The organism is Irregularibacter muris, assembly GCF_024622505.1.
In the GTDB taxonomy this organism is placed as follows: domain Bacteria; phylum Bacillota; class Clostridia; order Eubacteriales; family Garciellaceae; genus Irregularibacter; species Irregularibacter muris.
In genome coordinates, this window is the sequence record NZ_JANKAS010000006.1 from 115,343 (window position 1) to 173,013 (window position 57,671).

The 57,671-nt window shown below is 37.4% G+C and carries 55 protein-coding genes, 5 tRNA genes and 1 riboswitch (2 of these 61 running past the window's edge); of the genes, 56 read left to right on the plus strand and 4 right to left on the minus strand.

Annotated features, from left to right (window positions below; all coding sequences use genetic code 11):
• The 14 genes from NSA47_RS08450 to NSA47_RS08515 all read left to right on the plus strand — a co-directional run.
• Positions 1-806, plus strand: the 3' portion of a protein-coding gene (locus tag NSA47_RS08450) for a ribose-phosphate diphosphokinase (protein ID WP_257530912.1). It extends 142 nt beyond the left edge of the window; only the last 806 of its 948 coding nucleotides appear in the window; its start codon lies beyond the left edge, outside the window; it ends in the stop codon at positions 804-806.
• An 83-nt stretch (positions 807-889) separates the two neighbouring features.
• The gene (locus tag NSA47_RS08455) at positions 890-1,660 is read left to right on the plus strand and encodes a S1C family serine protease (RefSeq protein WP_257530914.1); all 771 of its coding nucleotides are present in this window, start codon (positions 890-892) and stop codon (positions 1,658-1,660) included.
• Between the two features lie 153 nt (positions 1,661-1,813).
• Positions 1,814-3,028 carry a CapA family protein gene (locus NSA47_RS08460; protein ID WP_257530916.1) on the plus strand — a complete coding sequence of 405 codons (1,215 nt, stop codon included), beginning with the start codon at positions 1,814-1,816 and terminating at the stop codon, positions 3,026-3,028.
• A gap of 16 nt (positions 3,029-3,044) precedes the next feature.
• On the plus strand, positions 3,045-3,605 hold the full coding sequence (pth, locus tag NSA47_RS08465; RefSeq protein ID WP_257530918.1) for an aminoacyl-tRNA hydrolase: 561 nt from the start codon (positions 3,045-3,047) through the stop codon (positions 3,603-3,605).
• Positions 3,606-3,664: 59 nt separating this feature from the next.
• Positions 3,665-3,790: riboswitch (SAM-I-IV-variant riboswitch) on the plus strand.
• A gap of 65 nt (positions 3,791-3,855) precedes the next feature.
• On the plus strand, positions 3,856-4,020 hold the full coding sequence (locus tag NSA47_RS08470) for a hypothetical protein (protein ID WP_257530920.1): 165 nt from the start codon (positions 3,856-3,858) through the stop codon (positions 4,018-4,020).
• A gap of 234 nt (positions 4,021-4,254) precedes the next feature.
• Entirely contained in the window at positions 4,255-4,686 is a 432-nt protein-coding gene (locus NSA47_RS08475) for a PBECR3 domain-containing polyvalent protein (RefSeq protein WP_257530922.1), read from the plus strand.
• A 253-nt stretch (positions 4,687-4,939) separates the two neighbouring features.
• A complete protein-coding gene (locus tag NSA47_RS08480; protein ID WP_257530924.1) occupies positions 4,940-5,320 on the plus strand; it encodes a hypothetical protein in 381 nt (126 codons plus the stop codon).
• A gap of 62 nt (positions 5,321-5,382) precedes the next feature.
• On the plus strand, positions 5,383-8,901 hold the full coding sequence (mfd, locus tag NSA47_RS08485; protein WP_257530926.1) for a transcription-repair coupling factor: 3,519 nt from the start codon (positions 5,383-5,385) through the stop codon (positions 8,899-8,901).
• A 49-nt stretch (positions 8,902-8,950) separates the two neighbouring features.
• A complete protein-coding gene (locus NSA47_RS08490) occupies positions 8,951-9,943 on the plus strand; it encodes a peptidyl-prolyl cis-trans isomerase (RefSeq protein ID WP_257530928.1) in 993 nt (330 codons plus the stop codon).
• Between the two features lie 104 nt (positions 9,944-10,047).
• Complete coding sequence (spoVT, locus tag NSA47_RS08495; RefSeq protein WP_306811137.1) at positions 10,048-10,605, plus strand: stage V sporulation protein T; 558 nt, start codon at positions 10,048-10,050, stop codon at positions 10,603-10,605.
• Between the two features lie 159 nt (positions 10,606-10,764).
• Entirely contained in the window at positions 10,765-12,372 is a 1,608-nt protein-coding gene (locus tag NSA47_RS08500) for a putative polysaccharide biosynthesis protein (RefSeq protein ID WP_257530930.1), read from the plus strand.
• 4 nt (positions 12,373-12,376) lie between these two features.
• The gene (gene yabN / locus NSA47_RS08505; protein ID WP_257530932.1) at positions 12,377-13,870 is read left to right on the plus strand and encodes a bifunctional methyltransferase/pyrophosphohydrolase YabN; all 1,494 of its coding nucleotides are present in this window, start codon (positions 12,377-12,379) and stop codon (positions 13,868-13,870) included.
• A gap of 53 nt (positions 13,871-13,923) precedes the next feature.
• Positions 13,924-14,241, plus strand: coding sequence for a non-specific DNA-binding protein Hbs (hbs, locus tag NSA47_RS08510; RefSeq protein ID WP_257531042.1), 318 nt, complete (start codon positions 13,924-13,926; stop codon positions 14,239-14,241).
• A 207-nt stretch (positions 14,242-14,448) separates the two neighbouring features.
• A complete protein-coding gene (locus NSA47_RS08515; protein ID WP_257530934.1) occupies positions 14,449-14,895 on the plus strand; it encodes an Hsp20/alpha crystallin family protein in 447 nt (148 codons plus the stop codon).
• 50 nt (positions 14,896-14,945) lie between these two features.
• Here the strand turns inward: NSA47_RS08515 and wrbA are convergent, their stop codons facing one another.
• Positions 14,946-15,551: an NAD(P)H:quinone oxidoreductase gene (gene wrbA / locus NSA47_RS08520; RefSeq protein ID WP_257530936.1), complete on the minus strand. Its 606-nt coding sequence runs from the start codon at positions 15,549-15,551 to the stop codon at positions 14,946-14,948.
• Positions 15,552-15,816: 265 nt separating this feature from the next.
• On the opposite strand from wrbA, the gene NSA47_RS08525 reads away from it, so the two are divergent.
• The 42 genes from NSA47_RS08525 (at position 15,817) to NSA47_RS08730 (ending at position 56,012) form a co-directional block, all read left to right on the plus strand.
• Entirely contained in the window at positions 15,817-16,512 is a 696-nt protein-coding gene (locus tag NSA47_RS08525) for a response regulator (protein WP_257530938.1), read from the plus strand.
• 12 nt (positions 16,513-16,524) lie between these two features.
• A complete protein-coding gene (gene pnpS / locus NSA47_RS08530) occupies positions 16,525-18,291 on the plus strand; it encodes a two-component system histidine kinase PnpS (protein ID WP_257530940.1) in 1,767 nt (588 codons plus the stop codon).
• A gap of 169 nt (positions 18,292-18,460) precedes the next feature.
• A complete protein-coding gene (locus NSA47_RS08535) occupies positions 18,461-19,312 on the plus strand; it encodes a phosphate ABC transporter substrate-binding protein (RefSeq protein ID WP_257530942.1) in 852 nt (283 codons plus the stop codon).
• A gap of 210 nt (positions 19,313-19,522) precedes the next feature.
• Positions 19,523-20,422 carry a phosphate ABC transporter permease subunit PstC gene (gene pstC / locus NSA47_RS08540; protein ID WP_257530944.1) on the plus strand — a complete coding sequence of 300 codons (900 nt, stop codon included), beginning with the start codon at positions 19,523-19,525 and terminating at the stop codon, positions 20,420-20,422.
• A gap of 1 nt (position 20,423) precedes the next feature.
• The gene (pstA, locus tag NSA47_RS08545; RefSeq protein ID WP_257530946.1) at positions 20,424-21,260 is read left to right on the plus strand and encodes a phosphate ABC transporter permease PstA; all 837 of its coding nucleotides are present in this window, start codon (positions 20,424-20,426) and stop codon (positions 21,258-21,260) included.
• 16 nt (positions 21,261-21,276) lie between these two features.
• Positions 21,277-22,032 (plus strand): phosphate ABC transporter ATP-binding protein PstB, encoded by a 756-nt coding sequence (gene pstB / locus NSA47_RS08550; protein ID WP_257530947.1) that lies wholly within the window; start codon positions 21,277-21,279, stop codon positions 22,030-22,032.
• 14 nt (positions 22,033-22,046) lie between these two features.
• Positions 22,047-22,706, plus strand: coding sequence for a phosphate signaling complex protein PhoU (phoU, locus tag NSA47_RS08555; RefSeq protein WP_257530949.1), 660 nt, complete (start codon positions 22,047-22,049; stop codon positions 22,704-22,706).
• 238 nt (positions 22,707-22,944) lie between these two features.
• Positions 22,945-23,508: a PadR family transcriptional regulator gene (locus NSA47_RS08560; RefSeq protein WP_257530951.1), complete on the plus strand. Its 564-nt coding sequence runs from the start codon at positions 22,945-22,947 to the stop codon at positions 23,506-23,508.
• The gene (locus NSA47_RS08565; RefSeq protein ID WP_257530953.1) at positions 23,505-25,091 is read left to right on the plus strand and encodes an NAD(P)H-dependent oxidoreductase; all 1,587 of its coding nucleotides are present in this window, start codon (positions 23,505-23,507) and stop codon (positions 25,089-25,091) included. The genes NSA47_RS08560 and NSA47_RS08565 overlap by 4 nt, the downstream gene beginning before the upstream one ends.
• A gap of 213 nt (positions 25,092-25,304) precedes the next feature.
• Positions 25,305-25,547, plus strand: a complete 243-nt coding sequence (locus NSA47_RS08570; RefSeq protein ID WP_257530955.1) for an RNA-binding S4 domain-containing protein — start codon at positions 25,305-25,307, stop codon at positions 25,545-25,547.
• Between the two features lie 226 nt (positions 25,548-25,773).
• The gene (locus tag NSA47_RS08575) at positions 25,774-26,772 is read left to right on the plus strand and encodes a SpoIID/LytB domain-containing protein (RefSeq protein WP_257530957.1); all 999 of its coding nucleotides are present in this window, start codon (positions 25,774-25,776) and stop codon (positions 26,770-26,772) included.
• A 112-nt stretch (positions 26,773-26,884) separates the two neighbouring features.
• The gene (gene yabP, locus NSA47_RS08580; protein WP_257530959.1) at positions 26,885-27,175 is read left to right on the plus strand and encodes a sporulation protein YabP; all 291 of its coding nucleotides are present in this window, start codon (positions 26,885-26,887) and stop codon (positions 27,173-27,175) included.
• A 126-nt stretch (positions 27,176-27,301) separates the two neighbouring features.
• Positions 27,302-27,811 carry a spore cortex biosynthesis protein YabQ gene (gene yabQ, locus NSA47_RS08585; RefSeq protein WP_257530961.1) on the plus strand — a complete coding sequence of 170 codons (510 nt, stop codon included), beginning with the start codon at positions 27,302-27,304 and terminating at the stop codon, positions 27,809-27,811.
• An 80-nt stretch (positions 27,812-27,891) separates the two neighbouring features.
• Entirely contained in the window at positions 27,892-28,236 is a 345-nt protein-coding gene (locus NSA47_RS08590; protein ID WP_257530963.1) for an FtsB family cell division protein, read from the plus strand.
• A 107-nt stretch (positions 28,237-28,343) separates the two neighbouring features.
• Positions 28,344-28,754: a S1 domain-containing RNA-binding protein gene (locus NSA47_RS08595; RefSeq protein WP_257530965.1), complete on the plus strand. Its 411-nt coding sequence runs from the start codon at positions 28,344-28,346 to the stop codon at positions 28,752-28,754.
• 172 nt (positions 28,755-28,926) lie between these two features.
• A complete protein-coding gene (locus tag NSA47_RS08600) occupies positions 28,927-29,850 on the plus strand; it encodes a Ppx/GppA phosphatase family protein (protein ID WP_257530967.1) in 924 nt (307 codons plus the stop codon).
• Between the two features lie 97 nt (positions 29,851-29,947).
• Positions 29,948-30,697 carry a uracil-DNA glycosylase family protein gene (locus NSA47_RS08605; RefSeq protein WP_257530969.1) on the plus strand — a complete coding sequence of 250 codons (750 nt, stop codon included), beginning with the start codon at positions 29,948-29,950 and terminating at the stop codon, positions 30,695-30,697.
• A gap of 169 nt (positions 30,698-30,866) precedes the next feature.
• A tRNA-Leu gene (locus NSA47_RS08610) sits at positions 30,867-30,954 on the plus strand.
• Positions 30,955-30,965: 11 nt separating this feature from the next.
• Positions 30,966-31,042, plus strand: a tRNA-Met gene (locus NSA47_RS08615).
• 8 nt (positions 31,043-31,050) lie between these two features.
• A tRNA-Met gene (locus NSA47_RS08620) sits at positions 31,051-31,127 on the plus strand.
• Positions 31,128-31,134: 7 nt separating this feature from the next.
• Positions 31,135-31,209 (plus strand) — tRNA-Glu (locus NSA47_RS08625).
• 13 nt (positions 31,210-31,222) lie between these two features.
• Positions 31,223-31,298: transfer RNA gene (locus tag NSA47_RS08630), tRNA-Val, on the plus strand.
• Positions 31,299-31,657: 359 nt separating this feature from the next.
• Positions 31,658-34,066 (plus strand): stage II sporulation protein E, encoded by a 2,409-nt coding sequence (gene spoIIE / locus NSA47_RS08635; RefSeq protein ID WP_257530971.1) that lies wholly within the window; start codon positions 31,658-31,660, stop codon positions 34,064-34,066.
• Between the two features lie 135 nt (positions 34,067-34,201).
• Positions 34,202-35,608, plus strand: a complete 1,407-nt coding sequence (gene tilS, locus NSA47_RS08640) for a tRNA lysidine(34) synthetase TilS (RefSeq protein ID WP_257530973.1) — start codon at positions 34,202-34,204, stop codon at positions 35,606-35,608.
• Positions 35,598-36,134: a hypoxanthine phosphoribosyltransferase gene (gene hpt / locus NSA47_RS08645; protein WP_257530975.1), complete on the plus strand. Its 537-nt coding sequence runs from the start codon at positions 35,598-35,600 to the stop codon at positions 36,132-36,134. Before tilS ends, hpt begins: the two co-directional genes overlap by 11 nt.
• A gap of 100 nt (positions 36,135-36,234) precedes the next feature.
• Positions 36,235-38,043, plus strand: a complete 1,809-nt coding sequence (gene ftsH / locus NSA47_RS08650; RefSeq protein WP_373370317.1) for an ATP-dependent zinc metalloprotease FtsH — start codon at positions 36,235-36,237, stop codon at positions 38,041-38,043.
• A 208-nt stretch (positions 38,044-38,251) separates the two neighbouring features.
• A complete protein-coding gene (locus NSA47_RS08655; RefSeq protein WP_257530977.1) occupies positions 38,252-38,647 on the plus strand; it encodes a thioesterase family protein in 396 nt (131 codons plus the stop codon).
• 169 nt (positions 38,648-38,816) lie between these two features.
• Positions 38,817-40,487 (plus strand): formate--tetrahydrofolate ligase, encoded by a 1,671-nt coding sequence (locus tag NSA47_RS08660; protein WP_257530979.1) that lies wholly within the window; start codon positions 38,817-38,819, stop codon positions 40,485-40,487.
• A gap of 27 nt (positions 40,488-40,514) precedes the next feature.
• Complete coding sequence (locus NSA47_RS15440; RefSeq protein ID WP_257530980.1) at positions 40,515-42,413, plus strand: sigma 54-interacting transcriptional regulator; 1,899 nt, start codon at positions 40,515-40,517, stop codon at positions 42,411-42,413.
• A gap of 111 nt (positions 42,414-42,524) precedes the next feature.
• Positions 42,525-44,057, plus strand: a complete 1,533-nt coding sequence (gene pckA, locus NSA47_RS08670) for a phosphoenolpyruvate carboxykinase (ATP) (protein ID WP_257530982.1) — start codon at positions 42,525-42,527, stop codon at positions 44,055-44,057.
• Between the two features lie 351 nt (positions 44,058-44,408).
• Positions 44,409-45,752, plus strand: coding sequence for a GntP family permease (locus NSA47_RS08675; RefSeq protein WP_257530984.1), 1,344 nt, complete (start codon positions 44,409-44,411; stop codon positions 45,750-45,752).
• 61 nt (positions 45,753-45,813) lie between these two features.
• A complete protein-coding gene (locus tag NSA47_RS08680) occupies positions 45,814-47,085 on the plus strand; it encodes a 3-isopropylmalate dehydratase large subunit (protein WP_257530986.1) in 1,272 nt (423 codons plus the stop codon).
• On the plus strand, positions 47,078-47,587 hold the full coding sequence (locus tag NSA47_RS08685) for a 3-isopropylmalate dehydratase small subunit (protein ID WP_257530988.1): 510 nt from the start codon (positions 47,078-47,080) through the stop codon (positions 47,585-47,587). Before NSA47_RS08680 ends, NSA47_RS08685 begins: the two co-directional genes overlap by 8 nt.
• A gap of 467 nt (positions 47,588-48,054) precedes the next feature.
• On the plus strand, positions 48,055-49,605 hold the full coding sequence (locus NSA47_RS08690) for an acyl-CoA carboxylase subunit beta (protein ID WP_257531047.1): 1,551 nt from the start codon (positions 48,055-48,057) through the stop codon (positions 49,603-49,605).
• Positions 49,606-49,647: 42 nt separating this feature from the next.
• Positions 49,648-50,025, plus strand: coding sequence for an OadG family protein (locus NSA47_RS08695; RefSeq protein ID WP_257530990.1), 378 nt, complete (start codon positions 49,648-49,650; stop codon positions 50,023-50,025).
• Between the two features lie 31 nt (positions 50,026-50,056).
• Entirely contained in the window at positions 50,057-50,467 is a 411-nt protein-coding gene (locus NSA47_RS08700; protein ID WP_257530992.1) for a biotin/lipoyl-containing protein, read from the plus strand.
• 85 nt (positions 50,468-50,552) lie between these two features.
• Positions 50,553-51,668 (plus strand): sodium ion-translocating decarboxylase subunit beta, encoded by a 1,116-nt coding sequence (locus NSA47_RS08705; protein ID WP_257531049.1) that lies wholly within the window; start codon positions 50,553-50,555, stop codon positions 51,666-51,668.
• A gap of 107 nt (positions 51,669-51,775) precedes the next feature.
• Positions 51,776-52,765, plus strand: a complete 990-nt coding sequence (locus tag NSA47_RS08710) for a biotin--[acetyl-CoA-carboxylase] ligase (RefSeq protein WP_257530994.1) — start codon at positions 51,776-51,778, stop codon at positions 52,763-52,765.
• Positions 52,766-52,904: 139 nt separating this feature from the next.
• Positions 52,905-53,399, plus strand: coding sequence for an ECF transporter S component (locus tag NSA47_RS08715; RefSeq protein WP_257530996.1), 495 nt, complete (start codon positions 52,905-52,907; stop codon positions 53,397-53,399).
• Between the two features lie 125 nt (positions 53,400-53,524).
• A complete protein-coding gene (locus NSA47_RS08720) occupies positions 53,525-54,295 on the plus strand; it encodes a type III pantothenate kinase (RefSeq protein WP_257530998.1) in 771 nt (256 codons plus the stop codon).
• 24 nt (positions 54,296-54,319) lie between these two features.
• A complete protein-coding gene (dusB, locus tag NSA47_RS08725) occupies positions 54,320-55,276 on the plus strand; it encodes a tRNA dihydrouridine synthase DusB (RefSeq protein WP_257531000.1) in 957 nt (318 codons plus the stop codon).
• 118 nt (positions 55,277-55,394) lie between these two features.
• The gene (locus NSA47_RS08730; protein WP_257531002.1) at positions 55,395-56,012 is read left to right on the plus strand and encodes a YdeJ family lipoprotein; all 618 of its coding nucleotides are present in this window, start codon (positions 55,395-55,397) and stop codon (positions 56,010-56,012) included.
• 282 nt (positions 56,013-56,294) lie between these two features.
• Here NSA47_RS08730 and NSA47_RS08735 read toward each other — a convergent pair whose 3' ends face one another.
• From NSA47_RS08735 to NSA47_RS08745, 3 genes are all read right to left on the minus strand, one after another.
• A complete protein-coding gene (locus NSA47_RS08735; protein ID WP_257531004.1) occupies positions 56,295-56,678 on the minus strand; it encodes a hypothetical protein in 384 nt (127 codons plus the stop codon).
• Positions 56,679-56,879: 201 nt separating this feature from the next.
• Complete coding sequence (locus tag NSA47_RS08740) at positions 56,880-57,395, minus strand: hypothetical protein (protein WP_257531006.1); 516 nt, start codon at positions 57,393-57,395, stop codon at positions 56,880-56,882.
• Between the two features lie 68 nt (positions 57,396-57,463).
• On the minus strand, positions 57,464-57,671 hold the end of the coding sequence (locus tag NSA47_RS08745; RefSeq protein ID WP_257531008.1) for a hypothetical protein. 239 nt of this gene lie beyond the right edge of the window; 208 of the gene's 447 nt are visible here — the last part of the coding sequence; the start codon falls outside the window, past its right edge; the stop codon is at positions 57,464-57,466.

The window sequence follows — 57,671 nt, forward strand, 5'->3', positions numbered from 1 at the left end:
TCGAACAATCAGTAAGAGGTAATGATGTTTTTGTTATTCAATCTACAAGTTCACCAGTCAATGACAATTTGATGGAGCTATTAATTTTAATTGATGCTCTAAAAAGAGCATCGGCCGGTAGAATTAATGCGGTTATCCCATACTATGGATATGCTAGACAGGATAGAAAGGCCAAAGCTAGAGATCCAATTACAGCAAGATTAGTGGCAGATCTTATCACAGCAGCCGGAGCCGATAGAGTTCTTACTATGGACTTACATGCTGCCCAAATCCAAGGTTTTTTCAATGTGCCCGTAGATCATCTAGTAGGGGTACCTATTTTAGCTGATTACTTTAAAAAGAAGAATATCCAGGATCTAGTGGTTGTCTCTCCTGATTTAGGGAGTGTTACCCGCTCTAGAAACTTTGCAGATAGATTAGATGCTCCACTAGCTATTATTGATAAAAGAAGACCTAAGGCCAATGTTTCCGAGGTAATGAATGTTATTGGAGATATTAAAGGCAAAAATGTTATTTTAATTGATGATATTATTGATACAGCAGGAACAATTGTCAATGGTGCTGAAGCTCTGATTAAGCTAGGAGCAAAAGAAGTATATGCTACTTGTACTCACCCAGTTTTATCTGGACCTGCCATGGAAAGAATTAATAACTCAATCATTAAAGAAATGGTCATTGCCAATACAATTGAATTACCAGAGGAAAAGAAAAGCGATAAAATTGTTTCCCTTTCAGTAGGACCGATTTTTGCTGCTGCCATGACGAGAATATATGAAGGACTTTCGGTAAGTAAATTATTTGACTAAAGCCATGATAAGCCAGGATTTTCCTGGCTTATTTTTTTATTCCAAGGTAAGGATAAGGGGAAATATCATCTTTATTTTTAACCTTGGAAGGAGAGATTATTCTGATCAATTTTAAAGATAAAAGAATAAACAAATATACCCTATGGAGTCTGTCGTTTGTAGGTGCATTTTTATTAGGAATATTTGCTGGAATGATTGGTGATTTTGTAGAGGTTCAAACAAGTAAAATCAGCCTAGAGGAAGAGAAGGAAAAATCTATTGTAGATATTGTAAAGGAAAATGCTGGTGCTATTGTAGGTGTGGAAAGCTGGGATGATAGTTCTTCAGAGGGCAAGAAGAACATCAATGCATCAGGCATTATTTTTCATCAGAAGGGCTATATGATCACCAATGCCCACGTGATTAAAGGAGCAGATAGAGTTTATGTCTATGTAGATAAAGACAAAAAAATAAAAGCTCATATTCTGGCAGAGGATGAAGAAAAGGATATTGCCCTCTTAAAGATTGATCATAAGGATTTATCTGTTGCAAACTTTGGAGATTCTGATAAAGTTGAGGTGGGAGAAAGGGCTATAGCCATAGGCAATCCCTTAGGAGAACAATTATCGGGTACGGTTACGGTAGGGGTAATTAGTGCCGTAAATAGGCAGTTGGAGATCCAAGGCAGTACAATGGATTTAATACAAACCGATGCAGCCATAAACATGGGCAATAGTGGAGGTGCTCTTTTAAATAGTAAGGGAGAAATCATTGGGATGACCACCTTTCATATCCCATCTAGCAAAGCCCAAGGAGTTGGTTTTGCCATTCCCAGCAATATTTTAAGGGAGTATATAGACAAATATTCACCTTAGCCTGAATCAGAGGATGCCCTCTATCTCTGAATTTCAGGCTTTTCATCAGCTTTCTTAATATTTCTTATTATTTTATATATACTTCTTTTACAGAGCAATGTTATAGTAAAATAAAATGATCATGAAAGGAAGGAAAATGTGATGATGGATTTTATGAGAAAAATAAGCAAAAAAAGAATCCTATTATTTATACTTATTTTATCTTTAGCCATTTTGTGGACAGGCTGCGGAATGAAAGATATAGGACAAGAATCTCCACAAAATTCTGAGGAGACACCTAGGGAAGAAATACCTAGGATTGAAGAGATAACGATGGCAGCCGTCGGGGATATTATGGTTCACTCTCCCCAATTTGAAGCCGCCTATGTGGGGGGAGAAGAAAAATATGATTTTTATCCTACCTTTCAACCGATTGAAAAATATATTCAAGAAACAGATATCGCAGTAGCCAATCTTGAGACTACCTTTGCAGGAGAAGATAAGGGATATACCGGTTATCCTATGTTCAATAGTCCAGAACAATTGGGAAAGGCATTAAAACAAACAGGATTTGACGTGATTACAACGGCCAATAACCATTCATTAGATAGAAGAAGTCAGGGCGTTAAAAGTACTCTAGATTTTCTAGATCAAGAGGGGTTAGACTATACGGGAACAGCTAGAAGCCAAGAGGAACGAGATAGAATATTGATAAAGGAAGTAAAGAATGTAAAAATAGCTTTCCTGGCCTACACCTATGGGACCAATGGCATTCCCTTACCCGAGGATGAACCTTATCTAGTAAATTTAATTGATAAAACTCAGATTGAGGAAGACATTCAAAGGGCAAAGGCAGAAAATCCTGATATCATTGTAGCTAGTATGCACTTTGGTGTTGAATACCAAAGAACACCTAATGATGAACAAAAAGAATTGGTGGACTTTTTAGCTCAGCAAGGGGTAGATGTTATCCTAGGGAGTCATCCCCACGTGATCCAACCAATGGAGATAAAAAATGTAGTGACAGCAGAGGGAGAAGAAAAAGAGGTTTTTGTGATATACTCTATGGGGAACTTTATATCCAACCAAAGAGATCGTTATACCGACAGCGGTCTAATTCTACAAATGGGATTTGAAAAAAACTTTAAGACCAATAAAACAGTTCTTAAACAAGTGGAATATATCCCTACCTGGGTAAATAAGACAAGTACAGGGGGAAAACTTTATTATGAAGTTGTGGCAGTAGAAGAGGCAATGAAACAATATGAAAACAATGAAAGTAAACTGATCAGTAAGGAAGGCTATAATCTTTTACAAAGAACCTGGAATGACACCACAAGTCATTTAGAACAAGAAAACGCAAAAATGGTGCTAAAGCCTTTGGAATAATTGGAGGAGAAGACATATGCAAGTAATTATAGGACTAGGGAACCCAGAAAATCGTTATAATGGTACCCGGCATAATATAGGATTTGAAGTAATTGACCAATTTGCTGAAACAAATAATATTGAAATCAAAAAAACAAAACATAAGGCACTTATAGGAGAGGGATTTGTAGGAGGAAAAAAAATCATGCTGGTAAAACCCCAAACCTATATGAATTTAAGTGGAGAAAGTGTATTAGATATTGTGGACTACTATGATGTTCCCCTGGAAAATATCCTCGTTATCTATGATGATATAGATTTAGAAGTAGGGAAAATGCGTATAAGATCAAAGGGCAGTGCAGGCACCCACAATGGGATGAGGTCCATTGTGCAGCTATTGCAAGAAACCGAAATTCCTAGACTTAGAATGGGAATTGGAAGGCCTGAAAAACAAGATTTAGTTTCCTATGTCCTTGGGAAGTTTACCCCAGAAGAAAGAATGGAATTAAAAGATACCCTTAAAAAAGCTGGCCAGGCCATAGAAGTGTTTATTTCAAAGGGAGTTACCGAGGCCATGAATCAGTTTAATCAGAAATAAGGATAAAAGTTTGACACCAATATCAATATACAATAAAATAGAAAAATAAATAAGTTTGACCTATTTATCAAGAGTTAGGGTAGAGAGTTAGCTCGGGGACCCTATACCAACCTGCTTTTAAAAGTAAGGTGGTTCAGCTAACAACGATGAGGAGGTGAAATACGTGATCAATCATGATACTTGATCCTTCCTGACCGATTGTTAGGAGGGATTTTTTTATTATCTAAAATTAATGAAGAGGATGAGGAAAATGAAAAAAGTAAAGGTAGTTACCCTACAGGAAGCTATTGAGGGAATGAATGAAGAGAAATTAGAAAGATTTAAAAAGGAACGATGTGAGAAATTTATTAAGCCTTTGATGGAGATGAACAGGAAAGAGATTGAAGGGAAAAAGATTTTTTTGAATAAGCAATAAAACGGATGGATGACATAACGAGAAATATATGACTTAACAAAGGAGGCCATAGTGGTGTTGAATCAAATATTAGATAAAAGGAATAGATAATTTTAGAATGGAAAATAAGTTAAGTAACACAATGGTCAAGTCATTTAGTTAAATGTTTTTATTCTCCATAATCTAAATATGGTATAATATACCTATATTTATAGATTTGGGGATAATATGGCATTTGTAAATTTGGGGGAGAATATGGTAGATAAGTTAGATGTATTCTTATTTAAAAAGGAAGTTAAAAAAATTATAATCGGTAGATTGAGCGCAGAAGTAATTGATTATTTTAATTTAAATTGTAGCCCTTGTAATATTGTACTGTGGGCAGATCGATTAAAATATACCGAAAAACATAAAACGGATTTTAAATCAGAACAAGAATATTATAGGCATATAGAAGAGATACCAAATATTATAAGTAATCCAGATTATATTGGATTGCATCCCAGTAACAATAGCATACAATATATAAAGAAAATTGATGAAAATATGTTAATTGGTATAAGATTAAAACCGACAGGGGACTTAAATTTTAGATCCGCATATCCTATTACGCAGGAAAAATTAAATAGCTATTTAAAAGCTGGAACATTGGTGAAATACAAGAAAATTATTGGCAATATTGACTAAAAGGCATAATCGTGCTATAATTTAATATACTAAATAGGGATAGATTATTTGAGGACGGAACAGGCAGCCGTCGCGCCACCTTTGGTGGTCTTGAAAGAGATGTGGGATGGCCACCCCACCAAATATTCTATCAGACGTCAGCCCTTCTCTTGATTGAGAAGGGTTTTTTTATTATTTGTCTTTATTCTTCTTAGTTTAGCATCATATATTATTGTAAATACTATATTTATTATAAGAATAAAGGGAGAAGCCTATGAAAGAATTGATTTGCGGTATGATAGCTGCTCTTATTGCCTATGGATGCAATAAGCTACTCCTTAGGTGGCAAGGAGATAAGGCTATTATATATACAGTACCTTTGGTAGAAGAGGTCTCTAAGTCGTTAACGGCCTATTTCATAAGTGGAGGGCTGATCCTGACCCATATCATTTTTGGAATTATAGAAGCCCTATATGACCTTATTCATACCAAAAGTGAAAAAGTAGGATTTATCGCAGCAATCATGAGTATTGTCAGCCATGGAATTTTTGGAATACTTACTGCCTATTTGTATAAGTGGACAGGTATGATATTATTAAGTATATTCATAACAGCAATCAGTCATAGTTTATGGAATTATTTCATAACAAAATAAAGGAGCATTAAAGGGCCCGGGGAGGAAAACCTGGGCTAAAAGTGTTTAAAAGGTGGGACAACATGGAACAATCATTATTTTTACAAATACTTCATCAGATTCCGGTTTATGAGCTTGGAAAAAAAGCCATAGAGCAAGGGGACACTCCCGTTGTATATCATGAAATGGCGGAAACCTCTAAGGCCCATGCAATCTTTGGACTCATAGAGGATTTAGAAAAAAGTGCTCTGGTGATTACTTATAACGATAGCCAAGCAAAAAAGATTCATGAGGACTTACATTACTTCTTCGGGGAAAAGGTTCTATATTTCCCTGCTGAGCCTACGATTCATTATTTTGTCGAGGCCTATAGTCCAGAAGTTTCCATTGAAAGATTAAGGGTATTAGAGGCATTGGCACACAGAAAGCAAAAGATCATCGTCACATCCATAGACGCTGTGATGAAAAAGATGATAGCCAAAGAGGACTTTGATAAATATCAGAAAAATTTAGAGATAGGGCAGACGATTGAAATACAAGATCTTCAAAAACTTTTAGAAAGTAGTGGATATGAAAGGGTACTAGAGGTAGAAAGCCCAGGTCAATACAACATAAGAGGGGGGATTATAGATCTTTATCCTATGACCTCCCAAGAACCCTATAGATTGGAGTTTTTTGATGACGAAATTGACTCTATTCGAAGCTTTGACCCTTTATCCCAAAGATCTTTAGAAAAGCATGAGAAAATCACCTTATCTCCTGCTCGGGAACTTTTGCTTTCTGAAGAAGTAAAACAGGAGGCCATCAAAAACTTTGAAACAGAAATAAATAAGTACATCAAATCTCTTAAATCCAAGGGAAAGAAAGAATCAGCCCAAGATATTCAGGAGAAACTTTATAGCAGATTAGAAGCATTCAAAGAAGGCCGGGAGAAATCCTTAGAGTTTTTGCTCCCTTATATGAATTATACTTTTGATACTCTACTGGAATATCTATCAGAGGATAGTATTGTTTTTTTGGATCAGCCCCATCGCATAAAGGAAAAATATGATCATACTACTTTTGAACTGGAAGAAGACTTTAAGGGATTGCTAAGCAGAGGGGAAGTGCTGCCCAATCAATATGAAGTTTTCTTTTCTTACCATCAGCTGACCATAGCCATGGAGCAGAGATCTTTGTGCATCTTTCAAACTCTTTTAAGAAATGTAGATCCCTTTAAGCCCAAAAAAATATTTTCTTTTGCCAGTCGTTCTATGCAACCCTTCCATGGAAAAATAGATTTATTGGTAGAGGAATTAAGACATTGGAAAAAAAGAAGATATGCAGTAGTAATATTGACAGAAAACTGGGAGAGAACCAAACAACTTGTAAAAGATTTAGGGGATTATCAACTAACAGCTATAGCCAAGAAAAATACCCAGGAAGACCTACAGGAAGGCAAAATTATTGTATTGCCTGGGGCTCTTCATAGGGGAGTAGAATATCCTGAAACCAAGGTAGCGATTATTAGTGAGAAAGAAATCTTTTTACAACAACAGAAAAAAACAAAAAGGCGAAAAAAACAGGGAAAACGAAAAATAGAATCCTTTACAGACTTAAATATCGGGGATTATGTAGTACATGAAGCCCATGGAATAGGTATATATTTAGGTTTAGAAAAAATCCAAGTGGAGAGTATTCAAAAGGATTACCTTCACATTAAATATGGTCAAGGGGATAAATTATATGTCCCTACTGATCAAATGGATCTTATACAACCCTATATAGGAGCTGAAAGCCGAGCACCTAAGTTAAATAAATTAGGGGGAAATGAATGGAAGAGGGCAAAGGGAAAGGTACAAAAAGCTGTAGAAGATATGGCAGAGGAATTATTAAAACTTTATGCCCTAAGACAAACCATTGAAGGATACTCCTTTTCAAAGGACACCCCCTGGCAGATACAATTTGAGGAGCGTTTTCCCTATGAGGAAACCCTTGATCAGCTGCAGGCTATCCAAGAGGTAAAAAAAGATATGGAGTCCTCCACGGCAATGGATCGTCTTTTGTGTGGTGATGTGGGATATGGTAAAACTGAGGTGGCCATAAGGGCAGCTTTTAAAGCCGTCATGGATGGAAAACAAGTAGCGGTCTTGGTACCCACCACAATATTAGCTCAACAGCATTATAATACGATGATAGAAAGATTTTCAGGTTATCCCATATCCATAGATATGCTCAGTCGTTTTAGATCTAAAGTGGAGCAAAAACAAACCCTAAAGGATATCAAAACCGGGATGGTGGATATTGTAGTGGGCACCCATCGCATAGTACAAAAGGATATACAGTTTAAGGATTTAGGGCTCTTAATTATTGATGAAGAGCAACGCTTTGGAGTAGGACACAAAGAGAAACTAAAGGAATGGAAGAAAAATGTAGATGTGCTAAGTTTAAGCGCAACCCCTATACCCCGGACCTTACACATGTCCCTTGTAGGGATAAGAGACATGAGTGTCATTGAACAACCCCCTGAAGAAAGATATCCAGTACAGACCTATGTACTAGAGGACAATGAGCAATTGATCAGAGATGCCATACTTAGAGAAATCCATAGAGGGGGGCAGGTGTACTATGTCTACAACCGGGTAGAGGATATTGATAAAGTTGCCCATAACCTGAGGACCTTAGTGCCTGAAAGCAAAATCGCTATTGCCCATGGGCAAATGTCAGAAAATGAATTGGAAAATACCATGATGGCTTTTATTGAGGGAGAGTATGACGTTTTAGTGTGTACCACCATCATTGAAACTGGTTTAGATATGCCCAATGTCAACACCATCATTATATCTGATGCCGACCGACTGGGATTATCTCAATTGTATCAATTAAGGGGGAGAGTAGGAAGATCTACCCGTCAGGCCTACGCCTATATTACCTATAAAAAAGATAAAGTCCTCACTGAAGTGGCCGAAAAAAGATTACAAGCCATTAAGGAATTTACCGAATTTGGTTCAGGCTTTAAAGTTGCCATGAGAGATCTAGAAATTAGGGGAGCAGGTAACTTATTAGGGGCAGACCAACATGGACATATGGCGGCTATTGGTTATGATCTTTATTGTAAAATGTTAGATGAAGCCCTTAGAAAAATGAAAGGGCTACCGATGGAAAAGAGAAGGGAAACCAGCATAGAACTGCAGGTAGATGCTTTTATTCCCGATTGGTATATCCATAAGGAAAGTCAAAGAATTCAAATGTATAAAAAGATGGTAGGAATGGAAAGCATGGAGGACTTATATGATGTGGAAGAGGAAATTGAGGATCGATTTGGTGATCTTCCCAAATCGGTTAGAAATCTTTTGATGATTTCCTATATGAAGTCCCTAGCTCAAAAATTGAATATACATTCTATCCAACAGAAAAAGAATCAAGTTTATTTATATATGGATAAGGAAGATTTTGTTTCAATGGAAATTATTGGTCAATTGGTGAAGGAAAATGGAAGAAATATTATGATCAATGCCAGTGATGAGCCCTATATCGCTCTAAGGGTGCCTTCTTTCATAGACAAACAATTGGATAAGATTAAAGAAATTCTAGAAAGGATAAATGTTTTGAAAGAAAGTTAGTATCCGTTATAATGAATATAGTAAAGCTAACATAGAGGAGTGAAAAAATTTGATTAAAAAAGGCACAACAGCGAAAGTAGTACTACTAGCAGCATTATTTTTCTTTATGGTTATGATTGGAGGATGTAATTTAGTGAAAATGAATCCTGAGGCAGAAAAAAAACAAACCGTTGCCAAAATAGGAGAAAAGACTATTACAAAGCAGGATTTTAATTATTATTTAACTCTTACAAAGATAAACGCTAAAGTACAAGGGCAGGAATTTCCTACAGACAAGGAACAACTAGCTCAGGTAAACAGCCAAATCTTAGATAATTTGGCAGAAGACCAATTGATGTTGCAATTGGCCCAGAAAGAAGAAGTTAAAGTCGATGAAAAGAAGGCCCAAGAGCAGATCAAGGAATGGAGAGAGTTATTACAAGGAGATTTAGGCGGGGAAGAAGAGTATAAGAAATTTCTTCAAGAAAATGATATCACTGTAGAAGAGTTTGATGATTTTTTAAAGAATATTGATATCAATAATCAATACATCACCGGTCTATATGAAAAAATAACAAAGGATGCCAAGGTAACAGATGAAGACGTGGTAAAATACTATCAGGAAAATACAAAACAATTTGATCCCAGTACTGTAGAGGCCAAACATATTCTTGCTGAAACAGAGGAAAAGGCTAAAGAAATTGAGAAAAAGGCCAAGGAAGGTAAAGACTTTGATGCTCTTATCAAAGAGTACAACGGAAAGGAAGGCATCAGAGAAGCCGCTGATCTAGGAGAATTCCAGTATACAAAAATGATCCCTGCATTTTCTGAAGTCGTCTTTAAGATGGAGCCTGGAGAAATAAGCAATCCCATCCAAACAGATTATGGTTTTCATATTGTAAAAGTAGAAAAGAAGAACGAAAAACCTGTGCAAAAACTTGATGAGGTCAGAGAAACTATTACCGAACAATTAGAGCAAACAGTAAAGTATGAAAAATTTACAAAATATACTACCGAGAATAGAGAAAAAATCGATATTAAAAAATATCCTGATAAACTTTAAAAATTATTTAAGAAAGACTTCCTATAGTGTATAAATTTGTCAAAAGAGATATATACTAATTTTGACCTAAACAGGACTAACACTTAAGGAGGGAAAGAATAATAATGAAAGCAACAGGTATTGTAAGGCGAATTGATGATTTGGGCAGGGTAGTCATTCCTAAAGAAATAAGACGTACAATGAGAATTCGTGAGGGTGATCCTCTTGAGATATACACCGATCGCGAAGGCGAGGTAATTCTGAAAAAATATTCTCCCATAGGAGAGTTAAGCGAGTTTGCCAATGAATATGCAGAATCCTTGCAACAAGCTACAGGACATGTAGTATGTATTTCTGACAAAGACAATATTATCGCCGTGGTGGGAGCATCCAAAAAAGAATATATGGGTAAAAAAATAGGAAAAGAATTGGAAAAAATAATAGAAGAAAAAAAGACCATCATGGTGGATCAGAATGCCGATGGAAAAATATTTAATATCTTAGAAGAACAAGAAGGAGATAGCTCTTATCTTTCTCAAGTTATAGCTCCTATTGTTTCCCAAGGAGATACCATTGGTTCAGTGGTGTTGCTATCTAAAGAAAGCCAAGTGAAAATGGGTGATGTAGAAAAAAAGCTAGCCGAAACAGCCGCTAATTTCCTTGGAAAACAGATGGAACAATAGGAAAATATAATAAGAGATAATTTTACTTAATAAAAATAAAGTAGTTCCCCCTATAGGGTACTACTTTTCTTTTTGCTATTTATTTCTAACATACAGTGGTTTCTGCTATAATAATAGTGTTTACACAGAGTAAAGGTCATTAACCAGGAGGAAAGATAAATGAGTAAAAAATCCTATTTAAAAGGTGCAGCTATACTAGGTGTAGGGGCAATCCTTGCAAAGTTTTTAGGGATCTTCTTTAAAATCCCCTTAGCTCGCTACATTGGAGACATAGGTTTAGGTTTATATGCTTACCCCTATCCTATCTATAACTTTTTCTTAGCCATATCTGTTATTGGTCTGCCCGTAGCGATATCCAAATTAGTATCTGAAAGGGTTGCTGTGGGTAATTTCAGGGAAGCCCATAGGGTTTTTAAGGTAGCCTTAAATCTATTGATTATATTTGGTACAGTTTCATCCTTAATTTTATTCGGCTTTAGTAAAGTAATTATTAAGGTTTTAAATTGGCATCCTGATACTTACTATGCATTACTAGGAATTGCCTTTGCACCCTTTTTTGTATCGGTCATGTCTGCCTTTAGAGGATACTTCCAAGGGTTACAAATCATGACCCCTACAGCCATTTCCCAATTAATAGAATCCTTCGCTAGGGTGATTATTGGTCTAGGCTTAACCATATTCTTAGTAAAGGCCTATGGCATTCCCCAGGCAGCGGGAGGAGCATCCTTTGGAGCTACAGCCGGTGCCATGGCAGGTAGCGCCTTTTTAATCTTATTATATACACGCAAAAGCAAATTTTTTCACAGAAGAATTAGACAATCACCCAAGGGGAAAAGTGAAGCTACCGGCAAAATCATTCATGGCCTTCTAAAGATCGCTATACCCGCATCTATTGCATCAGTGGTGACATCCCTAATGGGTATAATAGATACTGCGATGGTACCAGCAAGACTAGGGGTAGCTGGTTTTAACATTGACCAGGCAGCTGCATTATTTGGGCAGATGTCCCAGAAGGCTCAGACCTTAGTCAATGTCCCTCTAACTTTAAGTATAGCTTTATCTACAAGCTTGGTCCCTGCAATTTCTGAAGCAGTGGCTCTTAGGGATAGAAAAGAAGTACAAAACCGTATAGAATTAGGCATTCGGACAGTGTTATTAATAGCCCTGCCCTCTGCTATAGGACTTTCATTTCTGGCCGATCCCATTATTAACTTGCTTTTTGGAGCAGGAGAACAAGGGGGAGAAATACTGGCCATTTTATCCTATAGCGTAGTCTTTGTTATGCTTACTACAACACTGCAAAGTATGTTACAGGGACTGGGAAAAGTGATTATTCCTATAAAGAATCTATTGATCGGAGCCATTTTCAAGGTAGGCATTAACTTCTTTTTAGTCTCCATTCCGGCTCTAAATATTAGAGGAGCAGCTATAGGGACAATTATTGGATATGGAATAGCAGCCTTTTTAAATTATCGGGCAGTAAAAAGATACACAAGAATAAAGATGGACATTATGCAAACCATAATAAAGCCTATTATAGCTGTTTTAGCCATGGGTATTACGGTATTGCTTGTATATCAATTTTTATCTCCAATACTTGGCAATAGCCTATCTACCTTAGTCGCTATTTTATTAGGAGCATTGATTTACTTTATTATGCTTTTGCTCATCGGAGGAATTACCACTGAGGAGATGGCACTGATGCCTGGAGGAAGGAAATTGACTCCTATTCTGACCAAGATAGGTATACTGAGAAGAAAAAGGTGATAAAATGAAAGCAGAAATAATGATTATAGGACTAGGGCCAGGAAATCCCAAGGACCTTAGCCTAGGTGCTTATGAAGAACTGAAAAATAATGAATATGTATTCTTGCGTACTGACAGACATCCTGTGGTCAGCTATTTACAAGAAAAAGACATTGCTTTCCAATCCCTGGATTGGGTGTATCAGGAATATGAGAATTTTCAAGAGGTTTACCAAAGAATCGCCCAGGAAGTCATGGAAAGGGCAAAGGAATTTGGTAAAGTTATCTATGCTGTTCCCGGTCATCCTTTAGTGGCAGAGGAAACCGTAGAACTAATCATAAAAAAATGTGAAGAAAATGAAGAGGTTGACCTGAAAATTATGCCGGCTATGAGCTTTATTGATGTGCTAATTAGTAGCCTAAAAATTGATCCTATTCATGGTCTTAACATTATAGATGGCCTGCAGCTCCCCGCCCAACAATGTGACTTTAAAGTAGGCAATGTCATTACCCAGGTTTATAGTCCCTTCATTGCCTCCCAAGTAAAATTACATCTTATGGAGTACTATCAAGATGAAACCCCCATTTGGGTCATTAGAGCGGCAGGGGTAAAAGAGCTAGAAAAAGTAGTAGAAATACCTTTATATGAGCTAGATCGCCTGTCCTGGATAGATCATCTGACCAGTGTCTATATACCCCCTGTAGAGCTAGAAGGGCTTGTAGGAGGTCAAATAGAGCGTCTAGTGGATATCGTGAGCACTTTAAGGGCAGAACACGGCTGTCCTTGGGACAAAAAGCAAACCCATGAAAGCTTAAAGCAAAACCTCATAGAAGAAGCCTATGAAGTTATAGATGCCATTGATAAAAATTCTATAGAAGCCTTGGAGGAAGAGCTGGGAGATGTGCTGTTACAAATTGTATTTCACTCTCAAATTGCAAAGGAAAATAAAGATTTTTCCTTTAGTGATGTGGTAAGAGGGATTTGCGATAAGCTAATCTTTAGACATCCCCACATTTTTTCCGATGTAGCTGCAGATACTTCAGAAGAGGTCTTAGTCAATTGGGAAAAACTAAAAAAGATAGAAAAGGGTATGGACAGTCAAACAGAAGTTTTAAAAGCTATTCCACCTTCCCTTCCGGCACTGATTCGAGCCTATAAGGTACAAAAAAAGGCTGCTGACGTCGGTTTTGATTGGGATGATATTGAAGGAGCCATAGAAAAGGTAAAAGAAGAATGGTTTGAGCTTAAAGAGGTATATTCTTTGGCAAAACAAGACAGAATAATAGAAGAGCTGGGAGATTTGATTTTCTCTATCGTCAATATGTCCAGATTTTTAAAAATTCAACCAGAATTGGCCTTAACCAAAACCACAGAGAAATTTATTGATCGCTTTTCCTTTATCGAAGAACAGGCCAATAAGCAAGGAAAAAATTTAGAAGAAATGACCCTAGAAGAGATGAATTTCCTATGGAAACAGTCAAAAATACATATTTTTGATAAAAATGATAAAAACTATTAAAAAAAAGAAGGATTTTAAACAAAAGCATAGAATATGCAAATAAGTAAGAGTTTATTACACATTTTTATGTAGAGAAAACAAAGGAGGCAAATACAATGAATAAAGCAGAATTAATTGCAGGTATGACAGAAAAAAGTGGACTAACGAAAAAAGATGCGGAAAAAGCTTTAAATGCTTTCATGGAAACTGTGGAAGAAGCTTTAGTAAGTGGTGAAAAAGTACAATTAGTTGGTTTTGGTGGTTTTGAAGTAAGAGAAAGAGCTGAAAGAAAAGGTAGAAACCCAAAAACTAGAGAAGAAATGACCATCCCTGCATCAAAAGCTCCTGTATTTAAAGCAGGAAAAGCTTTAAAGGATGCTGTAAATAAGTAAGACTGCAATAAAAATCTCTTTGTCCATGGACAAGGAGATTTTTTTAATGTTTTTTCCTATATGACTAGAGACGATAGCTTTCTTTGTTTTCTAGAAAAAAATTGATAATTGGTTGACATAATATTTATAATATGATATATAATAATTAGAAATTAGCACTCTCGGTTGGAGAGTGCTAATAAAAAATATTAAAAGGAGATGTTTTGTATGGCTGGTTTAATCCCATTTAACAGACGCCATGGAAGACTTATGAACAGAGGTTTTGAAGATTTTTACAATCGAGTAGATGACTTATTAAATGAAGGATTTGCCTATGGAGAAAATCTTATTCGAGGAAACTTTAAAATGGACATACAAAAAAAGGACCATGAGTATTTAATAGAGGCAGAACTACCGGGAGTGAAAAAAGAAGAGGTCAATCTCGAGCTAGAGGATGGAAGGCTGACTATCTCGGTAAAGAGAGAAGAAAATATAAATGAAGAAGGGAAGAATTATATTCATAAAGAAACCCGTTCTTCCTCTATGAGTCGTAGTGTATATTTACAGGATGCCCAACAAGAAGGGGTAAAGGCAAAATTGGACAATGGAATTTTGAGTATCACCATACCAAGGGAAGAAAAGCCTAACTGTACGAAAAGAATTGATATTCAATAAAAGTTTAAATAAAAAATAATCCTAGTAAATTTACTAGGATTATTTTTTATTTATCCATTTTTAATTCGAGAGGCCACTTCCACTGTTCTTTTTGCCTGGAATTTTACCGCATCTTCTACATCTTCCACCATTTGGCCCTCTTGATTTACCGATACCGATGTGCCGTAGGGATTGCCCCCTGCTTTGAAAATGGACTCATGACTATAGCCCGGAGGTACGATAATGGCTCCCCAGTGCATCATGGAAGTATATAAAGCTTTTATGGTCGCTTCTTGACCGCCGTGGGGATTTTGTGCCGAGGACATAGCGGATACAACTTTGTTGACTAGTTTCCCTTGGGCCCATAGGCCTCCCTGTTTATCAATAAAGTTTTTCATTTGAGAGGCAAGATTTCCAAATCGAGTGGGAACGCTAAAGATGATGGCATCAGCCCACTCTAAATCCTTAGAACTAGCAATGGGTACATTTTTCGTGTTTTCTGCATTCTTTTTCATTCCATCATCTTTATCTATAACTTCTTGGGGAATTAGCTCATCAACCTTTAAAATACGTACTTCTGCATTTGCTGCTAAAGCACCTTCTTCAGCCCATTTTGCCAATTGATAATTTGTTCCATAGGCACTGTAGTAAATGATAGCTAAATTTACCTTTTTCATAAAAGACTCACTCCTTCATCTTAATCTTTTAAGATATAGTATGATACTTAATTATATCATCTATACCCTAGCATCTATTCGTTAAACAAAGAGGGAAGTTATTGGTTCGTATATTATCAAGAAAATTAGGTGAATGTATGAAGGAAATAGGATTTTATACTTACTTCTTTAAAAAATCTATAGATTGTAATAAAATAGCAATAAAGCAAGTTATACCATAATTAATAAGGGCTAACTAACATCGAGATAAAGAGGATGGGAAAAGATGAATAGGGAAAAAATAATGATTGTTGAGGATGAAAAACATATTGTTGAATTATTAAGATTTAACTTAGAACAGCAAGGGTATGATGTGATCAGCATAGAGAATGGGAAGGAAGCTGTACAAGCTATTTTGAAGGAAGTTCCCAGTCTTATCTTGCTAGACTTAATGTTACCGGGCAAGGATGGGATAGAAATCTGTAGGGAAGTAAAACAGAATAGGGAAACAAGAAATATTCCCATCATTATGTTAACGGCCAAGGGAGAGGAATTTGATAAGGTATTGGGACTGGAAATGGGAGCAGATGACTATATCACTAAGCCCTTCGGCATTAAAGAATTGATTGCAAGAGTAAGAGCAGTACTGAGGAGAATGCAACATTCCCTCCCATCAGCGGAAAATATCCTTTCCTTTGGAGAGATTCACATTGACGTGGAAGGGTTTGAAGTATATAAAAAAGAAAGAAAAATTGAACTAACCTTAAAGGAATATGAGCTCTTAAAATTATTGGCTATGAATCAAGGGAAGGTTCTTACTCGAGATTTTTTATTGGATGAAATATGGGGATATGAATATTTAGGGGACACGAGGACAGTAGATGTGCATATCCGGAATTTAAGAAAAAAGCTGGGGGATAGAGAGACTCAGGAGCAATATATTGAAACTATACGGGGTGTAGGATATAGAATACGTTCATAAAAGGGGAAGAAAATGTTTAAAAAAATATTTATAGGGTTTGTATTGATTTTTATACTAGGCATTACTCTAACAGGAATGATATCCAATGCAGTAACCAAAAATATTTATTTGACCCAGATGGAAGAAAAGCTCATAGAAGATGGATATTTGGTTATCGATTATGTTTTTGATTTTTCCCTTCCAGAGGACACCCTATCTATAGAGAATATTAAACCCATAGAGGAAAGAACAAAAGAGAGGATTACTCTGATTAATCAACAGGGGGTAGTCCTTTATGACACCGACAAAAATTCAGAAGATATGGGCAATCACATAAACCGTCCCGAGGTTATGGAAGCTCTACAGGGGAAAATAGGGAAAGAAATCAGGCAGAGCCAAACCTTGGGACAAGCCATGATGTATGTAGCATTGCCTGTGGTACAAGAAAGAGAAGTCAACTATGTTGTTCGGTTATCCATCCCCCTAGAAAGGATTCATTCCATTACCTCAGGGATGCTACGGAGCACCCTTATTGTAGGATTGATTGGTTTGATGATTACGGTGATTCTATCCTATCGGTATCTTTATTCCATGACTACCCCTCTAAAGCAAATCACTGCTTTAGCTAGGGAAATGTCTGGGGGCAATCTTTCCAAGCGAATTTCCCTATTTCGTCAGGATGAACTGGGAGAACTGGCTACCGCTTTTAATGATATGGCAGATAAACTACAAGATTCCATGGAAGAACTAAAGGATAGAAATCTTGAGCTGGAAAGTATATTGGGAAGCATGATCAATGGAGTTGTGGCTGTAGATCTCCACCATCGGATTATGATGATTAACCCATCCGCTAAGGTAATGCTCAATATTACTGATGGGCAAGATATTGTGGGGGCAAATATTCTTGAGGTTATACGCAATCACAAACTATACCATGGAATAAATGAATTTTTACACAATAGAACCAAGGAACCCATGGAGATTATCTTAGATCAAGGCGAAAAAAGAATTGTAAAAATTTATATAAATCCTATTAAGTATCTATCTAAGCTTGAAAGGGTTAAGGGCATCATCATTATTATGCAGGATGTTACAGAGTTAAGACAATTGGAGAGCATTCGAAGGGATTTTGTGGCCAATGTTTCCCATGAATTAAAAACCCCTATCACCTCTATTAAAGGATTTGTAGATACTTTAAGCGGTGGGCAAGTAGGGGATAGAAAAACCCAAGAGCGATTTTTAAAGATTATTAGTCTCGAAGTGGAAAGATTGACCCATCTCATAGAGGATATTCTTACCCTTTCTCACTTGGAAAGCAAACCTCAGGATAATCAAGGGCAAAGCATTCTCATCCCTCCTCTTATGGAAAGCATTTTTCAAATGATACAGCCCCTTGCTCAAAAAAAGGAGATAGAGTTAAGGAAAGAATATTTAACGCCCATTCCACAAATTCCCTTTAACCCAGAGTATTTTAAACAGATGATGATCAACTTATTAGATAATGCCATTAAATATACCCCCCATGGAGGAAGAGTGTGGGTGGAATTTATGAAAAAAGACAATGCCCTTGTGATAAAGATACAAGACAATGGCATAGGTATACCTAGAGAGGACATTCCTAGACTATTTGAACGCTTTTATAGGGTAGACAAGGGTAGAACTAGAGAAGAAGGAGGTACAGGTTTAGGGCTGGCAATAGTAAAACATATTGTACAGGGAGTTAAGGGGGAAATAAAAGTGGAAAGTGAAAGGGGAAAAGGGACTATTTTTACCATAGCCCTTCCCTTGCTTGAAGAATAAGAATATATATCTTTAAAAGGCTTTGTTGAATGTAGCATTCAACAAAGCCTTTTGTTGTTAAGATAAAACTTTACAAAGATTTAACATAGGCCTAACCTTCCCATAACCATGATAGAGAAAAGGCTTGTTATACTAAAAACATAAAATAATAGATTGGAAGGAGAAAAAAATGAAAAGAATGAAAGCTGCTCTATTTCTAGGAACATTGGTTTTTATGTTTATCTTTATGGTTGTAGGATGTAGTACTCAGGGAGATAACTCCTCATCAGAAAAGGGCTTACAGGGTACTGTGGTTGTAGTAGGGTCCACATCCGTAACTCCAGTTGCCCAAGACCTAGCAGATGCCTTTGGAAAGAAAGAACTAGGAGTGAAAATCGAGATACAAGGAGTTGGATCTTCTGCGGGCATAAAGGCAGTCAATGAAGGAGCCGCCAATATAGGAATGTCCTCTAGAAATTTGAAGGAGGAAGAAAAAGACTTTGGATTACAAGAACATACCATTGCCTATGATGGTATTGCCATAGCAGTTCATCCCAGTAATGATATCAAGGACTTAACACCAGAAGATATTGAAAAAATCTATAAGGGTGAAATCACCAACTGGAAAGAGGTTGGAGGGCAAGATGCTGAAATCGTTGTGGTAAGCCGTGAAGAAGGATCAGGGACCAGAGGTGCCTTTGAAGAATTAATGGGCTTAGAAGGGGATGAAGGAAGTTTAGTAAAGGAGGATGTGCTCATCGCTGATGGAAATGGGGCAGTAAAGGCCAGCATTGCCACAAAGGAAAATGCTATTGGTTATCTTTCTCTCACCTATTTAGAGGACGATAGTGTAAAGGCAGTGACTATTGATGGAGTTGGCCCCACTGTAGAAAATGTTATACAGGGAAAGTATAAGATATCTCGTCCCTTCTTAATGCTTTCTAAAGGAGAGTTAAGTAAAGAGGCTCAAGCCTATTTAGACTTTATTATGAGTGAAGAAGGACAAGAAGTAGTAGCCCAATCAGCTATTCCAGTAAATTAAATTATATTTGCTGTTTAAATAGAGATTTGCTTTGTAGAAGGTTTAGAGTTTGTTTGCCAAGGAAAAGCCTGGTCAACTATTTAAACATAGGGAATTTTGACCGGGACTGAAAGGGCTGCAAACTCTTGCCCTTAAACCATTGAGAAATCAGAATTTAACAAGCATAACCGGGAAAACCCAATGCTTTGGAAAGGAAAAAGGAGGGAGAGTATGACGACTACAAAAGGAGAAACAAGAAAGGGAAAGATACAGGCTCAACATTTTCTCACAGTGGAAAAAATGATTGAGTATTTATTTTTCTTTTCTGCGCTCTTTGCGGTCATTTGTATTGTCATGATTACAGGGTTTATTTTCTATAAAGGGACACCAGCCATAAAAGAAATCGGGCTATTAAACTTTGTATTTGGGAAGATTTGGCGCCCTTCGGGAGAGATGTATGGGATTTATTCTATGATTATTGGATCAATCCTTAGCACCATTGGAGCCATTATTCTAGGAGTACCCATAGGTTTATTGACAGCCATTTATATCGCTGAGTTAGCAAAAGATCGGGTGGTAAACATACTCCAACCGGCTATAGAACTACTGGCAGGCATTCCCTCGGTGGTTTATGGCTTTTTCGGGTTGGTGGTCATTGTTCCTTGGGTTAGTGATGTCTTTGGAGGGGCAGGAAATAGTTTGTTAGCCACCAGTATGATATTGGGGATTATGATTTTGCCAACCATTATTAATATTTCGGTATCTTCTATAAGGGCAGTGCCCAAGGAATACAAAGAGGGTTCTTTAGCCATGGGGGCAACAACCATACAGACTATTTTTAAAGTGATTGTGCCAGCGGCTAAGTCAGGAATTCTGGCTGCAGTGATTTTGGGAGTGGGAAGGGCCATTGGAGAAACTATGGCGGTAATTTTGGTTTCTGGGAATTCCCCCCTTGTGCCCCAAAAGATCACTGACCCCATTCGAACCTTAACTGCCAATATTGCTTTAGAAATGAAATATGCCTATGGATTACAGGAAGAAGCCCTATTTGCAACAGGGGTAATTCTCTTTATTTTCATTATGCTTCTGAATTTTATCCTTACTGCATTTATTCGTAGGGCAGGTGAATAAAATGAATGGTCAAAGATATAAAGATAGGATGTTAGAAATCATCATAAAGATATCTACCATGATTACCTTGGGGATATCTGTGGGAATATTATTTTATATTTTAATCAATGGACTGGGGGCGTTGAGCTGGGAATTTTTAACCAGCTATCCTAATGAAGTAGAGCATGCATTGTTTCCTATGATTGTGACTACGGTATATATGGTTCTTTTATCTCTATTTATTTCCACACCCATAGGAGTATTTGCGGCCATATATCTCGTAGAATATGCAAAGCCTGGGAAAATTGTTAAGCTTATTCGCTTTGCTACGGAAAGCTTAGCAGGTATTCCCTCCATTATTTATGGATTATTTGGCATGATCTTTTTCTCCTCTGTTTTTGGTCTATCCTTTTCCTTGGTGTCAGGAGCCATTACCCTAAGCATTATGGTGTTGCCCACCGTCATTCGAACCACAGAAGAGGCCTTGCTTGCTGTGCCTATAGGATATAGAGAAGGGAGCTTGGCTTTGGGAGCATCAAAATTGAGGACAATTGTAAAGGTGGTTATTCCCTCCGCCATGCTGGGTATTTTAACAGCAGTTATTTTGAACATCGGTAGAATTGTGGGGGAAACAGCGGCTGTATATTTAACAGCGGGCATGGTTCCTGAAATTCCCCAGACCATTTTTCAATCTGGTCGTACTTTATCGGTGCATATGTATCTTTTGGCAGGGGAATTAATTGACTTTGATAAGGCCTATGCCACGGCTACCGTATTGGTGGTCATTATTCTGATGATCAATATCGTTGCCAATAGAATAGGAAAATTGCTCAGTAAATCCAGAAAGAATCTATCATAAAAAGAGGTGAGAGCAGATGAAGAATGCAAAAATACGAGTAAAAAATTTAGATTTATATTATGGAGAATTTCAAGCCCTTAAAAATATTCATATTGAAATGGAAGAGGGAAAAATAACCGCTTGTATTGGACCCTCGGGCTGTGGAAAATCCACTTTTTTAAAAGTGCTCAATAGAATGAATGATCTGGTGGAAAATGTAAAAATCACTGGGGAAGTTAAAATTGATGATATAGACATTTATAAAGATATAGATGTCATCAAGCTCAGAAAAAATGTAGGCATGGTTTTTCAAAAACCTAACCCCTTTCCCATGAGTATCTATGATAATGTTGCCTATGGTCCCCGCTGTCATGGAATAAAAAAGAAAAATATCTTAGACGAAATTGTAGAAAGCAGTTTGAAAAAAGCCGCCCTATGGGAGGAAGTAAAGGACCGTCTTCATAAGAATGCTTTAGGGTTATCAGGGGGGCAACAACAGAGGTTATGCATTGCTAGGGCTATTGCCGTAGAACCCGAGATTATCCTAATGGATGAACCTACCTCAGCCCTAGATCCCATAGCTACAGCGAAAATAGAAGAACTAATGGAAGAGCTTAGGAAGAATTATACCATTGTTATTGTTACCCATTCTATGAGTCAAGCAGGGAGGATTTCTGACAATACAGCCTTTTTCTTAAATGGAGAAATTGTAGAACACGGAATAACTTCGCAAATTTTTACCAATCCCAAGGATAAAAGAACAGAAGATTATATTACAGGAAGATTTGGTTAAAGGAGGGAGAAAAGATGACTGCTCGTATAAATTTTGAACGGGAATTGACCCAATTACATGAAAGAATACTATTAATGAGCTCTATGGTAGAAGAAATGCTACAGCAATCTATTGAGGCTTTAAAAAATAAAGATATTTCCCTAGCCCAAAAAGTGATAAAAAAGGATGATGGAATTGATGAAAAAGAATTAGAGATACAGGATTTTTGCATTCAACTTATTGCTAGGCAGCGTCCCTTGGCTAAGGATTTGCGTTTGATTACTGCTTCTTTAAAAATCATAACAGATTTAGAACGGATTGCCGATCATGCTGTAGATATTTCTAAAATTACTCTTCAGCTTTCAGAGGAAAGCTATATTAAGCCTTTAATTGATATTCCACGCATGGCAGAGCTGGCCAAATTAATGATGAAAGATTCTATTGATTCCTATGTAAAGGAAAATGCAGAGTTTGCCAAGGAAGTAGCTGAGAAGGACGATGAGATTGATCATTTATTCAAACAAATCTATAGGGAATTATTAGTTTATATGATGGAGGATCCCAGCAAGATTACCCAAGCCACTCATTTTTTATTTGTTGCACGCTATCTAGAAAGAGTAGCTGATCATACCACCAATATCTGTGAAGCAGTTATTTATTTAGTGACAGGAATATATAAAGACTTAAATGCATAGATTTTACAGAGAACAAAACAGTATACTAAAATGTTCCGCATCAATAAGAATATTTTGATTTTTGAGATTTACCGTAGGATTTTTAAGTCCTACGGTTTTTTTGTTCTCTGCCAAGAGTTGGGTAACCCGAAAATGGAATATTTAGTAAGAAACTCCTGCTTAAACAATTTGGCCTTGACTTAATATTAAAATAATTATATATTCAACAAGTTGAATATATAATTATGGAGGTGTTTATATGTCGCTCAAGCACGGTTTACTGGGGCTATTGAATTATGGTTCTATGACAGGATATGAATTGGATAAAGCGTTTAAGGCCTCTCTTTCATTTTTTTGGCAGGCAAAGACCAGTCAGATTTACCGGGAATTGGATGCTATGGAACGCCACGGCTGGTTGACCAGCCAACGCGTTATTCAGAGTGAAAAACCAAATAAGAGAGTATATACAATCACAGAGGATGGAAAAGAAGAACTTGTTAAGTGGCTATCCTCACCAGAATCAGATATTGTGGATGCAATGCATGTTAGAAGTGCATTTCTAATGCGTGTATTCTTTGCCGGGGAAACGAGTATACAACAATCTTTGGAAATGCTTCGTAGATACAGACAAAAGTGCCTTGAAAGCAGTGAAGGATTGCGCGTCGCTTATGATGCCATCTCTGATTATGGAGCGATTGTCAGTGATGAGAAGAAATCAAAATACTGGGAAATAGTAGTGCTTTATGGAGAAGCGTTTTTTGATGCTGGATTGAGCTGGACAGACAAAGCCATTGCCATATTAGAAGAGGAGCTGAGAGGATGAAAGTCTTGGTTTTAAACGGGTCTCCTAAAAGTGGACACAGCAATACCATGCGCCTTACCCGTGCATTTTTGAAGGGAACTAAATGGACTGACGCGGAGATTGTTGATGTAACAAATGCTAACGTAAAAGGCTGTTTGGGGTGCTTTGCTTGTTGGAATAAAACACCAGGAAAGTGCATCATAAATGACGGCATGGATGAAATTCTTGCAAAAATAATCACTGCAGATGTGATTATTTGGTCTTTTCCGCTGTATTATTTTAGTGTTCCTGGTGGCTTAAAAAACCTTATTGATCGGCAGCTTCCCTTGAATCTGCCGTTTATGGCAGAAGGCACAGAAAGCGGAGGGCATTCGCTACGCTATGACTTAACGTGTCAAAAGCACCTTGTTATTTCAACTTGCGGTTTTTGGGCATCAAAGGGTAATTATGATTCTATTATTTCCATGTTTGACCATTTTTGTGGAAAGAGTAACTATACGACAATCTTTTGTGGACAGGGAGAGCTGTTCCGTGTACCAGAACTAAAAAGTAGTACAGATGCATATCTAGAAATTGTCCGTCGTGCAGGGGCTGAGTACGTCTATGGAAAAATCCGGTCGGAAACTCAAGCAGAGCTTGCGGAGCCATTATATCCACAGGATATGTTTGAAAAAATGGCAGATGCTTCCTGGGGCATTATCAAGAGCAAGGACGGGAATGTACTGATAGATGAAAGCCTTAGCTTTACAGAACAGATGGCAGCCTTATATAGACCAGATGGTATGGAGCGTGTATTGGAGTTTCATTATACCGACATTAATAAAACCTATCAAATTTTGTTGACAAAGCAAGGGTCTAAAGTGATAACAGGCAGTTTCAGGCCATATACTACAAGAATTGAAACGCCTTATTCGGTTTGGCGTTCTATCTCCCGCAATGAAATTTCTGGGCAGGATGCACTGTTTCAACGGCGTTATAAAGTTCTAGGGGATTTTAGTTTGATGCTAAAGTGGGAGGAATTGTTTTGTACATCAGCTCCTCCGAAACCATCTGGTACAGCTCCTCTGCGCAAGACCAATATGCTGGTCCTTCTCGTGCCATGGATTGTCATTTGGACCGCCATAGCGATAGATTCCACCATCGGCGGTGTAGTAGGCATTGTCGTGGCAACCATTGTCCCGTTGCTATGGATTGTGTTCCGACCTGTGGTGTTTGAGCAAATCAGTGTCCCGATTGTGGTGGGGCTTTCGTTGGGGGTCTTATTTGGTGCGGATACAAGGCTTATTATTACCGGCAGTTATTTCATATTTGGACTAATATGGACCATCGGTGCATTTACCCAAATACCACTTACCGCTCATTACAGTGCAGCAAAATATGGTGAAGAAAGAGCCTTTGCAAATCCACTTTTTATCACTACAAACCGAATATTGACCGCCACGTGGGGTGCGCTATATCTTGCCACGTCGATTTGGACTTATATTCTGATGGGCACCAGCTTTTCTCCCTACATAGGTCTAATCAATTCCATCTTGCTTGCACTGATGGGCATTTTTACAGCATGGTTTCAAAAGTGGTATCCGGCACGATGGGCAAGAGGATAAAAATAGGGAAAACCAGTAGAGGAAAACTAATTTTCTCCTGCTGGTTTTGTTGTCAATTTTATTATATTTAAGTTCAAATTCTGTCATAAAGTAAATTATTCAATAAAAATTTTATATTCTTTCTTTTCTTGTGAACTCCTGTCATTGGTATATAATAAAAGTATATACACGATGAATATTTTTATTAGATACACTAAGGAAAGGGGAATAACAATGAGATTAGATAAATATTTAAAAAATTCTAGACTGATCAAGAGAAGAACCATAGCTAAGGAGGCTTGTAACTCCGGGCGAATCATGGTCAACGATAAAGTAGCCAAGGCCAGTACAGAGGTAAAGGCAGGGGATATTTTAACCGTTACCTTGGGCAACAACCCTTATAAAGTAGAAATCCTGGACACTCCAGAACATGTTTTAAAGGATCAATCCAAAGAATTATATAGAAATTTAGATTGATGAAATATTGCTTATTTTTCTCAAGAGCCTTAAAAAAGTCTGTTCTCATCGTCCTGTGCCTCAACTAAGAATTTTAAACCCTGGATTCTTCAGATAACCTAAGCAGTCTTGATAGAAAAGGGTATAACATATTTAAATCTTTTAAAAAAACTTTCTTCCTTGAAGAATTTTCCTTTTTAATATTTGAGCATTTATCAAATACTAAGGAATACAAGGAGGGAAGTTTATGAATAAAAAACACAAAGCATTGACCATATTTATGCTTATCCTATTTTTATTTACTCTTTTATCAGGATGTGCTCGTCAAGAAAGAAGAATTGGAGAAAATAGAGAGACTCCTCAAAAACAGCAGAAAGAAACACCGGTGAAAAAACCCCCTATACCTGAGCAACTAAGAAATGATCGTAATTTAGTGGTATATGTGGTGGATGAAGGAGCAAAAAAGGAAATTGATATCGAGGAGTATGTAGCGGAGGTATTGGGAGGCGAGATGAAAAATGACTGGCCAGAGGAAGCCTTAAAGGCCCAAGCCATATTGGCCCGTACCTTTGTTATGGAGTTTTTAGTCACGAAAACATCCAAATATGAGGGGGCTGATGTTTCTACAGATATTGAGGAAGCCCAAGCATGGAATAGAGCAGCCGTGAATGAAAGGATAAAAAAGGCGGTACAAGAAACGACGGGAATGGTTCTTTCCCACGGTGGACAGTATGTTAAGGCATGGTTCCACGCCCACGCAGGTGGGAAAACGGCTACAGCTAAAGAAGGATTAAGTTATAAGGAGGCAGAACCACCCTATATTCAGGTAGTGGATTCTCCTGATTCTCCAGAGGCGCCCAAGGAAGATGCCCAATGGACTGCAGAATTTTCAAAACAAGAAATCATACAGGCTGCTAAAAAAATGGGCAATGACATAAATGGACTGAATGATATAAAGGTCAACCAGCGGGGCCCATCGGGTAGAGCGCTCAACCTAGCTATAGATGGAATTACTGTCTCTGCTCCTGAACTTCGTATTGCTCTGGGTAGCACAAAGTTAAAGTCAACTTTCCTAACAGATATTAAAAGAGTAGGGGATAAAGTTGTTTTTAGTGGAAAGGGTTATGGACATGGAGTAGGAATGTCCCAATGGGGCGCCTATGCCATGGCTAAGAATGGAAAGAATGCAACTGAGATCATCCAACATTATTTTAAAGATGTTTCTCTAGTAAAACTATGGGATTAAAATCATAAAACAGAAAGAGCCAGAGATGGTTCTTTTTGTTTTGCCCAAGGCATAAAATAGGTCTAGTCCACATATATATGGTACAAGATAAAAAAAGGGGAGGAAAAGAAATATGGATGATAAGATATCTACCAGAATAATGGGTCACAAAGTTGAATTACTAGATCGTAAAATATTAAATCTACAAGGGATAAAAGATGTACATAGTTTTAATGAAGATACTGTGATATTAGAAACCGAAATGGGTTTACTTACTATTCATGGAGAAGACCTTCACATCAATAACTTAAACGTAGAGAAATCCAATTTGAATATTACAGGAAAAATCGTTTCCTTTGCCTATAGTGAAAATGTGGATATACGAAGTAAGGGAGGCAGCTTCCTGGGAAAAATGTTCCGTTAAAGCTTCCTATGATTTTAAGAAAGCTACTTATGATCAAGTGTGCTTTCTTTTTTATCATTGATACTTCTAAAAACTTTCTATCCTCTCATAGTATAAGAGTAGAGTGGTTATGAATGGGGGGTCATTATGGAAGAAAATATACGTGTTCAAATTTATGTATTTTTATTTACCCTTTACGGAGGACTAATTATTGGAATAGTATACGATCTAATCGACATGCTTTTAAATGGAGGAAATAAGAAAACTAAGGGTAGAGGGATAAAAGATATTTTATTTTGGATGGTATCCGTAATTATTGTATTGGGAGTTTTATTTTACAGTAACAATGGCATTGTTAGAGTATATACATTGTTAGGCTTTGCTACAGGATGGCTATTATACTTCTGGCTACTGAGTCCTTGGATAAGAAAAATCATTCAATTAATCATTGAAATCTTCATCAGAATACTTAAAATCATCATCATGATCCTCATCATTCCCTGCAAATGGATAAAAAAGGCACTGTACCTGCCTGTGATGAGGGTAAATAACAAAATAAGAAGAGGGGGAGCAAAAATAAAAAAGTATTTCAATATTCCTAAAATCGTCACAAAACAGTATAATAAATATAAGGGATATTTAGGCAGAAAAAAATAGGGTAAGATAAAAAGGATAAGCCCTATTCTGTATAGAATACTATAAAGGTAGACAAGTACTAAAATTTAGGATGATGAAATATGGACTCTAGGAACAGAGAAGATTTAGTAAAAAGATATCAAAGAAAAAAGAAAAAAAGATCTAGAAGAAGAACCATATTTTTGCTGCTCATTATATTCGGTTATTTTTTATACCAATACATCCATTTAGAAATACGATATCAAAACTTGGCTAAAGAAAAGGAGCAACTTAGCATAGAGGTAGAAAAAGCCCAAAAATACTATCAACAATTGGCAGAAGAGATAGAACAATCAAAATCAGATAAACATATAGAAATCATGGCCAGAAAATATTTCGGATTGGTATATCCCAACGAAAAGGTGTACATAGAAGTAGAAAAGGACACGCAGGAAAATAAAAAATGATGATTATTGACCTATTGAGGGGATTACAGTATAATATGAGAAGGTTAAAGACGCTTAATGCTGTCCCTTTGATTTATTAAATTTATTTAAGGAGGAATTTCTACGCTATGCCGGTAGAGGTTGGAAAAGTTATTGAAGGTATTGTTACTGGAATTACAAATTTCGGTGCCTTTGTTCAGCTGGAAAAAGGTAAGACAGGCTTGGTTCATATTTCAGAGATTTCCGATAGCTATGTAAAGGATATCAACAACCACCTGAAGGTACAAGATAAGGTGAAAGTGAAGGTATTGTCTATTGATAAAGATGGCAAAATTAGTTTGTCCATTAAACAGGCACAACCTAAAAAAAGTAAGAGAAATCCCTATCAATGGAGTGGAACTGATCAACCTCAAACCAAGGGGTTGAATTTTGAAGACCAATTATCAAAGTTCATCAAAGAAAGTGATGAGCGACAACAATCACTAAAGAAAAGCTTTGATTCTAAAAGAGGGGGCAGTTACAAAAAAGGTCAGTTTTAATTACCGAAATTATTATTTATATTCATATAAAAGATATGAGCATTCCTTATTTAGGGAATGCTTTTATTGTGAAATAGAAAAGTCTATTTTGCTTGCCAGGAACCAAAAGTTTCTATTTCACTGAAGTGGCGATGACTGCTACCATGTTAAAAGCAAGCAAAAGGAGAAGAAGATGAAAAAAGTAGCTATAATTGATATAGGCACCAATTCCATGAGGCTAATGATAGCCACAATAAACAATGGACAGATTGTAGATCGGGAAAAAACACTAGAAACCACCCGTATGGGACAAGGAATAGATAAAAATGGATATCTTAGTGGGGAAACCATAGAAAGAAACTTTGCCGCCCTAAAAAAATTTGTGGGCATAGCACATAAACAGAAGATAGAAAAGATAGTGGCCTTTGCCACTAGTGCCCTTAGAGATGCATCAAATAGAGAGGAGTTTATCCATAAGGTAGAAAAAGAATTAAGCCTAGAAATCCAACTGCTTTCCGGAGAAAGAGAAGCGGAAATAGGGTTCAAGGGAGTAATGGGTGAGATAGATACAGAAAGACTACTGGTTATAGATATTGGCGGGGGAAGTACAGAATTTATTCTGGGCAGCAAGAAAGAGGGCATAGAAAGTTTAACCAGCATCAATATAGGTGCCTTGAGAATGACAGAAAAGTTCATTGCCCACGATCCCATAAGTGCTGTAGAATTAAAGGATTTGGAGAAAAATATCAAAGAGCAACTTCTTCCCTTAAAAGAAAAATTATCCCTAATGGAGGATGCAAAAATAGTGGGTATTGCCGGCACCATCACCACCCTATCCGCTATGAAACAACAAATGGAATACTATGATTGGCGGAAAATACATCAAAGCACCCTTTCCTTCAAAGAAATTGCAGGGATTTTACAACAACTTATTCCATTGAATATAGAAGAAAGAAAAAAAATAAAAGGCTTGCAACCCAAAAGAGCCGATATCATTATTGCGGGCATTGTCATATTAAAATGCATTATGGAGGTCTTTGCCATAGAGAGTATCATGATCAGTGAAAGTGATAATCTAGAGGGAATGGTATATGAACTACTAGACCTCGTGTTTTAAGTTTTGATAATACCTTGATTGAAATCCTTTCAAAATAAATAAGAATGGATTTATCGAAATGATTTGTAGCTCAAGTAAAACAGGGAGAAAGGAGATAATGATGATAAATGCAAATAATTTGTTTAAAGATTATAAACCACATATTTTAAATTTAGATTTACAAGCCGAAAAAAAGTATATTTTAGATGATCATTTAATAGTAAATCGAGAGAATAATATTTCGATTTATTATTCTGCACATAATGAAGTTATAAATACTCAAGCATCCATCATAATCATTGGAATTTGTCCAGGGTTTCAGCAAATGTATAAATCGTTTTCTATTGTTAAAAGTCTAGAGAATAGTAATGATGATGATATTCTTGAAAATTGTAAAAGTGAGTCTAGATTATTCGGAAGTTCAAGGCAAAATTTGATTACTATGTTTGATCAATTAAATATAAATTATTTTTTGAAGGTTAATAAGGCATCTGAAATCTTTGATTTAAAATTTAAAAAGCTTCATACAACCTCATTAATCAGATATCCCGTTTTTATAGGAAAAGAATTAAAAAATTATAATGGATATACACCGAGTTTATTAAAAAACTCATTTTTGTATAGAATTGCTAGCAATTCTATACAATATGAAATAGAGCAATTACCTAATCTTAAAATAATTATCCCTCTTGGAAAAGCTGTTGAGACATTCTTAGATGAGATTTTTCGATTAAATACTACGATAAATAGAAAAATTATTAGAGGATTTCCCCACCCATCGGGGTTGAACGCTCATAGAAAAAAGATCTTTGATAGCAATAAGGCCAATATAATTAATCAAATAAAACTTTTATATGACAATCAATAGTTTAGCATCAGTAGCTGGAGTAAAAAACAGAGATAAAAGCTTGCAAAGCTCCTGAGGAATAAAATGGATAAAAGATTTTTAAAAAATAATGAAAAAAGCTATTGACGGAGTATGGAGTATGTTATATAATGAGTTTTGTCTTCAACAAGACAGCTTTCAAAACAGATTAGCCGGGGTGGCGGAACTGGCAGACGCACAGGACTTAAAATCCTGCGATCCCAAAGATCGTACCGGTTCGATTCCGGTCCTCGGCACCATACAATATCATCGCGGGATGGAGCAGTCAGGTAGCTCGTCGGGCTCATAACCCGGAGGTCGTCGGTTCAAATCCGGCTCCCGCAACCAAATAATATGGCGGCGTAGCTCAGTTGGCTAGAGCATACGGTTCATACCCGTAGTGTCAGCGGTTCAAATCCGTTCGCCGCTACCATATTGCTGGCCCCTTGGTCAAGCGGTTAAGACACCGCCCTTTCACGGCGGTAACAGGGGTTCGAGTCCCCTAGGGGTCACCATTTTAATATTTGTGGTCGCATAGCTCAGCTGGGAGAGCACCTGCCTTACAAGCAGGGGGTCATAGGTTCGAGCCCTATTGCGACCACCATTTTTTATTTTTTTGGAATTGTTAAATCCTTTAGCCAATGAAACCATGGGAAAAATAGCGAAATAAAAATATATTTTATTTAAGAGACTTTACTATCGGACTGAGCAGCTTGGCTGCTTTTTTTATTGCAAAAAATTATTCTCCTAGGCTTTTCTACATAATACTCCCTAAAAACTACATTTAGCAGGAGAGAATTACCCTAAAACAGTTTTCAAATTGTCCAAAACAAGGCCATTTTGTCAAAAACCCTTAATGATTTGTCAAATTTTCATGGAAATTCATTCCACCCATCCTGACAAATATTTTAGTTTAGCCCTGTTATAATGGCATGGAAAGGAAAAAGTTTGGGGGTTGAATGAATGTCATATAAATTAGAAGCGTTAAAACCTTATGAAAGGGTGCATAGCGGACTTAATCAATCAAAGGTTAAAAATAAACAAAAAACAAAGTTTCAATTTGATGCTGCCCTTCAGGATCTTTTATTGGTATTTATAGGTTTTTTCCTAGCACGAAGTATTATCATGTACGACCTATCTCCCTTTGGATTTGCATTTTTTTCCTATATCATGGCTACGCGGAGGAAAAAAACCTGGACAGTAATAGGTTTACTGGTAGGATTATTCACCGTGCAAAGCACATTGTATATCATAAGGGCAGTGATTACTTTAGCTCTTACCTATTGGGTAATGGGAAAAAGAGTCAAGGCATCTACAAAAACATGGAAGATAGGCCTTTTAAGTAGTCTCTGTGTGTTTTCAGTAGGGTTGGTCTTTCAATGGATAGCAGGAAACTACCTTTATGATTTTTTATTACTGGTTTTTGAAAGTTTTATTACCTATATTTTGCTTTTTATTTATTCTTCTGCTCTGCCATTAATTACGGGACAAGTTAAACGCAAAATTGTTTCTAATGAAGAATTGATCTGTAGTGCTATTTTAATTTCCTTGACTTTATTGGGCATGAGCGAGCTAAGTATTTATGGATATTCTATTAAGAATGTTTTGGGTATAACAGCGATCATGCTCTTTGCTCGACACCTTGGTTCGGGGGCAGGAGCCATTATCGGTATTGTCGTCGGGGTGGTCACCAGCCTGGATCATATAGTATCCCCGGTGATTATCGGAGTATATGCCTTTTCGGGTCTTATGGCAGGGGTCTTTAAAGATTTGGGGAAAATCCCTGTTGCTTTGGGCTTTGTGTTGGGCAATGCGGCCTTAACCTTTTATCTAAATGGCTCCACAGAAGTCTTTATTCATATACAGGAGATTCTCATCGCCATTATCTTATTATTGTTAGCGCCTAGAGGAATAGAAGAAAGAATCTCTTCCTTTAAAGGCATAGGGGATTATCGCTTAGAGAGGGAGAAAATGTATGGAGAACGGGTGAGAGAAGTCACTATTGAACGGCTGAGGGATTATTCTAAGGTTTTTGAACAGATCGGAAAAAGCTTTGAACAATCTGTAGCCAGTGATCCCCTGCTCTATCAAAAGGATATCAATGATGTATTTAATCGGGTGTCCAAAGAAGTATGTAACCAATGCAGCTATTATTCCAAGTGCTGGAAGTTGGATTTCTATAATACCTATCAAAGCATGTTTTTATTATTAAATAAGATAGAAAAATGCAGTACCATAAAGCAAGAGGATATTCCGAAAAGTTTGTCCAATAAATGCCTGCAACCTGAGAGAATAACAAAAGTAATGTCTTATCTTTACGAAATTTATAAATCCAACCAATATTGGGAAAAACAGGTGATGGAAAGTAAAAACTTAGTATCTCAACAATTACAGGGTATTTCAGAGGTCATACAGGATCTAAGCAATGACATGAGGACAGATATTGTCTTTAGAAAAGAAGAAGAGGAAGAGATTCTCATTGCCTTTGATAAAAAAGAAATCCCTATCCAAGATGTTATGGTACTACAAGACGGTCAGGGAAAATATAAAGTAACCCTTTATGGAAAACCCTGTCAAGGAAAAGGATATTGCGATAAAACAATGGGGGAAATCATTTCTAAAGTCTTAGGAAAAGAAATGATTATGGAACAACACCTATGTAAGGGGAATGGATTAAAAAATAAATGCAAGGTTTCCTTTAAGGAAGCTACAAATTTTGTAGTAACTACCGGAATAGTACATAGCTCCAAAGATGCTCAGGAGGTGTCGGGGGACAGCTATTCCAATATCCCACTTCATGATGGGAAATATATGCTGGCCCTGAGTGATGGCATGGGCAGTGGCAAAAGGGCGTCACGGGAAAGTAGGACAACCATCAATTTACTGGAACATTTTTTGGAGGCTGGTTTTAACAGGGAAATCGCCCTGAAGACTATTAACTCCATATTGATGCTCCGCTCCAATGATGAAATGTTCTCTACCATTGATTTGTCTATTATTGACCAATATACTGCCCAGACTGAGTTTATTAAAATCGGTGCAGTATCTACCTTCATCAAAAGGGGAGAAAAAGTAGAAATGATTGCATCTAACTCCCTACCTGTAGGTATTTTAGATGAGGTAAACATTGAAGTCAGTAGAAGACAGCTAGAGGATGGTGATTTTATCATCATGGCTTCCGATGGATTGTTGGACGCCAATCCCTTTGTGGAGGATAAGGAAAAATGGGTGCGAGAGCAATTAATAAAAATCAAAAGCAGAAATCCTCAAAGAATTGCCCATTGCCTTTTTGAACAGGCTAGAAAAGAAAGTAAAAACATTCTCAAAGATGATATTACTATTTTAGTAGCTAAGATTTGGAAAAATAAGTAATAAATTAAGTCATCTATAGTGCTATAGATGACTTAATTTATGTTTATTTTTAACAAAGGTCTTGATGGAGTATACTAAAAAATATAGAATAGGATAATATAGGCATAAGAGATAAAGGAAAAAAGGTTGGGAAAAATGAGAAATAAGGTTGTAGAATATATCAATAAACATAAAATGCTGAATAGAGGAGATGGTATCCTCGTAGGGGTTTCAGGGGGGCCAGATTCCATTTGCCTATTACATATATTAAAATCTATACAAAAAGAATATTCATTACAGGTAATGGCTGTACATATTAATCATCAACTCAGAGGAAAACAGGCTGATAAAGACGAGAAATATGTTCTCGATCTATGCCTGCAATGGGACATTCCTTGCTTCGCCTATAAAATAGATATAGAAGGCTTGAGCCAGCAAAAAGGAGTTTCTATAGAGGAAGCCGGACGAGAGGCAAGATATGAAAAATATTTTGAATTAAAAAAGCAGTACAATCTACAGAAAATCGCCCTGGGACAGCATAGAGATGATAATGCAGAAACCATCCTCATGCGTATATTGAGGGGTACAGGTCCTGAGGGATTAAAAGGGATACCTCCCCATAGAGAGGACGGCGTCATTAGACCTTTATTGGCTATCACTAGGAAAGAAATTGAAGAATATTGTGGGGTCCATCATCTATCCCCCTGCATAGATCAAAGTAATTTACAACCTATTTACCTCAGAAACAAACTACGCCTTGAGGTTATCCCCTATCTAGAAAAATTTAACTCCAATTTTAGGGAAAATCTTAATCATCTTGGGGAAATAATAGGAGAACAACAAGACTTTGTAGATCATGCAGTAGAGGAGCTCTGGAATGGGCATAGAGAATTTGTTCAGGATGGAGTGGCTTTTTCTACCGATTGGTTTGAAGGATTATCTCCTTTTATCAAAAAACAGATGTTGAGAAGAGGGATAAAATGGGTAAAAAATGATTTGAAGGAAATAGAATTTACCCATATACAAATGATTGTGAAAATGCTAGAAAATGATGAAAATACTACATGGACTTTAGATTTACCTGGAGAGATCATCGCTAAAAGGCAATATGAAAAAATAATGCTATTGAGGAGGAAAAAAAATCAAGTAAAAGATTTTGAATATTCTCTTCCAATAAACACAGAAATCCCCATAGAAGAAGTGAATAAGACCTTCAAAAGCTATTTTGTGAAAAGAGAAGAAGTTGGTATAATAAAAGATACATCCTATAAAAAATATTTTGATATGGATAAGTTACAAGCAACTCCGATAATCCGAAATCGAAGACCGGGAGACAAATTTTTTCCCATTGGTTTACGGGGATCTAAAAAGCTAAAGGAGTATTTCATCGATCTGAAAATACCTAGAGACCAAAGAGATAGTATTCCCATAGTTGTAGTCAATCAGGAAATACTATGGATTGTTGGCCATAGAGTAGATAGAAGATATATTGTAGATCAAACTACAAAAAATATATTAGTAATTGAATATTTTAAAATCAGGGAGGAACAACATGGAAAATGATGTAAAAGGTGTATTGATTGACGCAACAACCCTTCAAAAACGTATTAAGGAGTTAGGACAGGAAATATCCAAAGATTATAAGGGGAGAAATTTACTTTTAATCTGTGTGTTAAAAGGTGCAGTATTATTTATGGCCGATTTGGCACAAAATATTACCATCCCCTTGGAAATGGATTTTATGGATGTAACAAGTTATGGAAATTCCACTCAATCCTCGGGGGAGGTAAGAATACTCAAGGATTTAAGTTCCAGTATTGAAAATAAAGACCTTTTAATTGTAGAAGATATTGTGGATAGTGGATTGACCCTGAGCTATTTAATAAAATTATTTAAAAATAGAGGGGTAAAAAGTATAAAAGTATGTAGCTTATTGGAAAAACCAGCAAGAAGAATAGCCAAAGTAGATATCGACTATATAGGATTTCAAGTTCCTGATGAATTTGTAGTGGGATATGGTTTGGATTTTGCAGAGAAATATAGAAATCTACCCTATATTGGAGTACTAAAGGAAGAGATCTATCAATAAAAGCTCAATTCCTTCCTAAAAGAGGCAAAATTGTATTACACATCAATTTATGCTAAAATGACTTAGTATAAAATAGGAGAAGTGAGGGGAGTGTTAGTATTTGAAAAAGTTTTTTCGTATGATTAGTTTTTACTTAATCATACTAATAATCATAGTAGCCATGGTTCAATTATTTGGAACCAAAGCAGCAGACATCAAAACCCTACGATATGATGAAGTTTTAAAGAATATACAGGCTGGAAACGTAAAGGAAATGACCATCGACCAGTATTCGGTGGAGGGAAAACTAACCAATGGTACACAATTTGAAGGAGTCATTCCTCCCCAGGCGATTTTCATTCAATTGCCGGAGGTACATGAAGCGATAAAGGCTGGAACAATTCAGCAAACTGAAGTAGAGGCACCGGCGCAAAGTCCGTGGTGGGCTTCTATACTTCCTTCTTTATTTTTAGTGCTATTAGTTGTCGTATTTTTCTTTATCTTTACCCAGCAATCCCAAGGTGGCGGCAATAGAGTTATGTCCTTTGGGAAAAGCAAGGCAAAACTTCATACCGATGATAAGCGAAAGGTCACCTTTGGTGATGTAGCAGGAGCGGATGAAGAAAAAGAAGAATTAGAAGAAATTGTTGAATTTCTTAAATCTCCTAGAAGATTTCTAGAATTAGGAGCCAGAATCCCTAAAGGGGTATTACTAGTAGGACCTCCTGGTACAGGAAAAACATTATTGGCAAGGGCAGTAGCGGGAGAAGCGGGAGTACCCTTCTTCAGCATAAGTGGATCTGACTTCGTAGAAATGTTTGTAGGAGTAGGTGCATCTAGGGTAAGGGATTTATTTGAAAATGCAAAGAAAAACTCACCTTGTATTGTTTTTATAGATGAAATAGATGCTGTAGGTAGACAAAGAGGTGCAGGTCTTGGAGGAGGCCATGATGAAAGAGAACAAACCCTTAATCAACTACTTGTTGAAATGGATGGCTTTGGGGTTAATGAAGGAATCATCATTGTTGCCGCTACCAATAGACCCGATATATTAGACCCAGCTCTTCTAAGACCGGGACGTTTTGATAGACAAATTCCCGTAGGAAGACCGGATGTAAAGGGGAGAGAAGAAATACTGGAAGTACATGCTAAGGGCAAACCCCTTGAGCCAGAAGTAGAACTCAGAAACATAGCTAGAGGGACCCCTGGTTTTACAGGTGCTGATTTGGAAAACGTGCTCAATGAAGCGGCCTTATTAGCAGCCCGTAGGAGTAAAAAAACTATTGGTGTTAGAGAACTAGAAGATGCAGTAACTAGAGTTATTGCAGGACCTGAAAAGAAAAGTAGGGTAATTAGTGATCAAGACAAAAAGCTAACCGCTTATCACGAAGCTGGTCATGCCGTGGTCATGAAGCTATTACCCCACGCCGATCCAGTACATGAGATTTCCATCATCCCTCGGGGGATGGCAGGAGGATATACCCTGTCCCTACCTGAAGATGATAAATATTATATGTCCCGTTCGGAATTACTAGAGGAAATTGTGGGATTATTAGGCGGGCGAGTAGCAGAGAAATTGGTACTGGACGATATTAGTACAGGAGCCCAAAATGACCTAGAAAGAGCAACGGCTATTGCACGAAAAATGATCACAGAATATGGAATGAGTGAAACTCTAGGGCCTATGACCTTTGGAAACAAACAAGATGAAGTTTTCATAGGAAGGGATTTCGCTAGAAGTAGAAACTATAGCGAGGAAGTAGCAGCCGCTATTGATAAGGAAATGAGAAGTATTATTGACGAGGCTTATCAAAATACGCAAAAACTTTTACAAGACAATATCAACAAGCTTCATAAAGTAGCTGAGAGATTGCTTGAAAAGGAAAAGATCGATCGAGAAGAATTCGAAGAAATCTTTGCAACTGCATAATTAAGATGATAAAGGTCGTCCCTTGATGGCGTAATGAGAAAGTTTGCCTGTAATTCTGAACTTAGTGAAGAATCCTGAAAAGATCTATTCCCTTTGATCAGTAACACAACTTTCTTTATGCGCAATTGTAGGGAGGGCCTTTTGTTTATCATTTTTACATAGATTAACTGATATTTATACAGTGGGAAAATACTAGGGAGGGATAATGATGAAATTTAATGTAAAAGAAGGAATGGAAGGTAAAGTAGAAATGGTGGTGGAGGATAAGGATACAGCCTTACAATTTGGGAGTGGGGGAGTAGAGGTTTTTGCTACGCCTATGATGATTGGCTTGATGGAAAATGCATCCTTGAAGGCAGTAGATGAATTTTTACCCGAGGGCTATGGAACAGTGGGCACCCATCTAGACGTAAAACATTTAGGAGCCACCCCTGTGGGTATGAAAGTATGGGCCACAGCAAAGCTTATGGAGATAGATAGAAAAGCCCTGACCTTTCATGTAGAGGCCTTTGATGAGGTAGAAAAAATAGGAGAGGGAACCCACAAAAGGTTTATTATAGAAGTAGAAAAATTTTTGGAGAAGAGTAAGAAGAAAAATGGGTAGAGGATAGAGAATGGAGAGTAGAGAGGAGTGTCATCCTGAGGAGTTTACGACGAAGGATCTTAGATCTTGGATTCTTCATTATGTTTCAGAATAACAAAAACTGCGTTACTCACTAGATCTTACTATTTATTTTTATCTATTACACTTGATTAAAATGGGGGAGTTATTTATGAAAAGCGATATTGAAATAGCCCAAGGGGCAAAGATGAAGCCAATTATTGAAATAGCCCAGCAATTGGGTTTAGGGGAAGAAGATTTAGAACTTTACGGAAAATATAAAGCCAAAATATCTCCGGAAGTATGGGACAAAATTAAAGGAAATAAAGATGGAAAACTGGTTTTGGTTACAGCCATAAATCCCACGGCCGCTGGAGAGGGGAAATCCACAGTAACTGTGGGACTAGGACAGGCTATGGATAAAATAGGGAAAAAGGTAAGCATTTGCCTCAGAGAACCTTCTTTAGGCCCAGTATTTGGCATAAAAGGAGGGGCGGCGGGAGGAGGATATTCCCAAGTGGTACCTATGGAAGATATCAATCTTCATTTCACGGGGGATATGCACGCCATTACGGCCACAAACAATTTACTATCGGCAGCCATTGACAATCATATTCATCAAGGAAATGAACTGTCTATCGACGTCAGAAGGGTATTGTGGAAGAGGGCCATGGATGTAAATGATCGAGCCCTGAGACAAATTGTTGTAGGATTGGGAGGAAAAACAAATGGAATGCCCCGGGAGGATAACTTTTTAATCACTGTGGCTTCTGAAATAATGGCTATATTGTGCTTGGCCAAGGATTTAATGGATTTAAAAGAAAGGCTAGGCAGGATTATTGTTGCCTATGATTTAAAGAACAACCCGGTACGGGCTAGGGACTTAAAAATTCAAGGAGCCATGACCCTATTATTAAAAGATGCCATTAAACCAAATTTAGTACAGACCTTAGAAAATGTACCTGCCTTTATCCATGGAGGACCCTTTGCCAATATTGCTCACGGCTGTAATAGTATTATGGCAACCCAATATGCCTTGAAACTTTCCGACTATGTCATTACAGAGGCGGGCTTTGGAGCTGACTTAGGAGCAGAAAAATTCTTTAATATCAAATGCAGATATGGGGAGCTAAAACCCAATGCTGTTGTCTTAGTAGCAACCCTAAGAGCGTTAAAAATGCATGGTGGTAGTGCGAAAGATGTTTTAGATAAAGAAAATGTGGACACCCTAAAAAGAGGTTTGAATAATCTGGAAAAACAGATTGAAAACATCGGAAAGTTTGGTGTGCCAGTAGTAGTGGCAATTAATTCCTTCTTGACGGATACCCAAGAGGAAGTTAAAATTGTTGAGTCAAGGTGTAAGGAATTAGGAGTAGAGGTTGCCCTTTGTAAGGTTTGGGAAAAAGGTGGACCGGGAGGAATTCAGTTAGCTGAAAAGCTAGTGGATATACTCAATACAAAAGAATCTGATTTTAAGGTTCTTTATGATGAAAGCCTATCCATAAAAGCAAAGATTGATATCATTGTCAAGGAGATTTATGGAGGAATAGGAGTAGAATATACGCCTAGAGCAGAAAAAGCTATCAGAGAACTAGGAGAGCAAAATCTAGATGGGCTTCCCATATGTATGGCCAAGACCCAATATTCTCTTTCTGATGATCCTCATAAACTAGGAAGACCTCAGGGGTTTAAAGTCACCGTGGGGGATGTAAGGATTTCAGCAGGTGCAGGTTTTATCGTGGTGCTCACTGGAGAAATCATGACCATGCCAGGTTTGCCTAAAGTACCCTCGGCGGAAAAGATAGATATTAATGAAAAGGGAGAAATCCTAGGACTGTTCTAATATTACCCTGTCAAAGGAGAATAAATTGTGAAGCCTATTTTAGTCATTGCGCCCCATACAAAAATAGAACATGAAGCCAAAAAAATAGCCAGTCACCATCATGATGTAGAAGTGAAACTAGCCCTACTGGATCAGTCTCTTGAGATCGTTGCACAGGCTGAGAAAGAAGGGGTAGAGGCTATAATATCCAGGGGAGGCACGGCTAAAATCATTCGAAAGTCTTTGGGGTCTTTACCAGTCATAGAGATACAGGTCTCCCCCTATGATCTTCTTCATGCCATATATGTTGCAAGAAAACATGGAAGAAATATTTGTATTATTGGATTTAGAAATATTATAGAAGGTGTTCAATTGTTGCATTCTATTTTAGATGTCAATATTAATGCCTATCTTATTGAACATGAGGAAGATGGAGAAAAGCACCTTAAACAGATCATCCATTCTGGCAAAAGGATTGATGCTCTTTTAGGGGGAGCAGTTGCAGAAAAACTGGCTCTAAAATACGGCATACCTACCGTTCCCTTGGAGACGGGGAGTACGGCTATAGATTTAAGCATCCAGGAAGCCAGGAGGATTATCGAAGTTACCCGTAAAGAAAAGAAAAAAACCGAAGAATTTAAAGCCATATTACATTATATTAACGAAGCCGTTGTATCCATAGATAGTCATAAAAAGATCACTACTTTTAATCCCGCAGCTGGGAAAATGGCTGGCATATCTGATGTAGAGGTTATAGGAAGACCTATTGAAGAGATTATTCCCAATACACGACTGGATAAGATTATGGAAACCAATACACCAGAGCTGGGGGAGGTATACCAGATAGGAAAGTCCCAAGTTCTCATCAATAGAGTACCTATTGTTTTAAGGGGAAAAACCCTTGGGGCTGTGGCCACCTTCCAAGATATTACAAAAATCCAAGAATATGAGCAAAGGATTAGAGCTAAGCTTTTGGCCAAGGGCCATGTGGCCAAGTATAGTTTTTCAAAAATTATAGGAGAGAGTAAGGCACTGTTTGAGGCAAAGGAAAAAGCCAAGAAATATGCCTCCAATGATAGCACAGTGCTTATTGTAGGTGAAAGTGGTACAGGAAAGGAAATGTTTGCTCAAAGCATACATCTAGATAGTAGGCGAAACAAAGGCCCCTTTGTAGCGGTAAATTGTGCGGCTATACCTCAAAATCTACTGGAAAGTGAATTATTTGGGTATGAAGAGGGCGCCTTTACAGGAGCAAAAAAAGTGGGAAAGACAGGCCTTTTTATCGAAGCCCATAAAGGGACCATATTTTTAGATGAAATTGCCGAAATACCCATTGAATTACAGGCTATGCTTTTGAGAGTACTGCAAGAAAGAGAAGTCAGGCCTGTAGGTTCCAATAAGGTCATTCCCATAGATATTCGTATTATTGCAGCTACCAATAAAAACCTTTTGCAAGAAGTTGAAAAGGGCAATTTTAGAGAAGATCTCTATTATCGCCTAAATATTTTAAAATTACGGGTACCTACTTTAAGGGAAAGAAAAAATGATGTTACACGACTGAGTAAATATTTTGTAGATAAAATTTCCACGAAATATAATAAATTCCTGGAAGTATCTCCAAAGGCTTTAGAACTGTTAGAGAGTTATGACTGGCCTGGGAATATAAGGGAACTAGAAAATATTATTGAGCGACTAGTCGTATTAAACGACGATATCATAACAGAAGAAGCCACAAGAGAAATATTTGATGAGCAAGCAGGAGGAAACCCCTATAGCTGGCAAGAAAATCATGAGGATGTGGATTCTTTAGAAGGAGTAAAAAAGAAACATATTTATAAAATCCTAACCCAATGCAATGGGAATCAAACCCTAGCAGCTTCAAAATTGGGAATTAGTCGCACTCACCTATGGCGCATAATGAATAATGACAAGAACAAAAAAAATTAGACCAACTAGCTATATACCTTTTATTTCTAGGCTAAAAGTATAATCAAGGTAAAGAAATAATAAACATAATAGTGAAAGAGCAATAATTATATAAAAAAGGGGTGTTGCAAAGTGGACATCAATTTAGATTATTTAGACATAAAAGATGTGAAACATCTACACAGGAATATAAGTGCAGCTAACCTAACAGAATTTGTCATTAAAAGAGAAGAAGGGAAATTATCTAGTACAGGTAGTGTGGTGATCAACACAGGAAAATATACTGGGAGATCCGCTAAGGATAGATTTATTGTAAGAGATGATATTACAGGAGACAAGGTCAACTGGGGCAGTACAAACTTCCCCATAGACCAGGATGTCTTTGATGAACTTTATGGGGAAGTTGTGGAATATTTAAAAGAAAAGGATTTATTTGTCTTTGATGGCTTTGTGGGAGCCTTGAAGGAGTATACCCTTCCCATAAGAGTAGTATGTGAGTGCGCCTATCAGGCGTTGTTTGCCAATCAAATGTTTATCCGTCCAGAAAAAGAAGAGCTAGAGGGGTTTATGCCCCAATTCAATGTGATTTCTGCTCCAGGTTTTAAGGCAAAAGTAGGGCAAAGAGGAATAAACTCTGAATGCTTTATCCTTATAAATTTTAGCAAGAAAATCGTTCTAATCGGTGGTACGGGTTATTCCGGCGAAATTAAAAAATCTATCTTTTCAGTAATGAATTTCTTACTTCCCCAAAAGGGAGTCATGCCCATGCATTGTTCGGCCAATATAGGAAAGGATGGAAAAACAGCCATTTTCTTTGGTTTATCAGGTACAGGGAAAACAACTTTATCCACCGACCCCGGGAGAAAACTCATAGGGGACGATGAGCATGGATGGTGTGATGAGGGTGTGTTTAACTTTGAAGGAGGCTGTTATGCCAAGACCATAAACCTTGATCGGGAAAAGGAAAGGGAGATCTATGAGGCCATAAAGTTTGGCACCATCCTAGAAAATGTAGTATTGAAAGAAGATAGAACCCCTGATTATGAGGATAATACTTATACAGAAAATACCAGGGCCGCCTATCCTATACATTATGTAGACAATATACAGGAATCAGGAATGGGCGGAAATCCCAATACCATTATATTTTTGACCTGTGATGCCTTTGGAGTTATGCCCCCCATAGCCAAGCTAAATGCCCAGGAAGCCATAGAACATTTTATCTCGGGCTATACCAGCAAAGTGGCAGGAACCGAAAGAGGTATTACAGAGCCGGAAGCTACATTTTCAGCTTGCTTCGGAGAACCCTTTATGCTTCTTAATCCTATGGTTTATGCTGAGTTACTAGGAGAAAAAATAGAAAAACACAAGGCCGATGTATATTTGATTAATACCGGTTGGATAGGTGGGGGCTATGGCAAAGGAGAAAGAATTAAACTCTCCTACACCCGATCCATAGTCAATGCTGCTGTTTCCGGAAAATTAAGAAAGGTCAATTTTTATAAAGATTCTATCTTTGAACTATTCATTCCTGAAAGTTGTCCTGGTGTACCCTCTGAAATTCTAAATCCCAGAAATATATGGGATGACCCTGAAAAATATGATAAAGAGGCTTTGAAACTAAAAGAAAAAATTACTTCCAACTTTAAGAAATATAAACAATAGATTGATAATGCTACATATTGTAACGATTAATCGTTACAATATGTAGCATTATTTTTGTATTCCCCTCCTTAAAGAAAGCAAAAGGGTGAAAAAACAGCTCTTATATTAATTGGCACGATTATTGCTTATTAAATATTATGGAATTCGCTGGGGATAGAGAAGAAATTCCATTTATTCAGTGAATACTATAGATAAACAAATTTATTTCTTAATAAAAAATACCAAAAGAGTGCCCTTGCAGCAGATGCTCTAAACTTTCCATGGACTAAATCAAAGGAAAGTGTACTTTTGTTAAGAGGCCAACTTGTTTATCAAACTTAATACTATATTTTAAATTTAGGGGGTTGAAGTATGTCAGTTGAATTAGCATTTATTATTGGGGTAGTCGTTCTTTTACTCCTAGCCATCAAATTTCGAGTCAGTGCTTTTATTTCATTATTGGTTACGGGTGTAGTCATTGGTACCTTATCAGGAATGAGTGGGCTAGATGTTATCGACACCATAACAAATGGTTTTGCAAAAACTGTAGGTAGTATCGGTATTATAATTATCTTTGGTGTTATGTTAGGAAAATATTTAGAGGATTCAAAGGCTGCCAACAAAATGGCCTTAGGAGCCGTTGGTATGGTAGGAGAGAAAAATTCTTCTATAGCTATGGCCATTAGTGGTTATTTAGTATCCATCCCTGTGTTCAGTGATGTAGCTTACGTTATGATGGCACCACTGATCAAAGCCATATCCAAAAAGACAAGAATACCTTTAGCTGTTCTAGGTGTATCCTTGGCATCAGGTTTATTAGCCACCCATGTTTATGTGCCACCTACTCCAGGTCCTTTAGCTGCAGCAGGATTGTTGGGAATAGATATTGGACGAGCTATTTTATATGGAGGTTTTGCTGCAATTCTGATGACTTTATTTGGATGGGCCTTTGCCCAATTTGTTCTCAACAAAAAAGGAGATACCTTTATATCAGAATTTGATAAGGGAGCAAAGGGTGAAATGCTAGCTTCCGCAGAGGAAGAAGTATCCGAAAAGGATCTTCCAAGTATGTTTTCTTCCTTATTCCCATTGCTATTACCTATGATATTAATTTTATTAAACACTACTACAAAGGCCATCTTCCCAGAAGAATCCACCATTGTAAGAATTATGTCCTTTATAGGAGATTCTAATATTGCATTGGCGATAGGTGTTGTTGCATGTATTCTTTTACTGGGTAAAAGAATCGGGAAAGAAAATGTTTTAAAGACCATGGACGGCGCATTAAGTGAAGCAGGTTCCATCATCTTTATTACCGCATCTGGTGGTGCTTTAGGAGAAATTCTGAAGGCATCTGGTGCAGGAGATGCTATGGCTCAAGCTATTTCTAAAAGTGGATTGCCATTTATTCTTATTCCCTTTGCTATTGCAGCGCTATTAAAAATAGTACAAGGATCAGGAACTGTTGCCGTAGTTACAGCGGCTACATTATCTGCTCCCCTTGCAACGCAGTTGGGCATGGATCCAATACTTATCTTCCTAGCCACTGGAGCAGGAGCAAGATCCTTCTGTCACGTGAATGATAGCTTCTTCTGGGTGTTTACAAAGATGAATGGTTATGATATGAAAACCGGTCTTAGAACCCTAAGCTTTGCTAATCCATTTATGGCATTGGGTGGATTGGTAGCAACATTTATTGTAAGTTTATTTGTTTAGTTAGTAAGGTGGCGGTGTATCACCGCCCCATAACTTGTAATATATAACAGGAGGGATATTCATGCATGCTATTCAAAAGATTCTAGCGAAGGCAGCAGGAAAAGAAAAAGTACAAGCAGGTGAAATTGTAAATTGTAAAATAGATTTTGCTGAAATAAATGATTTATATCTTCAAACCGTATATTCTTTTTATGAAATGGGAGGAAAAGAGGTCTGGGACAATGAAAAAATTGCCTTTGTATTTGATCATTATTCTCCAGCTCCTACTATTAAAACCGCACAAAATCACAAGGAAATGAGAGCTTTTGCTAAGGAACAAAACTTAAAATACCATTTTGATATTAATGCCGGGGTATGTCATCAGGTTATGCCAGAGGCTGGAGTAGTTTGGCCAGGGATGATTCTTGTGGCTACTGATTCTCATACCACTACCCATGGTGCCTTTGGTGCCTTTGGTACAGGACTGGGTGCTACAGATATGGCAACCGTGTTGATCTCAGGAGAACTTTGGTTTAGAGTACCCGAAGTCATAAAGATAGAAATCAATGGACAACTCCAAAAAGGCGTTTATGCCAAGGATGTTATCCTTCATATATTAGGGAAGTTAAAAGCAGATGCTGCGGTATACAAAGCAGTAGAATTTTCTGGTAGCTATGTAGAAGATCTAGGCGTAGCAGAAAGAATGACCATCTGTAATATGGCTGTTGAAATGGGTGCCAAAACGGCTTATATGAAACCCAACCATAAGGTTATCGAATATGTACAAGCAAGAACAGATCAAGAATTTATCATCCAAGAAACAGATGAGGACTTTGAATACGCAGAAACCCATGTTTTTGATGTAAGTCAATTATCTCCACAGCTTGCTGTACCCCACAGTGTAGATAATGTTCGTTCTATAGAAGAAGTAGAAAAAGTAAAGATTGATCAAGCTTTTATTGGTTCCTGTACAGGGGGAAGATTGGAAGATATAGAACAAGCTTATAAAATCCTTGATGGCAAAAAGATACATCCTGACACCAGATTGGTCATTATTCCTGCCTCAACGGAAGTTTATCAAAAAGCCATTGAAATGGGCTATGTACAATCTCTTATGACTGCAGGGGCAACCTTTGCTGCTTCCGGTTGTGGACCATGTTTGGGAACCCATGCGGGGTTACTTACAGAGGGAGAAGTGTGTATCACGGCCACAAATCGTAACTTCCCAGGACGTATGGGGAGTACAGGAGCGCAAATTTATCTTGGATCACCTGCTAGCGTTGCTGCAGCTGTCTTAACAGGTGAAATTACTGATCCAAGAGAAGTGATAAAGGAGGTAGAAGCAAATGCGTAAAGAGATAACAGCAAAAGCCTTTGTTTTTGGGAAAAATATTGATACAGACCAAATCTACCCCGGTAGATATTTAGAACTTGTTGATCCTAAAGAAATAGCAACTCATTGCTTAGAAGGGGCAGATCCAACCTTCGCTGAAAAAATGAGTCCTAGAGATATTGTGGTGGCAGGCACAAATTTTGGATGCGGTTCCAGTCGAGAACATGCGGCCATCACTTTACTCAATGCAGGGGTAAGCGTAGTCCTTGCTGAATCCTTTGCCCGAATTTTCTTTAGAAACGCTATAAACCTGGCTCTTCCCTTAATGGTATGTCCTGGCATTAGTGAAAAAGTAAAGGATGGAGACCAGTTGGAAGTAAACCTTGAAGAGGGAACAGTTTTCAATAAAACCACTGGAGAAACCCTACAAGGAGAAAAAATATCGGATTATACCATGAACATCTTAGAAAATGGTGGCATTAAACCTTTATTTAAGAAAAAAACTGCCCAAATGTATAAGTAAGAAAAAGAAAACTCATATTCCCTCTATTTGGAATTTCAAGAGAGAATATGAGTTTTAAACAAAGAACTTATGTATACAATATACTAAAAAGAAGGTATACTATCTATATGTATAAAATAAGCCCCCCTTGGGCTTATTTTATTAAAAAATGTAATAAAAACATTAATTTAGAACATATTTATAAGTAAATCTTGCATACAAAAGAAGTTATTGTGACAATCTAACAAAGGAATGTAAGGAAGAATATAGAATTACTATAGAAAAGAGAAAAACTTGAATTTTTGTATGTAATAAAATCCAAACTCCCATGGAATACTTAAAATAGATTAATTATTTCCATAAAGGGTAAAAGATGATAGAATGATTTTATGTTTTCATTCAATAGGATTAGAATCTCAGAGAGACTATTTTCTCTGTTTCTATAAGCATTAAGCAGGATGTAGATTATGAAAATTCATAGTGGAGGTATCAATATGTCAAATAAGCTAGAAGAATTGAGATCTAAAAAAGAAAAACTAAGGTTAGGCGGTGGCGAAGACAGAATCGCAAAGCAACATGAGCGGGGTAAACTCACTGCTAGAGAAAGACTAAATCTTTTCTTTGACCAAGGCAGCTTTGTAGAGATCGGTGGTTTTGCAAAACATAGATCTACTGATTTCGGCATGGATAAAGTAGATGCACCAGCAGAGGGTGTAGTGACAGGCTATGGTACAGTAGATGGAAGATTAGTCTATGCCTATGCGCAAGACTTTACCGTTATTGGTGGATCTTTAGGACAAATGCATGCAGAAAAGATTGTTAAAGTCATGGATATGGCATTAAAGATGGGTGCGCCTATTATTGGAATGAATGATTCTGGTGGAGCTAGAATTCAAGAAGGAGTAGACGCCCTAAGTGGATATGGAAAGATATTCTACAGAAATACCTTAGCTTCAGGCGTTATACCACAAATCTCTGTAATCATGGGACCATGCGCCGGAGGAGCAGTATATTCTCCAGCCATTACTGATTTTATCTTTATGGTAGATAAAACTAGCCAAATGTTTATTACAGGACCTCAAGTTATTAAGACTGTTACAGGAGAAGATGTTACAGCAGAAGATTTAGGAGGAGCAATGACTCATAACTCCACCAGTGGAGTAGCTCACTTTGTAAGTCAAAATGACGAAGCGTGTATAGAAGATATTAAAAGACTTCTTAGCTTCTTACCATCAAATAACTTAGAGACAGCACCCCTATATGAAACTGATGATGATTTAAATCGTCTTGAAGAAAAACTAAATGAAATTATTCCAGAAAACCCAAATAAGCCCTATGATATAAAAGATATCATCACTACCCTTGCGGATAATGAAGATTTTCTAGAAACCCAAGCTTATTTTGCTCAAAATATGGTTACAGGCTTTATCAGAATTAATGGTCAATCCATAGGGGTTATCGCAAACCAACCTAAGGTATTGGCAGGATGTCTAGATATCAATGCATCCGATAAGGCAGGAAGATTTATCAGAACCTGTGATGCCTTTAATATTCCTATCTTAAACATCGTAGACGTACCAGGATTTTTACCTGGAACTACCCAAGAATATGGTGGAATTATTAGACATGGTGCGAAGATGTTATATGCATACTCTGAAGCAACTGTGCCAAAAGTAACTTTGATTGTTCGAAAAGCTTACGGTGGAGCTTATATCGGAATGTGTAATAAAGAACTAGGAGCTGACGTAGTATTGGCATGGCCAAATGCAGAAATTGCAGTTATGGGTCCAGATGGAGCAGCCAATATCATCTTTAGAAAAGATATTAAAGATGCAGAGGATCCAGTAAAAGTAAGAAATGAAAAAATAGAGGAATATAGAAGCAAATTTGCAAATCCATATGTAGCTGCGGCTAGAGGATATGTAGATGATGTTATAGAGCCCTCTGTAACAAGAGCTCATCTAGTTAGTGCCTTTGAAATGTTAGCCAGCAAGAGAGAAACAAGACCAGCGAAAAAACATGGTAACCTACCATTATAAAATAATTATAAAAAAGACTATATAAAATAAAGAGGTGAAAAAATGTTTGCAGATTCCATGTCTATAGGGACCAAATTTGTTAACAGTATAGGACTTACTATACTGGGAATGGGAATTGTATTTGCCGTTTTGATCATCCTATCCTTTGCCTTAGATTTACTTAGAGTAATCGCAGGGGATGGTAAAAAAAAAGATACTCCTAGCCAAGAAGTAGCACAGAAGGATACAGTAGTAACTTCTAATGAAATTGTAAAACAAGAAGATGACGGAGAACTTATAGCTGTCATTGCAGCGGCTATTTCCGCTATGAGTGGAACTTCGGTAGATGACATTGTTGTGAGATCCATAAAACCCTTACCTCAAAAGCAAAGTATTTGGAGTGGAACGGGAAGACAAGAACAAATGTTAGATAGATTATAAAAAAATGACTAGCCTAGGGAGGAAATAAAGAATGAAAAAATATGTAATCACTGTAAACGGAAATTCCTATGAAGTAGAAGTGGAAGAAGTAAAAGGTGGGGCTGCAAGTGCTGCCTCAAGACCAGCAACCCCAGCACCTTCTGCCCCAGCAAGAGCAACTAGCGTAGCCGATGCACAACCTAAAACAGCTCCAGCGCCTAAAGCAGCTCCAGCTCCAGTAGCCGGTGGTGGTGGCAGCGTAACTGCGCCCATGCCAGGAACCATTTTCAAGGTGCAAACAAGAGCAGGAGATGCAGTGAAAAAAGGAGATGTTCTCATTATATTAGAAGCCATGAAAATGGAAAATGAGATCTTTGCACCAACAGACGGAACAGTTGCTTCAGTAAATGTCAACGAGGGAGCATCGGTGAATGCAGGAGACGTTTTAGTTACCTTTGAATAAAAAATTCATGTTAAACACGACAGAAAGCGGGGAAAAATAAATGTTAGAAGCTTTAGGAATAGGGTTAGAGGGATTCCTAAGTAGCATGGCCTTTGGACAGCTTACGGTTGGAACCATCATTATGCTCTTAGTTTCCTTTGTACTCTTATATTTAGCGATAGTAAAACAATATGAACCATTATTATTACTACCCATAGCCTTTGGGATGCTATTGGCTAACCTGCCCTTGGCGGGATTAATGGCTGAACCTACAGGAGTATATGGAGAGCCTAGTTTCCAGGCCGGAGGACTTTTATATTACCTTTATCAGGGAGTAAAATTAGGGATCTATCCTCCGCTAATCTTCTTAGGGGTAGGCGCCATGACAGATTTCGGACCACTTATTGCCAATCCGAGAAGTATCCTTTTAGGCGCAGCAGCCCAATTTGGTATATTTTCAGTATTTATTGGGGCTATTCTTCTTGGATTTACAGGTCCAGAGGCTGCATCCATCGGGATTATCGGTGGTGCCGATGGTCCAACAGCCATATACTTGACCTCAAAATTAGCACCCCATTTATTAGGACCTATTGCCGTAGCGGCATATTCCTATATGGCCTTGGTACCGATCATTCAACCACCAATTATGAAAGCCCTTACTACCAAGGAAGAAAGAAATGTTGTAATGGAGCAGTTAAGACCCGTATCCAAAAAGGAAAAAATCATTTTCCCAATTTTGGTTACCGTATTGGTTGCATTAATCCTTCCTTCTGCAGCACCATTGGTAGGAATGTTAATGCTTGGAAACCTATTTAAAGAATCCGGAGTAGTGGATCGTATCAACAAAACGGCTCAAAATGAATTGATGAATATTGTTACCATCTTTTTAGGAGTAACTGTAGGAGCCACTGCCAATGCAGAAACCTTCCTACGACCACAAACATTAATGATCATAGGCCTTGGTCTATTTGCCTTCTGCCTTGGTACTGCTATGGGAGTACTCTTCGGTAAGATTATGTATAAACTCACAGGAGGTAAGGTAAACCCACTTATCGGTTCTGCAGGGGTATCGGCTGTACCAATGGCTGCCCGTGTATCCCAAGTGGTAGGACAAAAAGAAAATCCATCCAACTTCCTACTTATGCACGCCATGGGACCAAACGTTGCAGGAGTTATTGGCTCAGCGGTAGCCGCAGGATTATTATTATCCATATTTGGTTAAAGAAAAAGGTTATGCCCTTTCCTTGGGCATAGCCTTTTTTTATGAAATGAAAGTTATAAAATGGTGATATAATAAAATAAAGTAAATAATGAACGGAAGGTGATAAGGTGAGGGAGAAGATATTGCATTTACTAAAGAAATATCCCCAAGAACATGTTTCTGGGGAAAAGCTGAGTGAACAATTAGGGGTTTCTAGAACAGCCATTTGGAAGCATATTAATGCATTAAGGGAAGAAGGATATAACATTGAATCTATTCCAAGAAAAGGGTATATACTAAGGGAAAGCCCGGATATACTTACTGCTGTAGAAATCCAAGGGGAACTTCACACTAGCCTTTTAGGAAAAAAAATCATGCACTTTGATTCCATTGGCTCTACCAATGATAAAGCCAAGGATCTGGCGTTACAAGGGGCAGAGGAAGGTACTGTGATTATTGCCGAGGAACAGATAAAGGGTAGGGGAAGAAGAGGAAGCCAGTGGGTATCCCCCAAGGGAAAGGGAATATGGATGAGCATCATATTACGCCCTGATGTACTTCCTAAGAATGCACCTAAGTTTACCCTATTATCGGCAGTGGCAGTAGCCCAGGCCATTAGAGAAGTGACTGCATTACCAGTACAAATAAAATGGCCCAATGATATCATCTACCAAAATAAAAAGGTCTGTGGCATTCTTACCGAAATGAGTGCAGAAATGGATTTTATCAATTATATTGTTGTAGGAATGGGTATTAATATAAATGAAAGCATAAAGGATTTTCCAGAGGAGATACAGGGGAAAGCTACCTCCCTAAGGGAAATAAAAGGAGAAAATATATCCCGCCAAAGATTAGTAAGAAGCATATTAGAAAACTTAGAAAAATTCTACCTAGAATTTGTGAAAGAGCAAAACTTCCAAAAAGTTTTAGAGCTATGGAAAAGCATGTCAGGGATTTTAGGTAAGGAAGTGAGAGCAATGGGGAATAATGATGTTATTCAGGGGATTGCAGTGGATATCAACCAAGAGGGAGCATTGATTATAAAAGAAGATAATGGCAAAATCCACGAAATCACCTTTGGAGAGGTATCCCTTAGGGGCGTAAATGGATATATCTAAAAACAAATTGAAATAATATAGAGAATTTGATAAAATAGTAACGTCTTTTGGCTGGTATCCTAATAGGAACTGGACAAAGTTAAAATAAATATAAAATTTACGACTAGTATCCGAGAGGAACTAGAACGGAGGTGCAAGGATGAAATCATCAACAAGAACAATCACCATCACAGGAATGTTATCGGCTATTGCCATAATATTGGGGTTAACCCCCTTAGGCTTAATTCCTGTACCCACTCCAGCAGGCAGAGCGACGATTATGCATATCCCTGTGATTATTGGAGCGGTATTAGAAGGACCTGTAGTAGGAATGTTTGTAGGATTTATATTTGGATTAATCAGCTTTATTACAACGGGTTCCCCTTTGCTCAAAAATCCTATTATTGCCATATTACCTAGAATCCTTATTGGTCTAACGGCTTACTACAGCTATAAATGGACAAAAAGTTCCTTTGTATCGGCTATTGTCGGAGGACTTACCAATACCTTGGGAGTAATGGGATTGGTAGTGGTCTTTAAACTTCTTCCTTTGGTAGCTGCTGGAGGGATTGTCTTAACCCAGGGATTACCAGAGACGGTTGTAGGAGCCATTATTACCATGGTTATTATCAAGGCATTAAAAAAAGTAATATAAATAAAACAACTTATAAAAGTGCTAATAATTTCTCTATAAATCCCTTTTATGAGAGATTATTAGCCCTTTTCTTTGTATCCATAAAAATCATGATAGAAAAGAGAATAGATGAAGAGGTGTAGAAAATGATTTTAGTCTTTGATGTGGGAAATACCAATACAGTATTAGGAATATATGATGGGGAAAAGCTAATAGAAAACTTTCGCATTTCAACAGATAGAGATAAAACAGCAGATGAATATGGAATGTTAGTGAATCAATTGTTTCAATATGAAAATTTAACATTTAAAGACATAAAGGCAGTGGTCATATCTTCGGTGGTACCTACTCTTATGCATGCCTTGGAAAAAATGGCAAGAAAATATTGTGCTGTAGATCCGCTTATTATAGGCCCAGGAATAAAAACCGGTATGAATATAAAATATGACAACCCTAGGGAGGTGGGTGCTGACCGTATTGTCAATGGAATAGCAGCCTTCGAGAAATATGGAGGGCCTATTATTGTTGTAGATTTTGGGACAGCCACTACCTTCTGTGCGATTTCTGACAAATGTGAATACCTAGGGGGCGCTATTGCTCCAGGCCTTCGGGTATCCGCAGACGCTCTTTTTGAAAAAGCTTCCAAACTGCCTAGAATAGAATTGATAAAGCCATCCCAAGCTATTTGCAAAAATACAGTCAGTAGTATGCAAGCAGGGATGATCTATGGCTATGCAGGATTAGTTGATTCTGTAGTAAGCAAAATGAAAGAAGAGATGGGTAGCCAAAGCATAAAAGCTATTGCTACAGGAGGAATGGCCGCTCTAATTTCCTCTGAGACCAAAACCATTGATCAAGTAGACAGTTTATTGACCTTGGATGGTTTAAGAATTATATATCAGAGAAATCTATCATAAAACAAAGCCTAAGGAGAGAATTATATGAAAATAGGCAATCTCATCATAGATAATCCTGTATTTTTAGCCCCCATGGCAGGAGTGACCGATCTACCCTACAGGATATTGGTAAAACAACAGGGGTGTGGACTTTTATACACCGAAATGATCAGTGCCAAGGGACTTTACTATAACAATGAAAAGACAAGTAATTTGACCGAGATCCATCCCAAAGAAAAGCCAGTAGCTCTACAGATATTTGGGTCGGAACCTGAAGTCATGGGAAAGATAGCGGAGCAACTAAATGCCATGGATTTTGAAATATTGGATATCAACATGGGCTGTCCTACACCCAAGATAACCAAAAACGGTGATGGCTCCGCCCTCATGAAAAATCCTAAACGAGCGGGAGAGATCATTAAAGCCGTCTCGAAGGCAAGCAAAAAACCCGTGACGGTAAAAATCCGAAGGGGCTGGGATGATACTTCTATAAATGCAGTGGAAATGGCAAAAATAGCAGAGGAGTCAGGAGCTAAGGCTATTGCTATTCACGGAAGAACCCGGGAACAGTTTTATAGTGGACAAGCTGATTGGAGTATCATCAAAGAAGTAAAGGACAAAGTCAGCATCCCCGTCATAGGCAATGGAGATATTACCTCGCCAGAATTGGCAAAGGCTATGATAGATCAAACCGGCTGTGACGCCATCATGATTGGAAGAGCCGCCCAAGGTAACCCCTGGATTTTCAGACGAACAGTTCACTACCTAAAAACCGGGGAACTCCTTCCCGAACCTACCCCTGGAGAGATAGTAGATATGATTTTAAAGCATATGGAGTTGACCATCCAGTATAAAGGAGAAAGAGTAGGCATCCGAGAAATGAGAAAACACATTTCTTGGTATACAAAAGGATTAGAAGGATCCAATAAAATCCGAAAAACCGTCAACCGATTAGAAACCCAAGCAGAGATAAAAGAATTGTTAAAAGAGCTGACATCATAAAAACCCATATCCATGGGTTTTTATGCGTATTGGTAGAGAAATGTGTCCTAGACTGCCCTTTTTTTCATGATAGGAACAGCATAAAAGGGAGGAAAATTTGTGAAATGAGGGATTTGAAATGAAAAAAACACTAGTATCAATAATAATCTTAATTACCATGGCACTACTTCTTCCGGCTTGTAATGATGGTGCTAAACAAAATGACAATAATGAGAACACAGCTATAGAGGAACGGGAGAATGCTGGAGAAAGCAAATCTCCAAATAAAAAGGAAGATAACTCGGAGGCCAGGGCAGAAGAAGATGAGAACTTAAATAATCAATCGAATAAAAGCGATGATAATGCCTTGTCTAAATACTCTACTGATGAAATTGAATTTGCCCGTGTTTGGCTACAAATTGTAGGAAATCAAGAGATAAAAGAATTGAAGATTCGTCATACTTCAGCTGGAGAACAAGTCAATCCCTACGATGATGATAGTGTTGATTATCCAGAAGATGTTATTACATTAGAGGGTGAAATGATGGCAGATGGCATAGTGACTTATAGCGGTAATGGGGACGGCACAATTAATTTATACAATATTCCTTCACACTGGCCTAGTCATGAACAAATAGATGTATCCATGGAAGAATACACAGAAGATATTATTAAAAACACAGAACAAATTTACATTGAAACAGGGAAAGACGAAGAAGTAATAGAATTAATTAAAAAATTAAAAATTCAGAGTTAAAAATAGAGTTTGTAGAATAAAAAATAGCTTTTAACATTAAAAAGCACAGATTTCTATGCTCTGCTGCCAAGAGTTTCTCGACAGCCAAGAGATATATAAATATCTTATTTATGTCTGGGGAAAAATCTTGTCTAGGCATGATATGTAAGTTTACTTTCAGTAGAAATGAATAAACCCGGGCAGACAGATAGGTCTGCCCTTATAGAAAACCATTGTATCCCATCTGGTAGAGGAAGACCTGTATGTCCTCTTTGATAGGAAGCATCACATATCACATGTATTCTACTGCTTTTTTAAAACAAGAGTTAATTTTGTCTTCCCATCGGGAGCATCCCCGATAAGGGTAAGCTTATCTCCTTTAAATTTATACTCCAGTATAATAGGATCTTTTCCTTCAGGAAAGGTTTTTATCTGTCTATTGTCCACTATTTCATATTTAATTTCTTCCAGAATTTCATCATTTAAAATCGTAATCAGAGTATCATTAGATGAAAATTTATGGATTACTTCTTGCTCAACAGGTAGAAGAGGTACATCCTTATTTTCTAATCTTTGCTCTACTGCTTTCCAATTTCCTTCTAGTTGTTCAGTAGTCACTTCTCCAGCACAACCGAACGTCAGAAAAGTAAGCCCTATAATCAAAAACAAAATAAAGATATTCTTCAAAGTATATCCCTCCTATTATTAATAGTGAGAAATTTGCATAATTAGATCCTTTTCAAGCAATCTTGCTCATATTATATTTTTACAGTAAAGTATAAACTATATGGTTATTTTGATCTTAAACTTTGAATTATGCAACTTCACTGGTAGAGCTACTATCCCAGCATTTTATTATTGTAGTACAATATTTATAGGCACCTAAGTTTATTTTACAATGAATGTATGCACCCAATCTTTTTCTCTAGTTTCTGGCTTATCATAGGCCATCCCTTCCACTCCCACAATTGTCCATTGGTTATCTTCTTCTTTTAAAATGTATTTTCTCATTAAATAGCTAGGAGACTGCTCATGATAATGGATTTCTTCCTTAGTAAAAATATTTGCAAATTCTCCCTCATAAACCTTAGATATAGAAACATGTACTTCTTTTATATCCGATGTCTCTTGGAATTTTTCTCTTTCTTCCTGGGTAATTTTGCGAATATCTATAGGCTCCTGTAGGACTCTTCTTTGATGTTTTTCGGGATCATAAGATTCAGAAAAAAGTCCATCCATTTCACGGATATAAGAGTCATAATCCATAGAATACATAGCCAGCTTCCAATCAGCCCTTTCAATCTTTTCAATCATACCAATAGCTTTTTCCTCTTCCTCAGCACATCCCGTCACACTAATGAGTATCGTGATGAGCAATAATAGAATAATATAGGCTTTCTTCATTAAACCATCTCCTTCTAACTTGTTTATGCATTATTTGTAGAATACATAAAATCAAATTTAATTTTGCTTTATTCCTTGTAAAAAGAAGTTACTAAAACATATCCTAGAAGAATTCTAAAAAAAGGCTCTCTTGCAGGAGCTGCCAAATGAAAATTAGAAAATCCCATTCCTATTTCTTTCAGTATATTTTCGATTAAAAAGAAATGTACTGCCTCAACGGATAATAACAAAGCAGGAATCCCCATAATGAGTAACCTTTTATAATCAATATGCCAT

Bases quoted from the DNA above. Each gene is read 5' to 3' on its own strand.
- NSA47_RS08460 (WP_257530916.1), top strand. From the start codon at position 1,814: ATGAGAAAAATAAGCAAAAAAAGAATCCTATTATTTATACTTATTTTA.
- pth (WP_257530918.1), top strand. From the start codon at position 3,045: ATGCAAGTAATTATAGGACTAGGGAACCCAGAAAATCGTTATAATGGT.
- NSA47_RS08470 (WP_257530920.1), top strand. From the start codon at position 3,856: ATGAAAAAAGTAAAGGTAGTTACCCTACAGGAAGCTATTGAGGGAATG.
- NSA47_RS08475 (WP_257530922.1), top strand. From the start codon at position 4,255: ATGGTAGATAAGTTAGATGTATTCTTATTTAAAAAGGAAGTTAAAAAA.
- NSA47_RS08480 (WP_257530924.1), top strand. From the start codon at position 4,940: ATGAAAGAATTGATTTGCGGTATGATAGCTGCTCTTATTGCCTATGGA.
- mfd (WP_257530926.1), top strand. From the start codon at position 5,383: ATGGAACAATCATTATTTTTACAAATACTTCATCAGATTCCGGTTTAT.
- spoVT (WP_306811137.1), top strand. From the start codon at position 10,048: ATGAAAGCAACAGGTATTGTAAGGCGAATTGATGATTTGGGCAGGGTA.
- NSA47_RS08500 (WP_257530930.1), top strand. From the start codon at position 10,765: ATGAGTAAAAAATCCTATTTAAAAGGTGCAGCTATACTAGGTGTAGGG.
- yabN (WP_257530932.1), top strand. From the start codon at position 12,377: ATGAAAGCAGAAATAATGATTATAGGACTAGGGCCAGGAAATCCCAAG.
- NSA47_RS08515 (WP_257530934.1), top strand. From the start codon at position 14,449: ATGGCTGGTTTAATCCCATTTAACAGACGCCATGGAAGACTTATGAAC.
- wrbA (WP_257530936.1), bottom strand. From the start codon at position 15,551: ATGAAAAAGGTAAATTTAGCTATCATTTACTACAGTGCCTATGGAACA.
- NSA47_RS08525 (WP_257530938.1), top strand. From the start codon at position 15,817: ATGAATAGGGAAAAAATAATGATTGTTGAGGATGAAAAACATATTGTT.
- pnpS (WP_257530940.1), top strand. From the start codon at position 16,525: ATGTTTAAAAAAATATTTATAGGGTTTGTATTGATTTTTATACTAGGC.
- NSA47_RS08535 (WP_257530942.1), top strand. From the start codon at position 18,461: ATGAAAAGAATGAAAGCTGCTCTATTTCTAGGAACATTGGTTTTTATG.
- pstC (WP_257530944.1), top strand. From the start codon at position 19,523: ATGACGACTACAAAAGGAGAAACAAGAAAGGGAAAGATACAGGCTCAA.
- pstA (WP_257530946.1), top strand. From the start codon at position 20,424: ATGAATGGTCAAAGATATAAAGATAGGATGTTAGAAATCATCATAAAG.
- pstB (WP_257530947.1), top strand. From the start codon at position 21,277: ATGAAGAATGCAAAAATACGAGTAAAAAATTTAGATTTATATTATGGA.
- phoU (WP_257530949.1), top strand. From the start codon at position 22,047: ATGACTGCTCGTATAAATTTTGAACGGGAATTGACCCAATTACATGAA.
- NSA47_RS08560 (WP_257530951.1), top strand. From the start codon at position 22,945: ATGTCGCTCAAGCACGGTTTACTGGGGCTATTGAATTATGGTTCTATG.
- NSA47_RS08565 (WP_257530953.1), top strand. From the start codon at position 23,505: ATGAAAGTCTTGGTTTTAAACGGGTCTCCTAAAAGTGGACACAGCAAT.
- NSA47_RS08570 (WP_257530955.1), top strand. From the start codon at position 25,305: ATGAGATTAGATAAATATTTAAAAAATTCTAGACTGATCAAGAGAAGA.
- NSA47_RS08575 (WP_257530957.1), top strand. From the start codon at position 25,774: ATGAATAAAAAACACAAAGCATTGACCATATTTATGCTTATCCTATTT.
- yabP (WP_257530959.1), top strand. From the start codon at position 26,885: ATGGATGATAAGATATCTACCAGAATAATGGGTCACAAAGTTGAATTA.
- yabQ (WP_257530961.1), top strand. From the start codon at position 27,302: ATGGAAGAAAATATACGTGTTCAAATTTATGTATTTTTATTTACCCTT.
- NSA47_RS08590 (WP_257530963.1), top strand. From the start codon at position 27,892: ATGGACTCTAGGAACAGAGAAGATTTAGTAAAAAGATATCAAAGAAAA.
- NSA47_RS08595 (WP_257530965.1), top strand. From the start codon at position 28,344: ATGCCGGTAGAGGTTGGAAAAGTTATTGAAGGTATTGTTACTGGAATT.
- NSA47_RS08600 (WP_257530967.1), top strand. From the start codon at position 28,927: ATGAAAAAAGTAGCTATAATTGATATAGGCACCAATTCCATGAGGCTA.
- NSA47_RS08605 (WP_257530969.1), top strand. From the start codon at position 29,948: ATGATGATAAATGCAAATAATTTGTTTAAAGATTATAAACCACATATT.
- spoIIE (WP_257530971.1), top strand. From the start codon at position 31,658: ATGTCATATAAATTAGAAGCGTTAAAACCTTATGAAAGGGTGCATAGC.
- tilS (WP_257530973.1), top strand. From the start codon at position 34,202: ATGAGAAATAAGGTTGTAGAATATATCAATAAACATAAAATGCTGAAT.
- hpt (WP_257530975.1), top strand. From the start codon at position 35,598: ATGGAAAATGATGTAAAAGGTGTATTGATTGACGCAACAACCCTTCAA.
- NSA47_RS08655 (WP_257530977.1), top strand. From the start codon at position 38,252: ATGAAATTTAATGTAAAAGAAGGAATGGAAGGTAAAGTAGAAATGGTG.
- NSA47_RS08660 (WP_257530979.1), top strand. From the start codon at position 38,817: ATGAAAAGCGATATTGAAATAGCCCAAGGGGCAAAGATGAAGCCAATT.
- NSA47_RS08675 (WP_257530984.1), top strand. From the start codon at position 44,409: ATGTCAGTTGAATTAGCATTTATTATTGGGGTAGTCGTTCTTTTACTC.
- NSA47_RS08680 (WP_257530986.1), top strand. From the start codon at position 45,814: ATGCATGCTATTCAAAAGATTCTAGCGAAGGCAGCAGGAAAAGAAAAA.
- NSA47_RS08685 (WP_257530988.1), top strand. From the start codon at position 47,078: ATGCGTAAAGAGATAACAGCAAAAGCCTTTGTTTTTGGGAAAAATATT.
- NSA47_RS08695 (WP_257530990.1), top strand. From the start codon at position 49,648: ATGTTTGCAGATTCCATGTCTATAGGGACCAAATTTGTTAACAGTATA.
- NSA47_RS08700 (WP_257530992.1), top strand. From the start codon at position 50,057: ATGAAAAAATATGTAATCACTGTAAACGGAAATTCCTATGAAGTAGAA.
- NSA47_RS08705 (WP_257531049.1), top strand. From the start codon at position 50,553: ATGGCCTTTGGACAGCTTACGGTTGGAACCATCATTATGCTCTTAGTT.
- NSA47_RS08715 (WP_257530996.1), top strand. From the start codon at position 52,905: ATGAAATCATCAACAAGAACAATCACCATCACAGGAATGTTATCGGCT.
- NSA47_RS08720 (WP_257530998.1), top strand. From the start codon at position 53,525: ATGATTTTAGTCTTTGATGTGGGAAATACCAATACAGTATTAGGAATA.
- dusB (WP_257531000.1), top strand. From the start codon at position 54,320: ATGAAAATAGGCAATCTCATCATAGATAATCCTGTATTTTTAGCCCCC.
- NSA47_RS08730 (WP_257531002.1), top strand. From the start codon at position 55,395: ATGAAAAAAACACTAGTATCAATAATAATCTTAATTACCATGGCACTA.
- NSA47_RS08740 (WP_257531006.1), bottom strand. From the start codon at position 57,395: ATGAAGAAAGCCTATATTATTCTATTATTGCTCATCACGATACTCATT.